The organism is Gilvimarinus polysaccharolyticus (assembly GCF_001187555.1).
GTDB lineage: Bacteria > Pseudomonadota > Gammaproteobacteria > Pseudomonadales > Cellvibrionaceae > Gilvimarinus > Gilvimarinus polysaccharolyticus.
In genome coordinates this window covers 728605-786275 of the sequence record NZ_LFIJ01000002.1, presented here as the reverse complement: position 1 = coordinate 786275, position 57671 = coordinate 728605, and the positions used below count along the sequence as shown (strand labels likewise).

Sequence of the window (57671 nt, the reverse complement as noted above, 5' to 3'; positions counted from 1 at the left end):
TTAGCCTTAGCCGTCATCGACGAACAGCACCGATTTGGCGTACATCAAAGACTAGCCTTAAGCGAGAAGGGGGCTCGTGGCCAATTTACCCCACACCAGCTGATTATGACCGCCACCCCTATTCCTCGCACCTTGGCCATGAGCGCCTACGCCGATTTAGATTGTTCGGTCATTGATGAATTACCACCGGGGCGCACCCCTGTCACCACTGCCGTAATCTCAGACCAACGTCGCGAGCAGATTATTGAGCGTGTGCGCGCCGCTTGTGCTGCAGGCAGGCAGGCTTACTGGGTCTGCACACTGATCGAAGAATCTGAATCACTTGAGGCTCAAGCGGCCGAGGCAACGGCCGATAGCCTGAGAGAGCAACTGCCCGATTTACGTATTGGTTTGGTGCACGGGCGGTTAAAAGCGGCGGAAAAAGAAGCGGTGATGCGCTCGTTTAAATCCGCCGAGCTGGATTTACTGGTTGCCACCACGGTGATTGAGGTGGGCGTCGATGTGCCCAATGCCAGCTTAATGATTATTGAAAACCCCGAGCGCTTGGGGCTGTCTCAGCTGCACCAATTACGCGGCCGAGTAGGGCGAGGTACCGAGGCGAGCCACTGTGTACTGTTGTACGGCACCCCGTTATCACGCAACAGCAAAGCGCGCCTTAAAGTCATGCGTGAAAGCAACGATGGTTTTTACATCGCCGAGCAAGATTTAGAGCTGCGCGGCCCAGGCGAAGTACTGGGCACTCGCCAAACCGGTCAGATGGAGTTTAAAGTGGCCGATTTGCAACGCGATGGCCACTTATTGGATGCTGTGCGACAAGCTGGGGTGTCAATCATTAAGCATGATCCGGCACGCGCCGGCGCCATTGTCGAGCGTTGGCTCGGCGGACGTGAACGCTATCTGGGCGCTTAGGCTGACGTAAAAACGCAAAGTGCCAGCACCAAAAAGTGTTAACTGCATCACAGGTTAAACGTAACCATAGCCGCTAGCTCAAATAGGCTTTATATTGTTAATTAAGGAAGCCATTCCATTTTACGCGCGCGCCTAAATGAGTATCGCGCCAGGAGATATTTCAGTGTCAGTACCCACGAGTGTCGAAACATTGCTCAGTAGTCAGAACATCATTTACGACCTTGCCTCTGCCACGCCCGGAGGCGAGGACCCACTTATCTGGCATCAGCAACATCTTCGCCAACAAGGCGCCGCACGGTCGATTTTATTGCAAGACGATATCGGCCGGGTTCAAGTCGTGCTAGGGGCCGACCGCCTACTTGACTTGACCCTTGTTAACCGCCATTTAAATCGCGAACTACACGCCGCCGAGCCCGATGCCCTTAAGCAGTTTTGCGAGGCCAATCAATTTCAATCGCTGCCCGCACTACCGCAGGTCGCAGGTTTATTAACACTGGTCGATGAGCAACTACTACAGCGCGACAGCCTGCTATTAGATTCGGGCGATGACACTCAGTTAATTCGCGTACAAAGCAATGAGTTTCAACAAATACTAAAAGATGCGGTGGTCTGTGAGTTATCCGTGGCGCTCTCGCCACTAGAGGCCGAAGATAGCGGCGCCGATGATCTAGCTCAAATTGAGGGCGCTATAAGCAGCTTTACTCAACTGCGTATTCGCCAGCGCCTAGAGGAAACCCTTGAACTGCCGCCCCTGTCCGATACTGCACAACGCATCATCAAGCTGCGGGTCGACCCTAATGCCGACATTTCAGATTTAGCACAAATTGTTGAAACCGATCCTAGCTTAGCCGCACAAGTCGTCAGCTGGGCGGCATCGCCTTACTATTCCGCGCCGGGAAAAATTAAATCCATCCACGACGCTATTGTGCGTGTGCTGGGTTTTGATATGGTGCTCAACTTGGCTCTTGGCTTGGCACTGGGTAAAACCTTGCACCTCCCTAAAGATGGCCCAAATGGTGAGCTGCCCTATTGGCAACAATCGGTTTATATGGCCGCCACTATCGAGGGCTTAGTCACTGCCATCCCGCGCGAATCTCGCCCCAGCTTTGGTATGGCCTACCTTACCGGGCTCTTGCATAATTTTGGCGCCTTAATAATGGCTGAGGTGTTTCCACCGTATTACTCGCAGTTTTGTCGCTTAAGTGAGGCCAATCCGCATGTAACCCCACAAACTATCGAACGCCATTTGCTCAATGTCAGCCGCGATCAAATAGCCAGTAAGTTAATGGAATTGTGGTCAATGCCAGAGGAGGTTATTGCCGGGCTACGACACCAGAGCAATCCCAATTATCAGGGTGAATTCGCGGTTTACGCCAAACTGGTTTATCTCGCACGCATGCTGTTGCGTCAACACAACATAGGGACTGGTCCATGCGTGAGGATACCCGACTCGCTATTTGATGAACTGCAACTCACCCGAGCCAAGGCCGAAGCTACCGTAACCAACGTAATGGAGTCGGCTGACGATCTAGAACATATCGCCAGCGCCCTTAATCACAGCTAGGCAACTTTTACCTTACGTGGCTCGGCTGCGGTAGCAGTCTTCGTCCAGCAACTGCTCGCTCTTGGCCACTACGGTGGTCACGGCGGCGTCGCCGGTGATATTCACCGCCGTACGAACCATATCCAGCAGGCGATCAACGCCAATAATCAGAGCAATTCCCTCCTCCACCGGTAAGCCCGCCTGCTGCAATACCATCGCCAAGGTCACCATCCCAACGCCGGGCACGCCCGCAGTGCCAATAGAAGCCAACGTCGCGGTTAATACCACCATTAAGTAACCCATAAGGCCCACATCAATACCGTAAGCCTGAGCAATAAACACGGTGGCCACACCCTGCATAATTGAGGTGCCATCCATATTAATAGTCGCCCCCAAAGGTAGGGTGAAAGAGGCAACCTTGTTGTCGACCCCCAGCTTGCCCTCGACGGTACTTAAAGTAACTGGCAGAGTCGCGTTGCTCGAGGCGGTAGAAAAACCAAAAGCCATCACCGGATACATTTTACATAAAAATATCAAGGGGTTCAGGCCCGAGAGCAATTTGATCAAGGCCGGATACACCAGCAAACACTGCAGCACCAACACCCCAGCAACGGTAAAAAAGTAAAACAATAAATCTTGAAATACCCCAAAGCCCATAGAGGCAAACAACTTAGCCAGCAAGCAAAACACGCCGTACGGCGCCAGCTGTACCAGCATCATAATCATGCGCAACACCACATGGTTAAGATTCTCAAAAAAGCTCGCCACCGGTTCGCCTTGCTTGCCCGTCTTAGCGATTGCCACCCCCAACAGCACCGAGAACACAATGACCTGCAACATATTGCCTTGAGCCATAGCCGCCACTGGATTACTGGGAAAGATATTAAGAATGGTCTGCTTTAACGACAGATCGGTATCCATGCTTAACGTGCCTGTGGCCTCTAGGTTTAAGCCTAAACCCGGCCCCAACAAACTCGCCACCGTAATCGCCAAAGTAATAGCGATAGCTGTCGTTAATAGGTATAACCCAATGGTCTTAATTGCCAATCCACCCATACGCGCCTGATTGCCCAGTTTGGCGGTTCCGCACACCAAAGAGACAAACACCAAAGGCACAACCAGTAATTTGAGTGATGCAACAAAGATCTGACCGACGGTATCAAACAGCCCATCCACTAAGTAAATCTGTACCCAATTATCCGCCTCACGGCCGCTAAACAGGTTCAGCAACAACCCAATAGAGATCCCTAGCAGCATGGCTGTTAATATTTTTTTTGTTAGGCTCATATACAATCTCGTATTATTTCAGCGATGTACGCATGGCGGCCTTAAGACAGCCTTAGCTTGCGAGGTTACCCCAGCGAAGCGCAATTGTCCTGTGCTGTTGCCAGCGACAGCTGCTAAAATGTTACGTTTACCAGCTACCCGAGGTACCGTTTGATTCAATTGCGCGCGCCACAACCACGGCCAGCCGTATCGCTTGGCGTACCCGGGCGGTTTGCTCGGTGCGGACAGGGGCTTTGGCAGCCAGCTGCCCATAGCTTTGGCGTACCGCACACTCTGCACAGTTGGCTATTCGATGACGGCTCGCTTACCGCAAAATTGCGCAAACGCAGTGCCGGCCAATTACAGGTGCAAGTCCTGCGACAATACTGGGGACGGCCGACTTTATCAGAGCGCCGCACGCTACTAAGCTCGGGCGCAGCGTTAATTCGCGAAGTCCTGTTATTAGGCCCCGATAACGTGCCTTGGGTGTACGCTCGCAGCGTGTTTCCCGCCGCCAGCCTTACCGGCAAATTGCGCCATTTACGCAAGCTGGCCAACCGTCCTCTCGGGGGCTTTTTGTTTAGTCATCGCCAGCTAGGACGCTCAGCCATGCAAATTGCCCAGCTGCCGCCCCACGAGCACCTGGTTCCCCCCGAAGTGCAGGGAAATGATATGCTTTGGGGTCGCCGCTCCAAGTTTTTTCTGTTCGGTAAAACCCTGCTGGTTAGCGAGGTGTTTTTACCAGCATTGATCGACTCTCGGACCCTAAGCAATGATTAGCAGCCTTCTAAACCGCCTTAAATTGTACGCTCAGCTCACCCGCCTAAACCGCCCAATTGGTTGGCTGCTAGTGCTGTGGCCCACCCTGTGGGGATTATGGTTAGCCACTGACGGTAAACCACCAATACACCTCGTTATTATTTACACATTGGGTGCCATCGCCATGCGCTCGGCCGGTTGCGTGATTAACGATTACGCCGATCGCAATTTTGACAGCCATGTCGAGCGCACCAAAGATCGCGTACTAGCCACCGGCAAAGTCACCGTCAAAGAGGCTTGGGCCGTGTTTGCCGTGTTAGTACTGCTGGCTTTTGCTCTGGTGCTGCTTACCAACACATTAACGTTGTATTTAGCCGTTGGCGGGCTGGTCTTGGCCTGTAGCTACCCTTTTATGAAGCGCTACACCCACCTGCCACAAGTCGTGCTGGGTGCCGCTTTTGCTTGGGGTATTCCGATGGCGTTTGCCAGCGCCCAAAACCATGTGCCACAACAGGCTTGGTTGATCTACTTTACCGTAGTGCTCTGGACAGTCGTTTACGACACCTTTTACGCCATGGTCGATCGCGACGACGACCTGCGTATCGGCATAAAATCTACCGCGGTGCTGTTTGGCGACCAAGATCGCGTTATTACCGCAAGTTTGCAGGTATTAGTCATTATTGGTTTACTGCTAATGGGATCGCGCTTTGAGTTAAACAACTTTTACTATCTGGGCGTCGCGGCGGCCGCAGGCTTATTTATCTACCAACAACGGCTCATTCGCTACCGCCAACGCGGCCCCTGCTTTAACGCATTTCTTAATAATAATTGGGTGGGTGTGGTGATTTTTATCGCCATTATTGCCGGCCAATTTAACAGCTAGTCACGCTACCCGGTTGCGGGCGGCCCATAAATAACACCTTTAAACAACTGAAACCTAGCTCTTGACGCATAAAAACAGCGTAAACTGGGGCAACCTCGCCCCTCAGCGGATACCTATAAACCGTATGAAAATATTGGCTTTAATAACCACCCTCTTGCTCATTTGTGGCGCTAACGCGGCTGATACTCAGCCCGCCAAAACCTTTACCGTGAAAGGTCGCCAGCTATTTGATGCTTGTGGTGAACACTTTGTACCCATGGGCCCTAATCGCATGGTGTTCTGGCTCGATCGTAGCGGTTTATCAAGCTTTAGCGAGATTGCCAAAACCGGCGCCAATAGCGTGCGCATCGTCTGGACCACAGAAGGCAAACCCGCCGAACTCGATGCAGTACTAAAAAATGCGTTCAAACAGCAATTATTTCCTATTATTGAACTGCACGATGCCACCGGCGACTGGTCTAAGCTGGACCTACTTATTAACTATTGGACCCGACCCGAAATCGCCGCCACTATCGCCAAGCATCAGCGCTACACCATTGTTAATATCGGCAACGAAGTTGGCGACAAAATCGCCTTAGAGCAATACACCAAAGGCTACAGCCGCGCCATTACTCGACTGCGTGAAGCGGGTTATCGCGTACCACTGATGATCGACGCGCCCGGCTGGGGCAAAGACATCGACACGCTACAAGCGGCGGGACCAGCGCTGATAAAAGCCGATCCGCAAAAAAACATTCTGCTCTCAGTACACATGTGGTGGCCCAAAATGTGGGGCTATGACGCGGCGCGCGTACGCGCCGAAATGCAAGAATCAGCCGATGCCAATTTACCTTTAATAATTGGCGAGTTTGGCGATCGCTGGGACGGCAGTGAAGGCGGCGCGATTCCCTATCAAACCATTATAAAAACAGCATTAGAGTTAGAAATCGGATTTTTACCTTGGTCGTGGGGGCCCGGCAACAAACCTCAAAAACATTTAGACATGAGCCGTGACGGTACTTTTGAGGGTTTAACCGGCTGGGGCCGCGAAGTTATGCTCGATGCAGACTACGCGATTGCCCGCAACGCCAAACGTACTCACTTACAAAAAAACGGCGAGTGTTTGTAACAAACACTTACGGCGTTAATCGGAGCGACTATGAGCTTACCGGAAGATCAGTTGCGTGAGACTAGCCGCGGTAATTTACTGCGCCGTAACTACGAAAAAGTTAAACGTAAATACGCCGGCAAGATCCGTCACAAAGCGATCGAGCGAGCGCGCACGCGTATTTATTTGCACGGTCGCAAGCCAGAAGATTACGAGCCCGAGGTGCTAGAGATTATCGTCAAAGAGGAAGAAGATAAAATCATCAGCGAATATAAATCCCGCGGCATTGTGGCACTTATTGCCGCGCTGGGTTTAAGCTTGTTTCCATAGTGCAGAAGGTAACACGCCGATATGTTTAGGTTTCTCGCTAAATCGGCCTTGGCCACCGTTGTTTGGAAGCGCTACCGACGCCCCATTGGCTCGACCCTGGCGCTGTTTATCAGTTACTTTTTTATTGCCATGGTACACAGCGATTATGTTGCTTGGGCCACCACCACAGCCGAACACGGACACCTGTGGGCATCGTTTGTCGTTAAATGGCTAGCGTTAATTGGCGTTTCAATACTCTATTACTGGTTTAATACCCGTCCTTTGGCGCAAACCAATAACACAACCGAAAGCGCCGCGAAAAAATCAAAATCGCGTCGCAAACCGGCCTCCGCTAATCCAGACATTCCCCCAGGCCCCGATCCCTTTGCGACGATTCGTACCAAAGACAAGCTGCGCAGTCGCGCCGATGTTGCGATGGATCAAAACAAACAGAACCCTCTATAAGGATATACATGAGCTTATTTAAACGCGCGGTTATTGGCGCAGTACTGCTTGCGGTTAGCCAACTTGCCATTAGTCAATCTGCCAACCTTGAAACAGAAGACACAAAAGCCCAAGCGCTGTTCGAACAATTTTTTGAAGAGCAAGTGTCCCTCAGCCCCATGTATCAAACTCATTTGGGACGCAAAACCCATTATGGTGAGTGGGATGATATCAGTCCCGCACAAAGTGCCCTGTACCTGCGCCTAAGCCAAGATCAATTGTTACGTTTAAAGCGCCTCGACGTGTCTAAGCTCAATGCCGATAACCAGCTTAGTGTTGAGTTAATGCGCTTTGAGCTCGAGCAAAATATTAACGGCTATCAGTGGCGCGACCACAACTACCCCGTTAACCAAATGTTTGGGCTACACGCCACCGTCGCCTCGTTTTTAATCAACTCGCATCAAATCAATAATATAAACGAGGCAAATGCTTACATCTCACGACTGCAAGGCGTTAACGCATTGCTCACACAGCTTAGCAGCAACCTTAAACGTCGTGCGCAACAAGGTATTTTGGCGCCGGCTTTTGTTTACCCGCAGGTGCGTAGCGATATCGTTAATATCACCACTGGAAAACCGTTTGACAGTAACAGTGATAAACCAAGTCCTCTGCAGGCCGACTTCATACGCAAGGTGAATGCCTTAGATTTAAAGCCCGAACTTCGTCAGCAATTATTAGCCGCTGCCGATCTTGCGCTACTCGGTAGCGTTAAACTCGGATACCAGCAGTTATTAGCAACGTGGGACGAACTGGCAAAAAAAGCCGACAATCGTGACGGTGCGTGGAAATTCCCTCGCGGTGACGCCTATTACAATTACGCGCTGGAAAAAATCACCACGACCAATATGAGCGCTAACGAGATTCACCAACTGGGACTTACCGAAGTTGAGCGGTTACACGCTGAAATGGACATTATTAAACAAGCGGTAGGCTTTAGCGGCAGCTTGCCAGAGTTTTATAAAAAATTGCAGGACGATCCAGCACTTTACTACCGTGATAACGATGCTGGTCGAGCACAATATCTTGCAGATACCCAAGCGCTAATCGACGCTATGCACACGCGACTACCAGAGTTATTTGGTCATTTACCGAAGGCCGAGCTTAACGTTAAAGCCGTCGAGCCGTTTCGCGAAAAATCAGCCGGTAAAGCCTTTTACCAGTCGCCTGCGGTGGATGGTTCGCGCCCCGGTATTTATTACGTCAACTTGCACGACTTAAGTGCCATGCCTCGTTATCAAATGGAGGCGCTCGCCTATCACGAGGCCTTGCCCGGCCACCACATGCAAATTGCCATCGCCCAAGAACTTGCCGACTTACCCGCATTTAGACGCCATGGCGGTTATACCGCGTACACCGAAGGCTGGGGGCTGTATGCCGAACAAGTACCCAAAGAGATCGGCCTGTACACCGACCCTTACTCTGACTTTGGTCGCTTGAGCTTCGAGCTATGGCGCGCTGTGCGTTTAGTGGTTGATACTGGCATCCATCACCTAAAATGGAGTCGTGAACAAGCGATTGATTACTTTGTCGAAAATACCCCCATGATTCGCGACGACGCACGCCGCGAGGTAGAGCGCTATATTGTGATGCCCGGCCAAGCCACCAGTTACAAAATCGGCATGAACGCCATACTCGCGCTACGCGCCGAGGCAAAGAAGGAACTAGGCCCACGCTTTTCCCTGAAAGCTTTTCACGATCAAGTGTTGGGGGCCGGCGCGTTGCCGTTAACCATTTTAGAGCGACGCATTCGGCACTGGATAGCAACCGGCACTCACGAGCCACAATGAGGGTGATACAATTGCGCCCTCGGCAAACCAATATCTATTATCTCAAGAGGCTTTATGCACACACTTATTCGCACCGCGCTAGCGCTATTACTTACGACCGCCGCATTTAATGCGCATGCCGATTTAAAACAATTGGGGTTTGATTTTCGTACCATGATGGCAAATTACACGATCATCAATACGATGCAAAACCATTGCCCCGAGCTAACACCGCCCGAGATCATTGCGCGCTCAGCGCTCGAAAAACAAATGCAAAATAAACTTGGCCTTCAAAATCACATTCAACTCATGATGAAGATCAATAAGTCCGATGACAAAAAAAATGCTCGCGCCACGGCTGACAAATTATGGGAGATGCTCGATGGTTGCGACGACCCGGAGCTTAATGCCGCTATGGGTCGGATAAAAACAGCCCACGACAATGCCTACCAACGTTTTGAAAGCGAGCCTGGGCTAGTCAAACCAAAAGATGTACCCGTACCCATGCGCCGTCAATAACCAGTCTAAACTCTACTTCATTAACATCCGCGCTCCATTAGACGCGTATCACTTGCTGCGTTACGGGTCTAATGGTATCTAAACTCTCTCGAGTAAAACATCACTGGCGCAGCGCGCGTAAAATTCCCGCCCAGAAACTGGCAGCAAGCCGGCAATAGATCTATAGTTTACAGCAGTGCCCGCAGCACCCCTGACACAGGGCATCTCTAACCTCGAGGTATGTTATGCAACTGCTCCCCCACATTCGCCTTAGCTTACTGCTTGTATTATCTTTTTTGTACACCGTAAGCCAAGCTACAGAAGTTGAAGGACGCTGGATCACTATTGATGATCGCGACGGCAGCCGTAAAAGTATTGTGACCTTAAATATCAATGAGACGGGGGAGCTAAGCGGCACGATTACCGAACTACTGCGTGAGGCAGCCAAAGGCTCGCTGTGTGACAAATGTCCCGATGACTTTAAAAATAAGCCACTAGAGGGCTTAACGTTTATGTGGGGACTCACCCGTGAAGCCACCGGTGAATGGACAGGCGGCCATATTCTTGATCCCAAAAGCGGTAAGATCTACAAAGCCAAGCTCGAGCTTAATGAAAGCGGTAACAGCCTAAGTGTGCGCGGTTTTATTGGATTTTCGCTGTTTGGTCGCAGCCAAGAGTGGCAACGTTACACACCTTAAATTCAAATAGCGCAACGCTTAGGACTCCTAAGCGTTGCGCCTTACAATCACATACACCCGCTATGGCGTGGCAGGCTCATTGGGCACACAACCTTGATCACCAGCGACCATAGAACCAAGACTAATCTCAGCGATATGCAGCTCTAAGGCACCACTACTGCCCACACTAAAAGGTGAGGTCACTTTGCTCAAATCAACCCCGTTTGCAGCAAAGCAATCCAGCGCCAACGGCAACGCCATCCACTGACCGCGCGGCATCTCCCTAAGGTTGTCAGCCACGTCTACTTCCGCCTCACAGCCCTCGCCACACATCATTTTAACCTTAACAGAGTGAGGTACACGGCTCTCGACTTTAATGGCTACCATCAATTCGGCTGCGTGTTCAAATTTTGACAAATCGACAGTACGCCCACTAATAGCCGCAGCGCCCCAATTATCACGGCGATCCCACTTCAGCTTGATCGCGCCGGGAAACTGCTCGGTGGCCGCACTCGACATGGTGACTTTGCCGCCACTGCTTTTACCTTCGTTAGCGTCGATCGGTTGCCACCAGTTGCCCGGGTCGGATAACACCCAGTGCCAAGCATCCGGCGTCTGACCATTGGAAAAATAGATAAAATTGGGGTTTAACGGCGGCTGTTCGGCCGCTAACGTTATGGCGCTTAGCAGCAAGGTCAGGGTTGTAGTCAGACTCATCAAAAATGTACGAACCATGGTGTCACCTCAGCATTATTATTAATTTTATGGTCACTAATAATAATGATGATTTCACGGCTTCGTCAATACAACGGCGACACCAAGTGAGAGCCGCACTCTTAAAAAATGACCCAGCTAATAGCAAAACCACCCATTACATTATGCTCAGTCTCAACCAGCGGACTATCAACAAAATCTGTGCCTTGCAAATTAGAGTAGCGCAAATAAAATGCAAACCAATAATCACTAAAGCGTCGGCTGAGTGCCATTTGGGCATTGAAGCCGTTGTAACCGCTACCGGCCTCATAGCTCGGCCGGTCGGGTAGGGCATATTGTGGCTTAACCGTATAGTAATAATCGTGGTATTTACCCGAAGCAAACACTGGGCCGGTACGTGTTGTCCACTTCCAGCCGCCTAGGATAGAGCGCTTATAGACCAGCGACGGCGCACTCACAACACCGATATATTCGGGTGATCCATCACCTAAGGCCATAACGGCCCGTACCGGTATATTGAGTGAAAAACCCTGGGAAAAATCGACCCCCGTTAGATTAATTTTAGCCGCCGGCCCAAACTCGAGTGTCGAGCCAAGCTCCTGCATCCCGGTGCGCAATAGGTTCTTATCGCTATCAGGGGTCACGGACACCGCCATACTGGCGGTCAGCTCAAATACGTCGGTACGTAACACGTCACCCCGTAAACCATCACCATCGGTACGGAAGACCGGCCCTCGGTACACCACATAGGGGATAGGGGCTATGTAATCACGATAGGATTTAGAGCCGCGATAGTCTGGGCCATATAGCCCCCCCACACCAACTCCAACCTCCCAGCGTTTCTCTGAGGCTTCTTTGGTCAGTGTCAAATCTATGGGCGATGATTTTTTGCTGATCGGTTCCGGCGGCGGTTTTTGCTCCGTCACTTGGGTTTGCGCCTGACTCAACCCGACCGAGCAACACCCAATGGCAATGAGACAACCTTTCAGTAACGATTTCAATGCAGCGTCCCCGGGCCAAATAAAGCGCGAATATCCGCCGCTTTATAGCGATAAAACTGATTGCAAAATTGACAATCGATTTCGATTTCCCCTTTCTCGATTAACAATTGCTCAACGTCATCTTGTCCTAGCGATTTTAATGCCTCGGCACTGCGCTCGCGTGAGCAACTACAGGCAAACCGCACTTCACTGGGGCTAAACAAGCGCAATGGTTGTTCGTTAAACAAACGATACAACAACTGGTTATGATCAATCCGCAGCAGCTCTTCGCCCGACACAGTGTCGGCCAATGCCACTGTCGTACGCCACTGCTCGGCATTCGCCTCAGTGCTGGCCGAAAGCTGTTGTGGTAATGCTTGCAACAATAATCCCGAGGCGGTACTGTCATCGGCAGCCAACCAAAAACGTGTTTTTAATTGCTCGCTCTGACGAAAGTAATGCTCTAAACAGCCGGCTACATTATCGGCATCCAGCGGCACCACACCTTGATAGCGCTCACCTTGAGCTGGGTCTAAGGTAATGGTCAGTACACCTTCACCGAGTAAGTCAGACAGGGTAGCTGCATCGGCGTCTATCTCGCCGTTGGCCGCCGGACGCACAATCGCGCGAACCTCATTGTGATGACTACACTCTGCCATCACCAGCGATAGAGCACCTGCGCCACGCGCCTGCAATGTCACCACGCCATCAAACTTAAGGGTGCTCGACAACAGCGCAACAGCGGCAACAAATTCGCCCAACAGCGCTTGGACAACTTTGGGGTAATCATTGTGGCTCAGGATCTCTTGGTAACTGCTACCAAGCGTCACCACCTCACCGCGAATATCACAATCGTCAAATATAAAGCGGTGTAGTAAATCGTTGCTGATCATAACGGGTTCCAAAACTGGCAATAAATAATGTGTTAGCGTGCAAGCTCATCAATAATCTAGAGTGCAACTGTCGGTTAATTTGGTTCATCCATAATGCGTTTAAATCGATGGATCTGGCGGCGCTCTTTTTTATTAGGTCGGTGCTCACTAATAATAAAACTGCCTAGCCCCGCCTTGCGCTCGATCGCCCGCTGCTCGCGCAAGGCAATACTGGCTTCGGTTTCTTGATACAGTAACTGCGCTTCGGGGGCACCTCGGCGCTGGCCGGACAACGCCAATACTTGAACTGTTTTTTCATCCCAGCCCTGACGAATCGTTAACAGCATACCAATTTCTAGCTCACGACTGGGCTTCAGTCGTTGGCCATCGGTATTAACTTTACCCGCTTCGATTGCGGCTTTGGCGAGGCTACGAGTTTTAAAAAAGCGCGCCGCCCACAACCATTTATCCACTCGAACTTTACTATTAGCGGATTCACCCACGAAACACCTCCGGCATAATTTCACTAAAATGTTCAATTGCAGGGTAGCCTTCAACACGACGCACCATTTGACTGTCAGGCTGGTGAATCGCCAGTAAATGGGCAATACCAAAATCCCGCGCCGAATCTAATACACGCAAAGTATCGTCGACAAAGAGGGTACGCGCCGGATTGAACGGCTGGTGCGCGGCCAACGAGTGCCAAAACTCTTGCGCCTCTTTAGCGTGTGAGAACTCATGGGAGGAGACAATCAAATCAAAGTGTTTGTCAATTTGGGTGGTTTCAAACTTTAACGACATGCTTTGCGGATGAGCATTGGTAACGAGCATCACGTGTTTGCCGGCCGCGCGTAAGCGCGCGAGAAACTCTTCGGTGTGTGGACGCACCTGAATTTTGTGTTTTATCTCTGCTTTTAATGCTCTTATGTCCAGCTCTAGTGCATTAGACCAAAACTCCAAGCAATACCACTGCAAGCTGCCCACGTGCTCATCAATACGCGCGGCAAGCTTAGCGCGGGCAACTTCAAAATCCACCCCATGGATCTCACTGTAACGCGCGGGCAAATGATGCAGCCAAAAGTAGTTATCAAAATGCAGATCGAGCAAGGTACCGTCCATATCTAACATAACGGTATCAATAGCTTGCCAATCGATCATTGTGCACCTCTAGAGTCTGGGGCTGGGCAGTGATTGCACCCATCGTTTAACGCCCAGAATCCCCCCAGACGCTACTGTTGCTTGATTTTATCACTTTCCGACAAGCCTGATACAACCTCAATATTAATACCGTCCGACAAACCTACTTCAATCTCACGGCGCTCAAATTGCTGAGGTGCGGTTTGCACCTCGACAAAATACTGATCCTCTTCGATTAATAGGTTACTTTCGTTGATCACCAGCACATCTTCGCGCTTATCGAGCACAATATCGGCATTAGCGCTGTAGTTGGCCCGAAGGAATAATTTGTCGGACAAGGTTACCGCCGCGCGAATTTCAAATTTAATCGTACCTTGATCATCCTGCCCTTGAGGTGAGATGTATTCCAAAACGGCCGCAAACGGTTCGCCCTCTAACGCTCCAACATCAAGCAATAGCTCCATACCTTCACTAATTTTTCCAACTTCGGCTTCATCTACCAAGCCCTCAAAAACCATATCGGTCATATCGGCTAAAGTGGCCACTGTCGTGCCAGCGCCAAATGTACTCGACTCAACGATAAAAGCCCCTTCTTTATTGGCAACATCTAAAATCATGCCATCGGCCGTCGCCCGAATCATATTAGAGACTAAGTCCGACTGGCGCGTTGCACCTTCGCGAATCAGCAGTAAATTATTCTCTGCCGACTGCATTGACTCTTGCGCTAATTCATAATTCAAACGAAATTTATTATAAGCAGATACTGACACCAATTTCTGCTGTAAAAGATTTTTTTGTCGATCCAGCTCTTCTTTAGCATTATTAAAACTAATACGCGCACTCTCAAGCTGCGACTCGGCGTGGTTCAAGGTCACCATATTAGGAGCCAATGATATCTTCGCCACTAAATCACCTTTCTTAACGGTATCACCCGCCGTAACGTACAGCTCATCCACCACGCCAGATACTTGCGAGGTTACATTGACCTGTTTGCGCGGAATCACTTTACCCGTGGCCACCGTCTTTTTCACAACAGTCGATGTGAACGGCGAGCTCACCTCATACACTACCGGCTGCTCTTGTGATTTTTTATACAAAAATATCGCCGTACCGACAAACAATACCGCGATTAACAATAATAAGAACATCCATAGAAATTTTTTCATGATAATTAACTCAATAAAAAGTGAATTCCGTTCGTTATAATTTATTCGTCTTGCAAAGCAATAATAGGGTTGACGCCTGCCGCTTTTGCCGCTGGCAACAAAGAGGCCAAAACACCCGAGACGATCAACACTAAAACAGCAATCAACGCCGTGCTAAAATCAACCGAAGGCCGAGCAAACATATCCGCGCCTCCCGTCATCTCCAACACACTGGACACACCTGCCAACAACAAAACGCCAACCACCAAGCCAAAATATCCAGCCACCGCCGTAATCAATACCGACTCTTGCACGATCATCGACACAATCGACGCCGGGGTAGCCCCTAGCGCTTTTCTTACACCGATTTCACGAGTACGCTCTTTCACTACAATTAGCATAATATTGCCAACACCGATGGCCCCAGCAGTAATTGTACCTATCGCCACCAACCAACTAAAAAAATTAATACCTGTAAATAATCCTTGAATTTTGTCGTACTCTACCTGCAAATTAAAACTACCTAACACACCAACATCATTGGGATGAATATCTTTGCGTTGCGACAAATACTTTTTAACTTCTTGTTCGACTATGCTTGCATGAATACCGGACTTGGGCTGAATCACAAAACTACCGATCCAACCCGACTGATTAAACGCGTGACGTAAAGTATCGTTAGGAATATGTATTTTTTCTTCGTCTTGCGAGTTATTGCCGCGCTGCTGCGAGTCAAACGTACCCACCACCTGAAAATTAATACCCGCCACTCGAATATTAGCGCCAATCACCTCGTCGCCCGCGTCAAACAATTGCTCTTTAACCCGTGCGCCAATCACCGCCACCTTACGCTTATCGCGATCATCAATCTCATTTAAGTAACGGCCCTCTGTCACCGTTACCGAGTTGATGGGTGCCATTCCGGCGTGTGAACCCTGCACAAAAAATGTTCCACTGTTATTTTTATGCACGGTATAAGGCGGTGTGCCCGACCAGACTCCGATACTATTTTGACCGTAGACCTCCTGCACACTGGGCACATCTCGCTTGATTGCCGCCACATCCTCTGGTTTAAGAGTTACACGACGACCAACAGGCAAGCCTTTATAAGGTAACTGTGTGGTACTGCCGCTCCAAATAAAAATATTGTTGGGCGATTTTGGAAATCCATCCATTACGCCATTGCGTAACCCAGTGCCGGCGCCAAGTAAAACGGTCAGCATAAAAATCCCCCAAAACACCCCAAATGCCGTCAGTGCAGTGCGCAATTTATGTTGCGCCAATGAGGTGAATATCTCTCGCCACTTATCAAAATCAATCACGCTTAAGCCCTTGATTTATCATATTGGTTATTCCGCCTTCATGGCTTCAACGGGCATAATTCGTGCCGCTCGCATAGCCGGAATTAAACCTGCCAATGCACCCACCACAATTAATAACAACACCGCCGTGACCGCTGCTTGAAAATTCACCTCGGGGCGACGAAAGAACTCCAACTCCGCGCCCGAAACCTTTAAACCGTAAGCCATTAGCTCGACCAGTCCCACCCCCAAGACTAAACCGCAATAGCCGGCAATACTGGTTACTAATACCGACTCCATTAACAACGTACTGACGATACTAAAAGGCGTAGCGCCAAGGGCTTTACGAATACCAATCTCGCGGGTGCGTTCTTTAACGGTAATAATCATGATATTGCTGATACCAACGATACCGGCGGTGAGCGTGCCGAGCCCTACAAACCAAATAAAACCATTAATGGCAACGAACAACCCCTTAATCATTTTCGCCGGCTCGGCAAAATTAAACGATTGAATCGCACGACGGTCATCCGGCGAAACACCGTGACGCTGCTTAAGCAACTTGATTATTTTCTCTTGCACCACAAAACCATCAGCGTCCGCATCGGGGCGGGCCCAAATGGTATGCACTTGATTGCCGCGCCCAAACGTTTTTGCAAAGGTGCTGTAAGGTACATACACACGCTCCGAGTCACGCCCGTTGTTGCCGCGATCTTGAAACACCCCAACCACTTTTAAATGTATATTATTAACTTTAATCCATGCCCCCACAGGATCGCTATTGGGACTAAATAAACGGTCGCGCACACTGGTACCAATTACGACAATTTTACGGGTATTGCGCTCATCCAGAGCATTGATGGTGCGGCCTGCCCGAAAGGGAACTTTGTCTCGAATTTTAAAAAAACGATCATCAATACCGTAAGTTTCAAACATGCCCTGTTTATTGTTGTACACCACCGAGCCCTGTCCCATAGAGTTAGCGCCGGTAATGTAACGCAGGCCGTCGACTTGGTTACGTACCGCATCGATATCCTCATTGGTGTACATAATTTTTCGGCCCAATCCCCGGCCCTGATACGCCACCGAGGTTGTTCCAGTCCAAATTACTATCGAATCGAGCGACTCATCGCCGAAGGTATTCATCACTCCGTTTTGCATACCACGGCCAGCACCGAGCAATAAAATCAACATGAAAATACCCCAAAAAACTCCAAACGCTGTCAGGGCAGTACGCAATTTATTTTGCCGTAAGGTAAAAAGAATTTCTTGCAAGCTATCCCACATAATCAGGCCTCCATGGGCACTGATTGCGACGTTATAGGATCGCCGTCGGCATTCACCACCAAACCGTCACGCAAAATAATTTGTCGCTGGGTCTGATTGGCAATGTCCTGCTCGTGGGTAACGATCACGATGGTGTTTCCCATCTGATGCACTTGGTGCATCACCGCCATCACTTCATCGGTCGTTTTACTGTCCAGTGCGCCGGTAGGCTCATCGGCGAGAATCACTTTAGGCTGGGTCACCAGCGCACGGGCCATGGCCACCCGCTGCTTTTGTCCGCCCGATAACTGATAGGGCATATGCTCGGCACGATCAGCCAAGCCCACCATATCTAAATACTCCAGCGCCCGAGCATTGCGCACTTTGCGATTAACTTTTTGGTAATACAAAGGCAATGCAACATTCTCTAGGGTATTTTTAAAAGGCAGTAAGTTAAACGACTGAAATACAAAACCGATAAAACGGTTGCGTAACTCGGCGGCTTGACGCTCTTTAATATGATTGATCGGGTGCCCAGCCAAGGTGTATTCGCCACTGTCGTAGTGGTCTAACACACCCAATATATTAAGCAGGGTTGATTTTCCCGAGCCGGACGAACCCATAATAGAGACCAACTCACCCTCGGCAATGGTCAAATCAATGCCCTTAAGAACATGTAGAGACTGTTCGCCGGCACGGTAGTATTTATGAATATTATTTAATCTAATCATGCGCTCTTCCCGTTGATATTCATGCGCGTCCAGCCGCGCCAGCTATTGATAGACGCACACGCAAGCGTTTTAGTTGCACTGGCCGGTTTCAGGTAAGGTAGACTCTCGTACATTAAAAATACTGGCCTATCGCTGAGCTACGCAGCTAATCATACTTAAGTGAGCCACCCGCTGATGACTTACGCCGAATTTATAGTCGTGTTTGTAGCGCGGTTGTTGTTACTATTGCTATGCCATTAATCAAACTAGTTGCTGGCTTCAGCGCGTTAGTGTAACCCATTTATACGGCGTGCACCGCTCAGCCAACACCAACTGACGGACATATATATGCCCGAAACACCCAGAATCTTACAGCGCCAAACCGTTGCCCAAAGCCGGCTGTTTCGAGTCGAGCAACTGGACTTACGCTTTAGCAATGGCGTCGAACGCAGCTATGAAAAGCTCTGCAGTGGCGGCTTAGGAGCCGTACTGATGGTGCCGATGCTCGACCCTAACACTGTGCTTATGGTGCGTGAATACGCCGGGGGGCTCGAGAATTACCATTTGTCACTGCCCAAGGGCGCAATGGACAAAGGCGAAACTCCCGAACAGTCAGCCAATCGCGAGCTGAAAGAAGAGGTCGGCTACGGTGCCGATACACTTGATTACTTAAAATGTTTACATTTATCACCGGCGTATATGGAGCACAAAATTCACGTACTGCTAGCGCGCAACTTATACCCCGAACGCCTAACCGGCGATGAACCCGAACCATTAGAAGTGGTGCCCTGTAATATTAATGACTTATTAGAGCTGTCGATGCGCGAGGATGTGATCGAAGGTCGTACCATCGCCGCCCTATTTATGGCACGTGCTTGGCTTGAGCGTCACGGCTAATGTACCGCGCTGACGCCCCAGAAAGCCCTTCGCCTACACGCGGCACTGCTCGAAACTCTTAGCGAACCAAGATGTCAGTGCGGCTGGCACATATAAAGCCAATAGATACTTCAATCGGCGGCTTTTAGTAGTTGGGCAACCCAGTTTTAGGGCTACTAATTAGGTAAAGATCTAACTACACCACTTTTGTCACAGGCCAATCAGCTCGGTGCGTGCTAAGCTCTAACGAGCAAAAACAATACAACAAACCATGATCGGCAAACTCATACCGGCCGGTTTTACGCGACAACGGAGATCTCCATGTCATCTCGCCGATCACATAAACAACCAAGCAGCGGCTTTGGGATGTCTATCAACATCAATCATACGGGGGCATTGCGGCGCCAATTGATCTCTGAGATTACCGGCCTAGAGCGCCAAGTGCGGGTACTTAAGGTCGGTGGTCGTGCCGTCGATTTATCGTTAATGGCCTCTTACGCCGAGCTAATTAGCAGCCGCCGAGCTTACCTTAAACAACTGCCTCGCACCTGGTGCTGGTAGCTGACTAAGACCATAAGCCAGCCCTACACTCTATATATTGTCATCGCTAGGGTTGTCGTGTGATTTAAAAAACTCTGGCGGCGGCGGCCGCTGATCGTATTTTTTACGACCGGAAACCATCGCAAACACCCCCCATATTGTTAGTGCCAGCACAGATATCGCTACACCTAATGGTGCTAACACATTAAAAACCGCATGCTCGGAACGCACATCGGTAAATAGCCAACACAGCACCAACATAACGACAATAACAATCAGGGATCTCATGAGTACCTCCACACTTTCAAATCAATCGCGAGCTTAGCTGCGATTAGCTTATACCGATAACCCGCAACTTTGGCAGGACTTTTTCCACAAACCCATAGAATGAAGCTAGAAAATCGCCAAGTTGTTGGCATAATAGACATCGATGCCGGCATCATGGCCACCTCAAGGAGATCTGTATGATACGCAAAGCTACCATCACTGTTTTTATCGCACTATTAACCACCTGGGCCTTACCGGCGTTCGCCGCTGCCCCTAAAGTCGCCGTTATGGACTTTGAAAATCAAAGCCAACATGGCGGCTGGCGTATCGGACAAGGTGCCGCCGACATTCTAACCACCGCACTGGTCAAACAAACCAATTACGATATCTTTGAGCGCGGCCGCTTAAATAGTCTTATTGAAGAGCAAAACCTAGGCAGCTCTGGGCGCGTCGATCCGGCTACAGCCGCCAAAATCGGTAAAATTATTGGCGTGCAATACATTATCACTGGGGCCGTGACCGAATACGGCGAAAGTAATGCCGGCGGTGGTGGCGGTGGTGTACATGTAGGTAAAAAAGGCTATGCCGCAACTGTTGATGTACGCATTGTCGACGTTAACACCTCTCGCATACTGTTTGCCGACACCGGTACCGGCAATAAATCCTCAATGAATGTACGTGTATTTGGCTTTGGCGGTGGCGAAAGCTGGAACGAGAAGCACGCTACCGAAGCTTTGCGCGATGCCATTGACCAAGTCACTAAAAGCTTGGTCAATTCAGACTTTTCAAGTGCAACGGCGGCGCCAACTGCGACAGCCTCAAGCTCAACACCACTGTTGCTTGCCGACATTGATGGCAAACAAGTTATTCTTAACGCTGGCAGTAATGCAGGACTAAAAACCGGGCAAACCTTAACCGTTAAACGTAAAGGCCGTGAAATCAAAGACCCATCCACAGGTGCCGTACTTAAAGTTAACTACGACACTTTAGGTGAAATTAAAATCACCAATGTCGAAAGCGCTTACGCCGAAGCTGAAATCACAGAAGGCTCAGGCTTTAAAGTGGGCGATTCCGCACACCGCTAACGCTCGCAGGAAGGCGACAACTCTAGGTTGTGCGCCTTCCTCAGCACCGCACATTGATAACTTCTCCCCCCGCCGAGACTTCCAGCTATGCTCCAAGGCGTTATTTTTGATCACGACGGCACTCTGGTTGACTCCGAGCGCAAACACTACCAACTATGGGTTACATTGCTGGCCGAGTATGGCGTCGAGTTCCCCGAAGCCGATTACAAAGCGCACTTAGCGGGGGTTCCGACCCATTTTAATGCTGAATATTTAACCACTCACTACCCTTTGCCAATATCTGCTGCCACACTATTGAGCAAACGCGAAGCGCTCACTCAGGACGCCTTTGGAAAAAAACCTTGCCCTCTTATATCTGGCGCATCGGAGCTAGTAGAGTGGGTTGCGAATAAATCGTTAAAAATGGCCATCGCCACGGGTGCCACAGCATATGAAGTGCAACCAACATTAGATCATTACGCTTTTGGCCGGCATTTTTCTATCGTTGCCGCCCGCGATGATGTCGCCAATGCAAAACCCGCCCCCGACGTTTATCTGCTCGCGCTTAAACGCATGGGCATCAGTGCCAATACCTGTATTGCACTGGAGGATAGCCCCACCGGTTTACACTCGGCATTAGCCGCTGGGCTCGATTGTATCGTCGTGCAAAACGATTATTCACGCGGCTTAGACTTTAGTGGCGCTACGGTAATACTCGACTCGATGCAAGAAGCGCAAGCTTGGCTCGCCCAGCACTATAACTTGTAAAAAATTCAAACCTGATCTTAATAACCTTCAGCGTGAATTAAATTTCCAAATACAGTCGAATCGCCTCTAGTCCACACCACACAAGAGCTATAAACCTTTTAGCTGCAATAAAATCAGCTTGGATCACTTTTTGCTTTACCCTATAGGTAGAAATACGATTTAAGCAGCATGGCTCTAAATCATATGATTTTTGCCAAAGATTTAAGCATCCGCTCGAGCCTAAGCAAACAGCCTATTCGGTCAATCTGCACCAAGGTCACGAGCACTTTTAATTTTCAAAAATATTAAAAAGGAGTCACTTATGGATATCGTTCGTCTAATACTGTCTATTTTACTGCCACCGGTCGGTGTATTTTTACAGGTAGGATTAGGTTTGCATTTTTGGCTGAATATTCTATTAACGCTATGCGGGTATTTACCCGGTATTATTCATGCGGTTTGGATTATTGCTCGGCGTTAAGACGGCGGTATTACTATACCAATACAGTCTCGGCCAGCTTTATACCCGCACTAAAATCCTAAAGCAGGTTAGCTGCACGGCTAACCTGCTTTATTTAAGGATATTATTCTGCCGCTGTATTAGTCTCGGCCTCTAACGCCTTTTGAGCCTGCTCTAACGTTTCTTGTAGCTCGGCTTGATGCTCTTGGGCGATCTTCATGCCAATTTGGCTTCCCTCTTGAAACAATTGCGGCATCACATTAATCGCTTTTTCTCCTACCGGTGTTTTATAAAACTCAATCAATTTTTTGATCTCATCATCGGTAAAATATTTACGATAGATGCCTGCCATATCTTCTTTCATTGCCTCCCAAGTAAAATACTTATTGGTCCAGGCGGAAATTTTATCTTGATGTGGCATCAGTGCGGGGTTAGCCGAGGTGATCATAGTAACCATCTGATCTGACATCTGCTCCATTTGATCCTTGCTGCCCACCAAGTCCATTAGCTCATACACGGGCTCAGCCGCTTGAGTGGACAGACAAAGAGTCATCAATGACACGGCGAGTAATTTTTTCATTGTTTTTTATCCCTAATATTTAGGCTCTCAATCGGTTAACAACGCTAAAAACTGCGCTGAGACATCATTTAGAGCCTTTTATGAGTATAAATTGCCACCAATGTGGCGGTAAAAAAATGCCGCGTATTTATAGCATACTTTTAAAACAGTTACGTAATAGCGCAACACAATCTCAACTCAACGCTGACAAACGGTACAGTAAACGGTTGTACGCTGACCTAAACGAGTTTCTTTTAACGGTTTCTGGCACTGAACACAAGGCTCTCCGCCACGACCATAAGCAAGTAACTGTTGCTTAAAATAACCAGGCTTGCCGTCGCCCCCGACAAAATCCCGCAGCGTCGTGCCGCCCTGCTCAATAGCATGTACCAGCACTCTTTTTACCTGCGCAACTAATTCACTGCTTTCTTTTCGACTGAGTGTGCCGGCCTTACGAATAGGCTTAATAGCGGCCAAATACAGCGCCTCGTTAGCGTAAATATTACCGACCCCGACCACGACTTTACTGTCCATTAGAAACTGTTTTATATTTTGAGTACGCTTACGGCAGCGCGTAAATAAATATTCACCATCAAATACATCACTTAATGGTTCGGGGCCAAGGTGAGCTAATAGTGCGTGTTGCTGCGCATCGCCCTCTTGCCACAAAATAGAGCCAAAACGACGCGGATCATGATAGCGCAACACCTGTGTTCCAAATATAATATCGACATGATCGTGTAATGCTGCCGGCGTACCCACGGGGACAATCCGCAAATTACCGGACATCCCCAAATGTATTAATAGAGTTCCTTGTGCAAACGTAAGTAACAAGTACTTACCACGTCGCGTAGCACCCAACAAAGTTTGCCCTAATAGCAACTCATTAAGCTCGACCGGCACCGGCCAGCGCAAGCGCGGCTGACGCACGATAACGCCAGCAACTGTGCGCCCAATAATATGTGGCGCCACTCCGCGCAGAGTGGTTTCGACTTCGGGCAACTCGGGCATAGTAATAGCACTATTGGTTAATGGGCCGTTTAGGCCAAATGATTATGTATTGATACAGAAAAACAAATCAGATTTTAATGTTTAACTCTGCTTTTTGCCTAGTACTTGCTCCAACCACAAAAAAGTAACCCTAAACACTTCAGCTCGTACAGCAGCAGAAGACAGGGCCAAATCATGCATAGCGCCGTCGATACAGGCCAGCTCGACCTGCTCGCCCAACCCTGGTCCAAAACGGCGCATATCATCAACATTTAATACCGAATCAGCGTGCAACAACTCATCACTCCACTGCCATACGCGAACTGACTTCGCCGAATGCATCACTAACACTGGGCAGCGAATATCTAAGCCTTTTTGTAACCGTCTCTGCGCGATATAAATGGCCCGCGCCCAACCCGCAGTAATAGCAAACCCATTGCTCGGCTTTAGTTTTTTGTTATAGCTCCACTCACCATAAAAATCGCGATGGATACTTTTAGCGTACAACGAAGGCATGGCATTATTATATTTGATATAAGGGAACCAGCGGCCCAGCGCGACAATCACGCGCAGCAATAATGGCTGCCAGCCACGCAGTGGGAATTCAAAAAATGGACTGTTTAAATACAAGGCATTTATCGTGTCACGATAACGCCCCTCGTGAGCGTACATAGCTGCAATTAAGCTGCCTGTCGAGTGTGTATTAATCACTAACTGCTCGACACCTGTGCTTTTTATGTGCTCAATTGCGGCATCTATTTCAGGGTAATACTCGGCAATATTTTCACAGTAGTTAGGCCGCTCGTCCGCTCGCAGCGAGCGTCCATAACCGTGTAAATCTAACGCGTAAAAAGCGTAGCCTTGGGCGCGATAGGCATCGGCCATGTGCACCTGAAAAAAATAATCCGTCAAACCATGAATATACAATACCGCGCGCTTGGCCGTTTTGGGGTTACCTGTCGCCCTCACTAAGGTGGCCTGTAAGGTGCGTCGTTTATAGCTCACCGGTAACCGAGTTTGCTCAAAATTTTTGAGCTCGGTATCGACTTGCCATTGATCGCCGGATGGTCCGTTCACTACGACTCCTTTTAATAACATCTCATCACTTGAAGGTAAACTATACCGTAACGTACTATAAAAGGTATTAGTACGAGGACAAAGCAAACTAAAATGCAATTTGGCATACTAAACCATGCCCTTATGTAACGAGGTTAAACCGTGACCGATCACCCCGCTCGCTCGAACACACCCGCTGCCATTATATTAGGTATTTGCCTATTGGCCGGAACCGGTTTATTAAGCTACCAGCTAAACAAAACGGCTATTGCGGTAAAAGATTACGAACGAACCGTCACCGTAAAGGGCTTGGCCGAACGTGAGCTGCCCGCCAATATCATTATTTGGCCTATCAGCTATGCCTTGGCGAGCAACGATTTAGCCGCTCTGTATCGCGACATTGACGACAACAGTAACACCATTACACAGTTTTTACTGGCACACGATATTGCCGCGGACGACATCAGCCTCAACACCCCCTCTGTCACCGACAAAACCGCCCAATCTTACGGTGGCCCAGCCCCTACGTTTCGTTATTCGGCGACGCAAACAGTGACTGTTTACAGTACCGCCATCGATACAGTGCGCAACACCATGAGTAACGTCGGCGAGCTAGGCAAGCAAGGTATCGTGCTTACCGCCGGTAATTACGACAATCAAACGCAGTATTTATTTACTGGGCTGAATGATATTAAGCCCAGCATGATTGAGCAGGCCACTAAAAACGCCCGCGAAGTGGCAGGCAAATTCGCCGCCGACTCCGACAGCCGTCTCGGAAAAATTAAGCGCGCCTCACAGGGGCAGTTTTCTATCAATGCACGCGACGCCAATAACCCGCATATCAAAAAAATACGGGTGGTTTCTACCGTGGAATATTATCTGGCCGATTAAGTCAGCCTCCCACACTAAGACACACTATGACTTTTGATTTAAGCCTACAGGAAATTATCGAGCATTTATTGCGTCTTGGTATCGCACTGATACTGGCACTGCCCATGGCGTTTAACCGCGAACAAAGTGCACGTGGCGCCGGACTGCGCACCTTTCCGCTAGTGGCATTAGCCGCCTGTGCCTATATGCTGGTGGGCATTCAAGTGTATTCGGGCTCCGATGCCGAAGCGCGAGTGATGTACGGTATTATTACCGGTATCGGTTTTATTGGCGGCGGCGCTATTTTAAAAAATGACGACCACACCGTAGGCACGGCGACAGCCGCGAGTATCTGGAACACCGGCGCTATTGGCGTATCGGTAGCTTATAACCGTTACGAGATCGCATTGGTACTATCGCTGACTAACTTTATTATTTTGCAATTTGCCAGTCCGTTTAAAAAACAACAACCCCGCGATTAAGGCTCTTGGGCTAAACGACTTTTCACCTCAATCCAACGCGACATAAACTCAGTACTGCGCTGTCCATGGTAGTTAAACAGGGCGCCTAAAATATTGTCGCGGCGCGAAGTTGTTAGGTTTTGATAGCGCGCGTGCAGGGCGGCCAAAAACGCCGGCCCAAGGCTGGCACGGTGATAGTTTTTAACCAACAGTGGGCCACAGGCATCGGCCGCTTGCTGCCAATAAGATTGATCTTGATACAGCCGCACGGCCTCGGCGGCAATGGCGGCAGAGCTGTCGACAATGGCTCCAGGCCAATCGCACTCGCCCTGCATACTCTCAGCACCGATACTGGTGGTTACATTGGGCGTACCGGTTAGCATTGCATCCAACAATTTACCTTTTATTCCGGCACCCACCCGTAGCGGTGCCAGCAGCACCTTGTGCTGGGCCACTGTCGTCAGAGCGTCATCGGCCCAGCCCTTCACTAAAAAACCTTGCTGCTTATTGTGCAGCGCGGTTGCTTTAGGCGGCGGATAAGCGCCGTAAATGTGCAGCTCGGCACGCGGCAGCTGCCGGCGAATAGCGGGCCAAACATGTTGCTTTAGCCATAATACCGCATCCCAATTGGGGCGATGACGAAAGTTACCAATGCTGACAAAATGTTCGCGCTGAGCAAAATCTGGCCGCTCGCCGTTGTTGGGCTGATCTACGGTAAAAGGCAAGTGATACAACAACGAAGCGGGCACCTGGCAAAAGCGCTGTAGCAACTCGATTTCAAAAGTTGAGATCATTAACGTTAAATCACAGCGAAAAATCGCCGCCAACTCACGCAGCAACATGTCGTCTTCACGCATCAAGCCATACAGCTCGACGGCAGTGGCCGTTATCGCTCCGACATCGGCACCCGGCTGAGCACCAAGCGCGCGCTTTAAGGCTAACTCGCGGGCCGCGCGCAAGCTGTGTAAGTCTTCGGTGTCTAACACCCGCAATGCTTTAGGCGCAGCAGTGGCAACCCGCCAACCAAATTGCTCCTCGGTCACGAACCGATCAAACACCACCACCTCAGGGGCCAATGCGGCCACCCAACGATCAAAGCTGGCGCAATTTAAAGCTATAGTATGAGTGGTGACATTAAGAGCGGCTAAATCACACTGATGCTCAGTGGGAGAGGCGGCTGAGGCAAAGTGCACAGCAATACCGCCGGCCTGTAACGCGTCAATTAAATCTAAAATTCGTCGCCCGGCGGCTGACGAGTTAGGCTCGGGCCACACATAGCCAACAAAGAGCGCCGTTTGCATTTACAGTTTCCAGGCAAAGCTAAGTGTGCCAAAACTGTCGCGAGATGAATCGTGAATATCCAGTTTAGTACCCGACTTGTAGCCAAACGTCACACTAAAAGCATCCCAAGCGTAGCTCATGCCAGCGGTAAAACTGAGTTGATTATGACGCAAATCGGAGGAGGGGCTATCGCGGTAAGTATTGCCGTTAACAAAGATGTTATTAAATACATAATCGGCTTCAAAACCGCCGTATAGATACCAGCCATCTTCGACAGCGGTGGGTGTGCTGGTACGTCCTTGTTGCAACAAGGTAGTCGCAAAGCTGCGCTGCAAGCCGCGCCCAAAACGCACCAAAGCACCAGCGCCAACGGCCGACTCTAGATTGCCTGCGCGGCCCTGCGCCAACAGTACCGTGTCGATCATCGGACTTAACTCATAACGCCATACGCGCGCGCGACGCACGGCGATGACTGGCTCGTTTTCCAGCTGGTAGTCCCAGCCTTTAGGCTCGGTAGAGCCCACAACTTTATGAATAAACTTTTGTGACTGTTCGGCCATCGATGCCGGACCAATAACACCTACAGTAGTACGTACCATATCGGCAATATTGTCATTTACCAGCACGCGACTGGCGCGATAGGTTAACAAACCCGCGTAGGGCACCTCGTGAGGGGCTGGAGTCGACTTGCTAATATCCGCCGGCGTTATCATGACTTGGCCGACCGAGTGCTCGTTAAACGCCAAATCATAGCCATCGTTTAACAACCAACTAAGCGGCTTGATAAGCGTGGGCTCGACAAGCGGTTCAGCTTCGGCCTCGGCCACTTGATACAAAGAAATAAACAAACCGTTGGTATAGCCACCACCATCACGACCACTAAACAAATCATTTTGCCATACCAACGATATCCAATCCGTTGTCTGCGCTTGGCTCGTTTGTGCTAATCCGGCAGCGAACAGCGCAAACGCCAAATGACAGGGGCAAAGCCTCGCCACAAAATTGGATTTTTTCAAGAGTCTATTGCCTGATCGTCGGTCGAGTCATCGTTCTCGGTACGGGTGTAAACTTTAAAGTTCTCACGGTAATCTTCTAAATTATCGCTCAGTTGGTCGCGGTATTGGTTAGTCAAATAACGTAAAGAGGCCTCTAGCTCTTCGGTATACTCTTTGCGGTCGACCGATGAGCTGGCAACAATAAAAGCATTAAACCGCGAGGCCGCCTGTAATATCGCCGCACTCACCATACTCGGATCGGTATTGTCACAGTGCTCATTGGCACGCGAGATAAAATCGTCTACCAGATCCCAGTACTGGCGCTCGTCATCGACTTGTGGCATATATGTTCTCTTAGGGCTGTGTGGTTAGTTCATAAAGGTCATACGGCGAATTAAACCGTTTTGGAACTGATAAATTTTAATAATCTTGGCTGTTTGGCGCACCCCTGCAACATTAAAGCTTATCTGCTCTAAGGTAACGACCTTATCTTTTAAGACCATAGTCGTTTCGACCACCGTCTGTGGTTTGCGCTCTTTAAAGGTTTTAAGCGTGGTCTCGATTAACGCCCCACGGCTGGCGGTAATCGGATGATCGGGGTAATTATAAACTTCGACATCAGGATGAAAATATTCTGCATAAGTGTCGATATCGTGCTGATTGTAAGCGTTTGTCTGATTGATGATTAAAGATTCTAACGGTGCCGCCGTCGCCACAGCACTTAGCCACAACAACAGAATAGCCACCCCAAAACGGCTATAAATATTCATAGTTGCTCTCATATAAAAAGCCCTGCTAGCCAAATGGACGATTCGGTTTATTAAGCAACACTAAAATTAAGGTGGCAATGGGCCCAAGCAATAAAGATAACAAAAACCAACCTAAACCACTGCGGTTTTTACCCTGCGCAAGACCGGCATTAATTAACGCCAATGTGCCCCAACCAACCGCATAACCACCACTTACCACAATTGCATCATTCATCGATCACCTCTAAGGTTTTATTCACCAGGCGTTCAGAGCGCCATTATGGCGCCCAGCAGTGACTGTTGGGTCTATTGTAATGCTAAAGCGGATCGCGATAAACGCCAGAGCAATCTGATCCAAATCGGCGCCGTTACCACACCGCTCCAGCTTATAGCCCGCACACCAATGCTCGAGCACCCTTCCTACTCATTTACGGCAATTTTTTACGATAAGCGAGCTGGCTTTCTAGCCCTCCGGCGAGTCCTGACTCAGTATATAAGCCTCCTTCACATCCGCTACCTTGGCCAATCCGTGCACATCAAAAGACAAAAAGCACAAACCAAATCGCAATTCAAGACTGTTATCATGCGGAGTTTTACGCATAATGCTGAAAACGCCGCATACGTGGCTTCCATCAGACCCATTGAATTAAGCAGGCAAGGCCCATGAGCAGTATTTTTCAACGTATCGCCGACGAGCTAAATGTACGCGAGCAACAGGTGGATGCCGCAGTGGCGCTGCTGGACGAAGGGGCCACTGTGCCGTTTATCTCCCGCTACCGTAAGGAAGTTACCGGCGGGCTGGATGATACCCAGATGCGTAACCTAGAAGAGCGATTGCGTTATTTGCGCGAACTAGAAGACCGCCGCGCAGCGATTTTAAAAAGTATTACTGAACAAGAAAAGCTAACCCCCGCGCTCGAAAGCGAGATACTCAGCGCCGACACCAAAACCCGATTAGAAGATTTATACCTGCCCTACAAACCCAAGCGCCGCACCAAAGGCCAAATCGCCATCGAAGCCGGCCTTGAACCCTTGGCCGAAGGACTGCTAGCCGACCCGACCCTAGACCCGGAAACAGAAGCCACTAAGTTCCTCAACCCTGAATTCAAAATTGAGGACACTAAGGCAGCCCTAGATGGCGCCAAGTTTATCTTGATGGAAAAGTTCAGCGAAGATGCCAACTTGCTAGCTAAATTACGTGATTTTCTGCAAAAAGAGGCCAACATCAGCGCTCGCGTTGCCAGCGGCAAAGACACTAACACCTCACAAGAAGTGCAGAAATTCCGCGACTACTTTGAGCATGATGAACCTCTTAGGTCCACTCCGTCGCACCGTGCACTGGCCATGTTCCGCGGCCGCAACGAAGGCGTACTGACCATTGCCATAGTCGTGGGCGATCCGTCTGAACCCACCAGCTCACACCCTTGCGAAGCAATGGTAGCCGATCACTGGCGCATTCGCGACAACGATCGCGCCGCCGATAAATGGCTGTCTGAGGTGGTGCGCTGGGCTTGGCGCGTCAAACTATTAACCCACTTAGAGACCGACTTGCTAGGAGAGCTACGCGAACGCGCCGAAGAGGGCGCCATTAAGGTGTTTGCCTCTAACCTTAACGATTTACTGCTGGCTGCACCGGCGGGCCAAAAGGCCACTATAGGACTCGATCCAGGTTTGCGCACAGGCGTTAAAGTCGCTGTGGTAGACGCCACCGGCAAGGTGCTCGATCACTGCGCTATCTTCCCCACCATGCCACAAATGCGTACCGCCGAATCCGAAAAAGTCCTCTCGGCACTGTGCCAAAAGTATAATGTCGGCTTAATCGCCATTGGCAACGGCACCGCCAGCCGCGAAACCGAAAAGTTTGTTAAAGACATGCTCGGCAAATACCCCGAGCTTAGCGCCAAACCGGTAATGGTCAATGAGGCCGGCGCCTCGGTGTACTCGGCATCTGAATTTGCCGCAAAAGAGTTTCCCGACCTAGACGTAACCATTCGCGGAGCGATCTCCATTGCCCGTCGCCTGCAAGACCCACTGGCCGAGCTGGTGAAAATTGATCCTAAATCTATTGGTGTAGGCCAATACCAACACGATGTATCGCAAACCCAGCTGGCGCGATCACTGGATGCGGTCGTGGAAGACTGCGTAAACGCCGTGGGGGTTGAAGTAAACACCGCATCGGCGGCACTTTTAGCGCGTGTTTCTGGGCTTAACGCAACACTTGCCAACAATATCGTAGATTTTCGTAATACAAACGGAGCCTTTAGCTCACGCGAGCAACTTAAAAAGGTCACTCGCTTTGGCGCTAAAACCTTTGAGCAAGCCGCTGGCTTTTTACGTGTAGCTGGGGGCGACAACCCACTGGACGCCTCGGCGGTACACCCCGAGTCTTACGCGGTAGTTGAAGCTATCGCCACTAAAAACGAGCGCCGCATTGCCGGCCTTATTGGTGATTCAGCCTTTTTAGGCAGCCTCAAAGCGGCCGATTACACCAGCGAACAATTCGGCTTACCGACCGTTACCGACATTTTAAAAGAGCTGGATAAACCCGGCCGCGATCCACGCCCCGAGTTTCGTACCGCCAAGTTCCAAGATGGCGTCGAAACCCTTAAAGACCTTGAGCCCGGTATGATTTTAGAGGGCACCGTCACTAACGTTACTAACTTTGGGGCGTTTGTGGATATCGGCGTGCATCAAGATGGCCTAGTACACATATCGGCACTGTCTAACACTTTTGTTAAAGATCCCCGCGAAGTGGTAAAAGCCGGCGATATTGCTAAAGTTAAAGTGATGGAGGTTGACGTCGATCGCAAGCGTATTGGTTTATCAATGCGCCTAGACGACACTCCAGGCGAGAAAACCACTGGCGCAGACACGCCGCGCCGCGCCCGAAACAATAAGAGCGATAACCCCCGCACCGGCGGCAACGCACGCGGACGGAACGCGCCAAACGGAGACAATAAAGCCTCGCTAGGCAGCATGGGAGCGTTACTACAGCAAGCTATGAAGAAGAAATAACCCGCACAAGGGCAGTATAAACGGCGGCACTAGAGATTAGACTCAAGTTTTTGCTGCCGCCGCCGCCAACCTTAATACCGGGGAGCTTTGTGTTTCTTGCCCGTATTGTACGGCACGAAGGGACCCGGAATTCTATCGCTCGATACATCCTGCACAAACATATAACGATAATAACCAAAAGGTACAACAGTGAGAAAACGACTAACATTACTGTTAGCGCTATGCCTGTCGCTACCGGCATTCGCCCAAGTGAATATTAACCTTGTGTCACGCGATGACAGTAACGCGAAACACGCAATTGCAGCCCTTGAGCTAGCTCTCGGCAAAGCCGGCTTAGATTATCAGCTAAACATCTCACCCGGCACACTAACCGCGGCGCGCCAATTTCAAGATGCGCTCGACGGCACAATCGATATCATCTGGACCGCCGCTACCAAGCGGACCGAACAACACCTAATCCCTATTCGTGTGCCTTTATATAAAGGCTTGTTAGGCTATCGCGTATTTATTATTCATAAAGATAATCGCGACCTATTTGCCGATGTTAATGATTATTCGCAGTTAAAAAACTATGTATTTGGTCAAGGGCGCGGCTGGCCCGACACTGACATCATGCGTCACAACGGCCTGACAGTCGAAACCGGCACCTACGAAGGCCTATTTTTAATGGCCGACGGCAAACGCTTTGATGCTTTTCCTCGCGGCATTCACGAACCTTGGAGTGAGGTTGAAACTCGCCCCGAGCTCGAGCTTACGGTCGACAATAATCTGATGTTTGTTTATCGCATGCCGTTTTATTTATTTGTCAGCCCGCATCACCCCGAACTGGCCGAAGCTCTTAAAGAAGGCTTTAATCTAGCGCTAAAAGACGGCAGTTTTGATGCATTAGTAATGAGCGACCCGACCGTACAGACCGTCGTCAAATACGGCAATATTGCCAATCGTCGAGCCTTCGAATTAAAAAACCCCAACTTACCCGAAGCCACACCCCTCGATGACCCGACCCTGTGGTTTGATCCGGCAACGCTAACCGAGCTCGACTCAACCACAACAAGCTTGCCACCTCAGTCAAAGGACGACTCAACAACCGCCAATAATGCGCCTTAATTAGAGTAAAGCGTTATGATAAAAAGAACCCTAACCATAAAATTAATGTTTGCCCTTACTGTTATTCTGCTGTTAGTCGCGGCCGTTATTGTTAGCGTTAGCTATCAGTTGCAAAGTAAACGACAACAAGCAGACTTTGAAGCCAGTGTCGCTGGTCAAGTTCAACTCGCCGAATCGGCATTGCGCGAGCCAATATTCTCTTACGATTTAGCACAAATCGAGGCCATCGCCCAATCGTTGGTCAATACACCACTGATTGCATCGTTTTCTGTGTACGATCATCGCGGCAAACTACTGGCCAATAGTCAAGACGACACTCAACCGGCCGCCAACGTAATTACCCAAATCCCACGCCACGAGATTTTTCGCAAAGATAAGCTGGTTGGTTACTTCAATGCCGACTTTTCTCAAGCACAAATGTTAGCGGTACTAGGCAGCCAAAACCAAAGCACCATTATTACCGTTATAGCCCTGCTATTAGCCGGACTAATAACCGTAGCTCTGTTAATGCAACGGATGGTCTCCCATCGGGTGCTGGAAGTCAGTGCATCACTAAAAGAAATCGCCGATGGCGGTGGCGACTTAACACGTCGGCTGCCCACCAATAGCAAAGACGAAATTGCCGAGCTGTGTGTAAACTTTAACCGAGTCATGGAGCAAATCGCCTCTATTATTCAGCGCATTAACCAATCCAGTACCAGCGTCACCAAACAGACCGAAAAAATGACCGGCGCCGCTGCGGGTACTGCAGATTCGATTCGACAGCAGATTCGCGAAATCGAACAAGTCGCGGCCGCACTACAAGAAATGTCTTACTCGGCCGATGACGTTGCAGACCGCGCACGCAAAACCGCTAACGACACACAAGACACACTAGATTTAGCCGACGCCGGCTCAGTCATTGTTAAGGGGGCGATTACCACCATTAACCACCTAACCACGCAAATTCAAACTACCGCCGATAAAATTATGGGGCTGCGCGAGCGCAGCGGTTCGATTGGTTCCGTGATGGAAGTGATTCGCTCCATTGCCGAACAAACTAACCTGCTTGCTCTTAACGCTGCCATCGAAGCTGCCCGTGCTGGTGACCAAGGACGCGGCTTTGCAGTGGTAGCCGATGAAGTGCGCTCGCTGGCACAAAAAACCCGACAGTCGACCGAAGAAATAGAAGCTATTATCGTCGAGTTGCAACAATCGGCCGACGACACGCACAACTCTATGGAACACAGCGTTAAAGCCGTGCAAGAAACTATCGAGGCCTCAAGCCAAGTAGATGGTGCGCTAGAAAAGATTCGCTCTAATATCGAATCGATTAACGCCATGAACCATCATATTGCCTCAGCAGCCGGTGAACAAAGCTCTGTGGCCGGCGAGGTTAGCCAAAATATAACAGCCATTCATGATTTAACCGAACACGTCTCACGCGACGCCGACGTAGTGCGTGAGGCGAGCGCCGTGCTAGATGAAGAGAGCCATAATTTGCGTGATGAAATGTCGCAGTTTAAAACTTAAAGCTCAGGTGCCGACGGGGAAGGGGGCATGAGTCTCTTAACCTGACTCTGCTCTGCAGCCGTTAACTCACCATACCAACGGGGGTAAGGCCAACCATACCCCCAGCGATAATCCGTCATAAATATCGGGCTTCCGCCGACTCGCACGCCTGCCAACATCAACAGCCCCACCTCTGGCTCACCGGCCTGCGCGACACAGGCCTCAAGGGCTTCATCGGCCTGTAGGCGCTGCTGGTACGTGCCGCCTTGCCAATAGGCTAAATCGTGAGCTTCACAACAAGCAAGCCAGAGCCGCTCTTGAGTAAATGTGCCATCGGGAAAGGCGCTACAACCATCGCTCGTAAAAGGGGTAAGATCTTGGGCATTTACACTTGCAGCGTAAATGCACACAAGTAACGGCCACATAGTTGCCGCCAAGCTATTGCGTAAAAATTTAGTCATATTGATTCATAAAACATCTTATTAACCAAACAACCATTAACCCACGCTTAACTGCCAAGACACGCCAAAGCGGTCGCTTACCCAAGCAAATAATTCACTGTGCCCATAATTATCGGCAGGCATAAGCACTTTGCCGCCATCGGACAGCTGAGCGAGAGCATCTTGAAAGTGCTCGGTGCTGGCGCATTCAACAAATAACGAGATGGCTGGGGTAAAACTAAAATCATGTTCAATCGGGCTGTCTATTGCCAACAAGTGTTGTCCTGCCACCACAAATGATGCCTTTTTTAGCGAGCCTTCGGCGCCTTGCTCATCAGGGCCGTAATACTCCATAGACAGCACCCCAGAGTTCTCAAACAACGAAACGTACAGGCTAATTGCTTCATCCGCATTTGCCGCAAACATTAGCATTGGAACCATATTACTTGCCATAAAGGTCGTCCTTATCGCTTAAAGTTAAGCCTAAAAGTATAAACTAAATCAATTACAGATCATCGACAAACGGATTGCGCATAGCAAAGTGCCTTGCTGCAAACCGAGCAAAGAAATCAATAATAGTCGGGAAGTTACGCTTTTATGATAGGCAACACAACAACTTGAGGCAGCCTAAAATATCGGCCACCTAAAGTTGCGATGCTTTTTAGCAGTCTAACTGTCTTACAGCGGGCGTACTTTGTTAGCACACGGACCTTTTTGGCCCTGCCCAACTTCAAACTCAACCTCTTGGCCGTCGTTTAAAGTAGCGTATCCGCCACCAGCCTGAATTTCAGAATGATGAACAAATAAGTCTTTGCTGCCGTCTTCTGGGGTAATAAAACCAAAGCCTTTATCTGCACTAAACCACTTAACGATACCTTTACTCATGCTACGCTCGTCTCAATTAGGTGAACATAAAAGACTAGGGTCGCTATCACCATTACGACCATAGTTTTGCATAGGCCGCCTTAGGCACTACCGCTTCGTAATACATCCACCTTTAGCCGCTTTCTCGCCAGTGACTTCACCTCAAGTATGCTTACCTAAACCGTGCACCTAAAGCGGGCCAGCCAAGTCATTGATAACACAGAGGCTTTGGCTAAAATCATTAAAAATTGCCAAAGGGTTTATAGAGTGTACCTTATTTTGAGCAGCCTGCCGGATATACTGGAAGTTAAGTCGCGTGATAACAGATTTTGCGGCCCAGATCCCAAACGTAGCGCTTTAACCGTGAGTCAAAAGCTCGTCTATAGCCGCCAGCATTAAATGGGGAAAGTAGGATAAACACTAGATCAATTTATTAATCGAGAGCACGATAAAGCATACAAGTTAGCCTTACTAACACCTAGTGTTGCTAGTAAGGCTCGTTAACCGTACAGACCAAACTAAAAACTTCTTACTCTTCGGTTTTATCGGTTACAGACAAAATATAGGCCGCTATTTTAGCTCGTGTTTGGGCATCCAAAAAATCGTGCGCAGGCATAACGTGCTCACCCCATTTACCACTACTGCCCTCGGCAATAGTATTTACGATATAAGCTTTAGGGTCTTCGAGTTCACTATACTTTTGTTTGATTTGCCAAAAACTCGGGCCTACCGAAGCGGCGTTTTCTTTATGGCATGCAATACAGCTGGTGTTTTGCGCCAGCTCTTTGCCCTGGGCAACCTCTACTTGTGCTGCATGTCCCAAACCACCTGCAGCGAGCTTACTGGCATCGTCCTCGACAGCCAACTCGGCTAACACCATATCGGGATCGTAATCGATATAGCTCAACTTAGGCTCACTACCGCCGGTCCACCACTGAGTACCGTACTCTAGCACCCATAAACGGCCGTCTTTGGTTATTTTCATATCCAGCGGACCAGCAAATTTAACAGTTGGGGCAAAGTTATCAATTTTTACCACGTTATCGTAGGCATCCAAGGTCACCACTTTTATCCAGCTACGCATAAAGTCGCCGATAAATAATTTATTTTGGTAGTACGCCGGATAAGCCAAATCATCAGTGGTTTTTTCTGGATAAATTCCCGCTACCAGAGCATTACGGCTACCCTGACCCAATTCAGGAAAACGCTCTGAACGCGCATAGGGATACCAAATAAGTGCTGGCTGTGCCGGCGGCAAAACCTTTAAACCGGTGTTACGTGGCGAAAAATTATTAGCCGCTAACGGATCAAACAACTTACCGCTACTAGCGGCTTGATAGTCGTACATCCGATACGGTTTATTATTCGCTACCATCGTCGGCCAACCAAAATAGCCTGCTTGGGTAACCTTGTTGATCTCATCATAGCCACGCGGGCCAAACTCTTCGCTATCCGCTTTGGCATCGGGGCCAATATCACCGTAATACAAATCACCGGTACTATCGTCTATCGCAATCGTATAAGGGTTGCGAGTGCCCATAACATAGATTTCTGGCCGGCCTTGGTCGGGCGCGGCAAACAAGTTGCCTTTAGGTATAGCGTAACCGCCCTTTTTATCGGGAGTTATACGTAAAATTTTACCGCGTAAATCTTGCGTATTGCTCGAGCTTCTTAAAGCATCGTGATAGGTGCCGTCAGGCTTGTTATTCATCGGGCCAGAATCGTTTGATTCAAACGGATTAGAGTTATCACCTAGAGCGACAAACAAATTACCAGCACGATCAAACTCTAAATTTCCACCGGTGTGACAACAAGTATTGTCATTAGGAATATCCAGCAAGACTTGCTCAGACGCCATATCAACTGTCTTATTGGTCAGCGTGAATTGCGCCACACGTTGCAACAGCTCATGCTTGCCGCTCTTGTCGGCCAAATTGTACATAACATAAATAAGCTGATTGGTCGTAAAGTCCGGATCAAATGCGACGGCAATTAAGCCAAACTCAATTCTTTTAGCGGGCGCAAATACATCAAACTCAGCCATGCTATGTACTTTTTTGCTGGCAACATCTAGCCACAGCAATTTTCCTTCGCGCTCTGCAATCATGGCCGCCGAATAATCTTTTGTCACGTCAAAACTAACCGGTTCGTTTAAGCCCTCTACCAGTGTGTTTCTAGAGAAACGACGCGAGTCAGGCCGAGCGTGGGCGTAATCTAAGGCGTTACGCTCAGCCAGCGCATAATCAAGACCGCCGGATAAGTGTGCGACAAACCATTCTTTTTGAAATAACTGCTTGGTGTGCCCCAAGCCGGTATAAAACGCTCGACCTCCGTCAAATTCGTGATACCAAGCTATGGGATGATAAGCACCATGCAAACCACCTTGGTAGCTGCGCTCATCCACAACCAACAGATCATTGCGGCTATCAGAGAGCGAATCAAAGTCGTACCACTCATCCGTCACATAAAATTCTTTGGGTAAGTTTTGTGTTGCCGCATGGCTACCATCGACCACTTTGACTTTAGCCCGCTGAACGTTTGATGGATCATTGGGGTGCGACTTAAATGCAGCCCCCACCAAGCGTCGATACCAGTACCAATCACCTTCACGCTCGGTATCTGTCGCCGCGTGAATACCAACAAACCCACCGCCTGCTTGAATGTAGCGCTCCATGGCCAATTGCTGCTGGTTATTAAGAACATCACCCGTGGTACTTACAAACACAATGGCCGCCATATTACGCAGCTGCTCATCGGTAAAAATACTCGCATCCTCGGTCGCCACAGGCGTTAAGCCTTTTTGCTCGACTAACGCCGTAACCGCCGCAACCCCTTCGGGAATAGAATCGTGCACCCAACCCGTAGTCTTAGAGAAAATCAGCACCGATTTAAGCTGATCTGAGGCCCCCTCTGAGACAGGAGAATCGGTTAATACGGCATTTGACTCAGAACAAGATGCTATAAAAACAGCCGATATTGCTAACAGTAAAACCGCCAAGATGCGATGAATATTCATAATTATGGACACACTAGATTAAGTGAAAGGGCTATTATTTTTCTTACCAACCAGCGCTCACCCTATACAAGATGGAAATCGCCTAAAAATCAATCTAGTCTAACCCAGCACACCTCAACCGTCATTGACCTTATCAATTATTAGGACTCCTTAATACTCTTCTTAACAAAGCCCCCATTATACTACCGGCCCCGTGGCCTAATCACGCAGGACAAGCATCAGACAAACCCACAGCGGCTTAGCGTTTGCGCCACCAAGCCCTCAAAAAGCATCAAGTAGGCCAATCTAAGCTAAGGGACAAGCGGAGCTATTAGTGCTATAACCGAACATCGCCGCAAACGCGCTAAATCAAAAGCGCCACTCAGAACAATGTTTAATTGGCGAAATCATTTTTTAAACCGATCGATCCACCTGCCATTATGATCTCTACCGCAACCTTCTTCCGTATCGTACAAAATATGGGCAATGCCTATATCGATACCAATGTCAGCAAGACCTCCTCGAATATCACCATCAAGTTTATTACGGCCACCGCTTGTGACAAAGTTATCAAGATTAAAGTCCGTGTCAAAAACACAAACAACCTTTAAGCTTTTAGGAAAAACAGAGTAATCGACCAAATGTGTCAACCACTGGAATCCAAAATAATCATTTAATGCCGTTTCACATGCAGCGTTTAAAATCTTTCTTATCTGATTATCTATTTTTTTATCGGTTTTACGCATATTCGTTTCTGCTAAAATAAGCTAACAATCTAAGAAAATCATTGCCTATCATAAAATTCAACATCACTTTAATTTTGTAAAATAATAATGGACATCCATGCTTATTTTCTAGCGATAATAGATTGCCATTCATCACTATCAGCACCGATAACACATTCATCATTGACTCTCATAGATAATCGCTTCAAGCATCGCTTCGTAACATCTGAAAAATTCTTTTCAGGCAACATCTTTATAGACTCAACCAGATATTTCCAATGAGGTAACTTATGTTCATTTAAAGTGTAATAAACCCACTTCCCCTGTTTTTTAGGGGTCAATAATCCGGATTTATATAACATTTTTAAATTTCGAGAAACGTTGTATTGTGTATCGCCGATAACATCCATTGCTTCTGCCACACTAATTCGCTTGTCGATATGAACCAAGAGCCAAAACAATCGCAACCGATTAGGCTCTGACAATGCTTTTAGTGCATCAATATATTTTTCATCCATTTTTTACCTTTAGCTCTAAGATCTTGTTGATCAATGATACTACATTATAAACAACGCATGAAATCAACCTATTTTATATCGACATTTCTTAGCCGCCACTCAATAAAGTGGCGGCTTCTACTTACACCACAAACTGGAAGATTAACCCTCCAATAATAGCCGTTGTTAAAACAATAAAAACAAATGCAAAAACCGCTTTTTTCTTAAGCACAGCAGAGACTAACGCTATCTCCGGCAAGCTAGCACCCGTACCGCCAATAATTAATGCCATTGCGGGGCCTAACCCCATTCCTTTTAAAATTAAAACCTTTAACAATGGAATGGCCATCTCAATACGCAGATACAACGGCACACCAATGATCGCCGCAATTACTATAGATAGTATATTGTCACCTCCGACGTACTTCTCCACTAATTCGGGTGATAGGTAAGCGGCCGATACACCACTAATTAATGAGCCCAACAACACGTATGGAATTATTCTTTTGAATAGTGCCCAAGCGAATCTTAATGCACGCTGTAGTTTTGATGGTTGGGCCTCTCCTGCCTGAGCCACTGAATCACAACTATTACTTAACGCCTCACACGCTCCTTTAGCAGGAGCAGAGGAACTACAGCTAACAACTGTTTTTGTCTCGAGACCACAGGCATCTATAGATGAAGAAACCTTGCCTTCTTTACATACCGAACCAGATTTTACCCCCTCTAATTCATCACCACGCTTAATCTCATCTTTCCATGGAGATTTAGATATCAACCAACCACCTATAACCGCCGCACTAAAGGTAATAAGTAAATAGATCGCCGTTACCTTTATACCAAAAGCGGCATAAATCATTGCTAAAACAATAAAATTACAAAGCGGAGCAGAAATTAGGAAACTCATCACGGTCCCCAAAGACGCACCCATCGTTGCCATCCCCATCGTTACAGGCACAACAGATGCGCTACAAAATGGCGTTAACATACCCAAGCTGGCGCCCAAGAATGATCCCCATCTTTCATGCTTTGTAAGTTTTTTTTGCAATTTATCTTGCGGAATATACTCTCGCATTAGCCCAGTAAGAATTGAGACCGCAGCAATAATTAAAACTAACGCGCCACCAACGTGAATAAATTCATTAAATGCAATTATTAATTTTTCTGTATTCAAAATATCACCCTAAATGAGTACTTAAACATTCGCGAATTGTATTCACATATGCGCATACGTGCAAGTATGTGGTGAGATTATTGATGGCAACACACTGAGAGTGGGGGGGGGCAGTACTTTAAAGGGAGTTGCTAATATTAACGATGGCGCCGAGCTTAACCACCTCTAAACAGAGTTGTTTGCGGCATACTTAGGGCTTTTTGCGAACCATCTCGAGTATCTCCGCAGTGGTATCCCCAACCATAAGTGTGCCTACTGGCTTTGAACATCACAGAAACATAACGCTGTTTTTAGCCACAGTTTATGTACAGGAGCTTTTCGATCAAACTGAATGACAACAAAACCGCAAACTAAAGTTGCGGCAAAAAGCTCAAAGTATAGTCTCGTGTTGTAACTACAACATCTGTTCGCGGCGCAAAGCTGATCAATTTAATTCGCGCCAATACTTTTGACTCCAACGCCGCATCACGCAAATCCGAGCTAACAATGCTCACTGATGCCAATGAGCCATCGGGGTTAATCACAAGTTTCAGTACTACTTTACCCTGCAGCGCCGGGTTATCACGTAGAGCGCGACGGTAATAGCGATCGAGTGCACTGGCATGCTGACTCATGACACTGCGGATTTCTTCATCGCTGCGCTCGCCGGCTTTACGTGTGCTTTGCGCGGTACTGGCGGTAGCGTCGGCGCCGCCCAATGCGCTTTCCACTTGGGTCGTCTCGCGGCTTGATAACGCCACACCGCCGGTATCTTTTGACAGGCTTGAGGTGTTAATACCGCCACTGTCCGATTCGGCGCCACTGGTAATTAAATTGCGTTCGGTGCGCGCGGCCTCGGCTTGGCCGCGAGTAATTTCGTCGCTAGCAACCGCTTCAACATCAATCGCCTCACGCATATCGGCAAGCGTATCTTTAAATTGCAGCACACCACTAATGTTAGCTTTTTCTCGCGCTTGATCGACTTGTGTTACCGGCTCCGGCTCAACTTCAGGCTCTGGTTCAATTTCAGGTTCAGGTTCAACGTCGGGCGCTTTTACAGGCTCAGGTTCGGGTTCTTTTTCCGGCTCTGGCGTGGGTTCGGGTTCAGGTTGTTTGATCTCTTCTTTTTCAAGTAAGACACGCGCAAGTTGCGGCGGTATTTTAGCTTTTTCTTCACGCTTTATTTCGGACAGGTTAATTAACGGGACGACCATACCAATAAGTGCAAAGACTAACAGCCCGGCAGCCACCCATTTTATAAACCGTTTATCATCGGTTTGGCCTTGGCCAAACAGTTGGTAACTATTGGCGTTATTGTGAGAGCTGTTGCTGGCGTTAGGCAGAGCCATATTATTGATTGGTTCCTGTGGTGGCTTCATCGGGCTCGTCATCTGAGCTGGCGGTTTTATGTACCGCCAATGAGATGTCGCGATAACCCGCTTGGGCACAGGTATTCATAATGCGCTTTAATAAAGTGTAGGGGATCGCTTTATCGCCCATAATGGTGATGGATCGACCGGTTTTTATTTGCTCCTCGGTCAAGGGACGGGCGCGTGCGGCCAAGTATTCCAGCTCTGTTGCCAGCGCGGCGATGATATTTTTATTCTCATCATCGGCGGCAGACGTATTTTTTCCAATATCGCTAACAATAACGCGACCACCCACCAAGATTTGTGTGTTGTTTACTTTTACCACCACAGTGGTATCGGGTACGGTATCGGCGACCGAGGCGGGCAGTTCGATGGCCTTGTCGTTGGTGAGCACCTCAACATCGGAGGAGTTAACCAGCAAGAAGAATACGAGGATGGTGAAAATATCCATCAGTGAGACAAGGTTTAACTTAGGCGCGCTCTTGTTACGGCGATGGTGTTTTGCCATACGTTTGGCGCGCAGTGATTGCTTCATGTTTCACCCCCAACACCCGCTAGGCAAGAAATATTTTCTTTATCAATCAGCGGATCGTTAACCGGTGCATCACCCAGTGATACCTCCGGAAACAGCACCGCATTGACCAGCTCTGCGGCCACCACAGCCTTATATGAGCGTACGGTGTCCATAGTGCTAACGATGGTTTGGTAGTCGGTATCGGGTTGCGCAAGAATCACGATGTCATCTTTTTCTATTTGGTAACTATCTTCTAAACGAATTTTAATTTGCTGTAAGGTTTCTGATAGCAGCTCAAAATCGTAACTGCCATCGTCTTTGGTGCACACGCTAGCGGCGCGGTTTCCCGCAGGATGATTGACACCTAGGTAATCGGGGTAAATCACCACCTCAAGAAAATCGAGCTTTTCTTGATCGTCGTCGGACGCGCTGGATTTTTCTGAATCCGGCAGATTCAACTCCAGCACTGTAATGCGCGAGAACACCATGCTAAGCAACAGTACCGGCACCAATACAATCATTAGATTCATAAAGGAGGTAATGTTGAGCTCGGCATCCTCGTTATGGCGTCGCCTTCTGAAGCGCATGGTCTTCCCTTATGCGTTTGGGTTGGCTTTAGGCGCCGCAGGGCGAGTGGTATTGGTTAGCAAGTTTAAGCAACGTACACCGGTCATCTCTAATGAGTCGACCAGCTCTGTGGTTTTGGTTTGCAGCATGGCGTGAAACAGTAACAACGGGATGGCAGAGATCAAACCAAAAGCGGTGGTGTTCATGGCCACCGAGATACTGTTAGACAAAAGCGTGGCTTTCTCGGCCGGGTCTGCCTCGGCCACAGCGGTAAAGGCGGCGATAAGACCGATAATAGTACCCAACAAGCCCAGCAAGGTGGCGATATTGGCCAGCGTTGCCAAGTAAGGCGTGCGCTTTTCTAGTCGTGGCATGGCCTCTAGCACCCCCTCTTCCATTGCCAGCTCGATCTCGTCGCGGCCACCGGTGCCGCCTATACGCGATACGCCGGCGGCCACAATACGAGCAATGGGAGCGTCATCGGCGCGACCCATATTAACCACAGCTTGATAGTCGCGTTTTTTTAACAGCGGCATGACTCGGCCAAAGGCTTTTTGGTTGGCGCGCTTAGCTTGGCTTAGAACCACAAAGCGCTCAACCGCGATGACCAAGCCAATCACCAACACAATAGCGATGGGGTACATAAATGCCCCGCCGTTTTGAAAAAAGCGCACTATTGTCGAGAAAAAATCCATAGTTATCTACCTTACAAATGCCGCTGGTTGTTTATGAGTAAAACGCTAAGTGTACTCTGAGCGCTATTGTGACGCTACGCGAGTAACCAGGCGCCAAGTATTATGCCTGATTTTTACGGTGCCGATTGTGACGCTTGTTGTGTCGTTTGCGCCTGTGCTGCTGATTGTTGCGCGGGCGCGGCTGAACTTGGCTCGCTCACCTCAGCCGAGCTTTGCGCCGTCAACGGGGGTAAATATTTTAGCTCGCGCAACAACTCCGAACGCTCTAAATGCTCAAACACCGCAACCGATTGATTGTTGATCACATCGTACTTAAGCGTGGGACTGGCAGGTGTTTGCCAAGGCACCAAATACAAAACTTGGGGCTGCTCTTGGTTGCCGGTAATAATACTTTCTAAACGCACATTGTCTTGCGCCTGAGCACCAGCTGCAAAGGCTAAAAAACCGCTAACAGCGCCGCTTAATATCAGCTTCATTTGTTTGCCTCACGTGCGGCGATACGCCGCTCAAGGTCAATGACCCAACCGTTAACAGTATTATCAACGGCGCCAGTTTGTTGCTCGCGTAAATAACGGCAGGCTTGGTAGTGGGCTAAGGCATCTGGCCAACGACCCATATACAGATCGTACAGAATACCTCGATTACAGTGGGTATCAGCCGAGTGCGGCCACACACTAAGCGCGTCAGCATAAAGAGCATCGGCTTTGGCAAAATCGCCGGCGCGGCGCTCTAGCGCGGCCAGTTGATTGTAGGCATCCACGTTAAGCGCGTTGGCCGCCAGAGCTCGCTCAAACGCGGCGCGCGCTTGGCCCGGCGCCTCGAGGTGCAGCCAAACGATACCAAGGTTTAGCCAAGGGCCCGATAAGTTGGGCGATTGAGCCACCAACGTCTGTAATGTGTGACGGGCCTCGCCCCATTGCTGCTGATCCATTTGTTTGCGCGCGCGCTTAAACTGAGTTTGCGTTTGCGCGCTAATGGCGGGCGCCGGAGCAGTAAGGTAAGGGTTTTGGGTAATAGACCCTGACGGCAACAGCGCCGGTACTGGAGCCGGCTCTGCAACTTGTCCGGCAACAATCTCGGCGTCGTCTGGGTGAGTGGGGGGCGCCGATGGCTGACTGGCGCAACCGATCAAGCCTATCGCCATAATAACCCACAGCAACCACTGCACGGCTGCAGCTTTAACGAATCTCATCGGCGGCCTCTATAGTGAATTCATTTTTGTTGTAGCGCGCCGACAAGATACCCGCTAACGATTTTAAACTGGCTTTTACCCAATCGTCGTACAGCCCGCCCCAGGCGCGCTGGGCATTGGCCTCGTGCAATTCGATGGCTTTTTCTTCAAACGGGTATGCCTGCTCTTCGAGCAAAATATCGTACTGCTCAAGCTCTAACATATTGAGATTATCGGGCCGCTCAGAGTCCATTAAATCTTGTGCCAGTTGCAGGTAAATCTCGCCAATATAAAAGTTGGCGCGGGTGGTAAAGTCGGCCACTTTAAAATCCAACACTCGCTGTTGCGCCTTAAGTGCTTTATCTAAGGCGTCACGTTTTTTTGCCAAACTGTTTTTGATCGGCAGGGTTAGGCGCAACTGACTAAAGCGTTGATACGGCGCCTCGGCCAAAGTAGTGGCGGCGCTGGCCGCCAAGTAGTGACTGCGATCGCTAGGGGCTTTGCGGGCGCTGTTAATGACCCGTGCCAACCAAAAATTACGGCTGTTAATATCGCCTTTCTCGCTATACAGCTCGACTAAACGCTGCTCGACCTCAAGTAGCTCGGCCACAGGCAAAGGGTAGCTGTGAGCATATTGGCGGTAATGGTCACGCGCCGCCTCCCAGTTGTCCGCTTTAACGTAGTACTCGGCGGCGGTAATAAGCGATTGCCTCGCCTGCTCGGGGTCTTGACTGCTATTGGCCTGCGCACTTAATAGATCAGCGGCCGCGCCCCAATTACCCATAGCCTCGTAAATGACTATCAGTTTGGCCGGTAAGCGAGCGTTTAACTCGTGGCTAGGGTAATTGACCGCAAACTCGTTAAGTAGGCTTTCGGCGCGGCCCCAATCGGCGGCCATTTGTGCCGCGTGGCCGGCATCAAACAGTGCTTGGCTGGCGATGTTACTGCCCGGCAGCTCGGTATAAATGCGCAGCAATAAATCAATTGCCGCGTTGCTATTGCCGGCTATCAGCTGGGTCTGGGCCTGCTGATACAAGCTGGCAGCAATACGCTCGCGCAATTCGCGGGCACTGGGCGAGCCGGGTTGTTGACCATATTGCGGATGCAAATCTAGCGCGCGCCAATAAGCAGTTTCGGCCTCTAGATAAAGCTCTTGCTCAAACTGGGCGTGGCCCAAAGTCAGCCAGGCGGTGTAGAGCAGATCACCCGAGGCGGTAGGCTGCCAAACAATAACTTGCTGAGCAATCTCGGCGGCACGCACTAAATCGCCCTGATACAACAACTCGGGCGCCGTTTGGGTGAGTACGGTAATAGCGCGTGGGTCGGCGGGATAAAGTTCAGCAAACTTAATGGATGTATCAATTTTGCGCCATTGCCACTGCCACACACTGCTTTGCACGGCTTGAGTTGCCAGTGCGCTGGGCTCGAGCAGCTCGCCCGACTCGGAGCGCTGCACCAGCTCACTAGCCAGTAATACCGCACTGTAACCGGCCTCGGCACCGTACTTGGCATCCTGTTTGGCAAAGGCGACATTCTCGTAGGCGGCCAACGCATCAATAGTGCGCTGCCCCTCATTAAGGGCCTCGGCCATTAAAAAGGTCATCTCGGCTACGGCGTTATCGGCCGGAAAGGTAAGTACTAACTCCAAGTACAGGTCAGCCGCTTCGCTAAAGCTGCGGTTAATATCGGCGCGACTGGGTGCAGTTGCCCCCCCCTCGGCCAATAGCCCCTCTAAGCGTTGCGCCTCGCTATGGTGGTGACGGGCCAACTGCTCTAGATACAAACGCAGCTTATCGAGTGCATTGGCGCTCATATTGCGCGGCTTTTGGGTGCGTACTACTTGCTTAGCCTGCATGGCCGTGGGCGGCGTATTAAGATCCGCGCGGGCCTGCCAGTAGTGGCTGTAAATACCATAGCGCGTAGCGTAAGCGCGTTTGGCAGGCAGCACCAGTGACGGAAACCCACCAGCTTGATACACCTCGATCTCACGGATAGAGAAATCGGGTGCCATATCGGAGTCGGGGTTGTGGTTTACAAAACGGGCAAAGGTGTCGGCGCTGTCAAGGTAGCGTTGCTGTGTTAAGTACAGCTCACCCAACTGTTGATAGAGCAAAAACTGATAGGGCCGGGTGCCAATACTGGCCTGCTGCTCGGCAATGGTTTGAGGGCCGTCGAGATTGGCGTAGGTAAAGCTCAGTACTCGCAACGTGTCTTGTATCAGGTTACGATCGGCCGCCCCCATCTGCTCGATGACACCGGCCACCTCACCGGATAAACGCGCCTGCGCCAGTTTCTTATCAAGCAACTCGGTAAAGCGCACCACCGCCACATCGTACTGACTTTGTTTATAGGCAGACCAACCCTCCATATACAACGAGTTGTCGGCAAACGCCGACGTCTCACTAACGGCCACTTGATGGTAGAGCTGCTCGGCGTGTAAGTAGTTGCCGGCGGCAAAGGCGCGCTCGGCACGACGAAACTGTGTCTCGTGGATATAAGGCGACTCGGGAAACCGCTGCGCCAGCTCATCTAGAGTAGCGGCCGCCTCGGCGTCGCGGCCATCCAAGGCATACGCTTTAGACAGTTTGTAGTAAAGCGCATCTGGCTGGCTGGCGACCGATGCCGCCGGATTGGCGCGGTAGGCGTCGACTAAGGCGCGATAGTCGGCGATAGGCTCGGAGAAAAACGCGGTTAACGTGCGCGCTTGTTGCTGGGCCGCCTCGGAGCGGGCCATTTCTAAGTCAGCCAAGCGCACCTGAATATGATGGCGCATTTCGGGGTTGGTCGCCATTTGCAATGCAGCGCGGTAGTTGGCCTCGATTTGCGCTAAATCTTGCGGCTCTATGATCTGCTCGCCAACTGGGATCGTGGGCTCGGGCAAATCGGCCAAGGTGCTCAGCCCGTCTAGCGGATTATGGCTACAACCCGCTAATGCCGATGCCATAGCTAAAGCCAACGGCAATAAGTGCCAGCGGTTCACTCTTGCACCTCCGGCAATTTAGGCGCGTCTATATCCGCGTTATCGGCCGCGCGGTAAGCAACATCAAACAAGCGGGCGGTGCTTAAGTGCACTTGTGCCAAGTAATCTTGCAGCCGGTTGCGGTGACTAACCAGCCCTTGGCGAATCGCATTAAGTAGGGTATCGGTGGCGCTAGCTACGGCTTGATTCAGTTCCGTTAATTGCGCGTCGTTGCGTAATTGCAGCGCCGTTAGACGCGCCACTTGTGCGTCCAAATCCGGATCGGTGGTCAGTATTTTAGCCACTTGAGCACTGCGAGTGCGGCTTTCATCTAAGGCGCTATCCAGTTGTGCCAGGGTTTTATTGGCACGCCACTGCTGATCGGCAAAATCTTGCGCCGCGCGCCAGGCGATCAAGCCTTGGTAAAAGTCTAAACGCTCGGTGGCGTTGGCGGGCACTTTGGCGTTACCGGCAAGGGCTGCAACATGAGTGCGGGCACGATGAATGCGGCGGGCTTGAGCGCGAATGCCGGGGTCAGCTAATGCCAGTGTGTCTTGCTCGCGGGCGATACGGGTTAACTCGCCGGCCAACTGCTCGCGTTGCTCGCGCAGCGCCTGGTGCTGACGCAGTAAATCGGTTTGTTCAATTTGGTCTGCGCGCGCGCCACGTAACTGGCGTTTATCGGCTATTAGTTGCCGATAAATATCGAGCTTAACTTGCCAGTGATTAAGTTTGTCCTGCAGCAGCAGTAAATCGCGCAGCTGCTGCGCGCTGTCTTGCAGTGCATCGCGCTTCAACAACTCTTGTAAATAACGTGAGTCACTGGCCAACACATTCACTTGATCAAGGGTGAGCCAACTTTGTAGCGCACGACCATCGCCTTGCGTAAGCAGCGCACCTTGCAGGTCATTGCGGCGCAAGCTGGCCAACAACAACTCGCGATCTAGGCTCTCAAGAGTGTGTTTAATGCGGGTGAACTCATCGGTAAGTAATTGCTCGGATTCACGGTAGGCTATCAGGGCCGAGCGCGGTGCCTTTAATTGCTCGTAAGCCCAAGGCACCGCCAACAGAGTTTCTTGCACTGCGGGCTCTAGCAGCGAGCGGTTGCGCAGCGCTTGCCAAGGCTTAAGTGCTAAAACGTAATCGTGATAACTGGCGGCGGCCCAACCGTAACCAAGCAAGGCGCTGTTGGCGAGGTTGCTATCGAGCCGTACATCGCGAAACGCAGCCTTGGCCGAGGCGTAATCCCCCAGCTGCAAAAAACTGTAACCAAGCGCAGTGAGGGTTTTATCACGCACCGCCAAGGCCTCATCTAGGCCACTGGCGCTATCGGGCAAATCGGTAGCCAAGCCTGCCTGGTAATAATGTTGTGCACGGATGGGATCGCCTGCGCGCGCGGCGGCATTGCCCAAGTTCAGCAGTGCCAAAGCGCGGTTTTGTTGTAGCGGGCTAAGAGTGGTTTGTGCCTCCTGCAAGCTAGGCACTGGACCGGCTTTAATTAAAAGGTGCGCGTTAAGCAGCGCGAGATTATCACCTAAAGAATCGCTTAAGGTGTCGCCAATGATAACGGCCGAAGCGGCCGCTTCGGCGTAATCTCCAGCGCGGTAGTCGAGCTGGGCCAAATAATAGTGGGCCGTGTCGCGTACTTTTTGCGGCACGTTTTGATTCGGATGATCTTGGCCGGACGTATGGTGACCCAGGTGGGCCGCAAACTCGGCGCGGGCTCGATCGTCCATACCGTACGCCAAATACATACCGGCACGCATTAATTGCGGATAGTGCTGGTGTTTGGTAATGCCACCGTCGTGTTCGGCACGCAGCAAAACGCTTAACGCCTGTGGCAAGTCGCCGGTATAGTAATGATACAAGCTCTCGCCATAACGCAGATCTTGCGCCGCGCGATGGGGCTCGGGCGCAGCCGCGAGCGTCGCGCTAGCCGCGGCCAGTAGGGCGCAGAGCCCAGTGGTGGTTATAACTCCCATTGCTTAATATCAAACACCGGCTGTAGCTTGCTGGTGGAGTCGACAATACGCAATTCCAACACTAAAGGCGCGGTGGTTTTATCTACCGTCACCGATGCGGCGCGCTTGTAAGGTTGCCCTTGAGGGCCTAGGCCGGTAAAAAAAGCGCTAATTTCATGCTGCCCACTTTTAACATTACCCAAATACAGCTTTTGGATACCGCCGCGTAGCAGGGCATCCACTTGCTTTGGGGTATAAAGCTCACTGGCGACAAAGTTATCATCGATTTTGACTTTAACCGCATCGAGGGCAAAGTACTCACCGACATCCAGCGATAAATACACCGCGATTTGGCTATTGGCGGGGTACAAAAGCTCTTCCTCTAAAATAAGCAAATCGCGATTCAGCTCTAAGACTTGCTGCTTAAGCGCCTCGGTGTCGTCAGTCGCGGTTGGCTGCGCTTGGCTAACAGCGGCGAGGGCTAAAAGGCACACTAACAGCCCTCGTAAAAGCATCTGGGGGTAACGCTGTATCATTGGGGCGTCCTGTTTTGTACTTACGGCCTATTTGTTATACAAGAAGTTTAATCAATTGACCGTAAAAGTGCAGTTATTGTAAGGCTTTATACTGCCCGTGGCTGTGATTGCGGTATCACTCGGGGGCTGTTAACCCGTTGCTGTAACGGACTTTACCCGCTCGGGTAATCAATATCGCATCAAAAGCGGGCAGCTGATTAATAAGCGCCAAGCCTTTATCGGCACCCAGTACAAACACACTGGTCGAGAGCGCATCGGTATCAAAGCCGTCTGGGCCAATAATAGATACGCTGGCCAACTCGCCACTACTTTTGCCTGTGCGTGGGTTAATAATATGGTGTATCCACTCGCCCTCGGCACCAATAAAGTAGCGCTCGTAATCGCCGGAGGTCGAGATAGCGCTATCGGTTAACGGCACTGTAATCGCCACCCCTTCAGCGCCGCGAGGCTGCTTAATGCCCACCATCCAAGGGCGACCGCGACGATCTCCCAGCACTCGACTGTCGCCCCCAGCACTCACACTGGCGTGCTGTACACCGGCGCTGCGCAATAGCTCTATCGCGCGATCAACGGCGTAGCCTTTGGCAATACCTCCTAAATCTACATACACCTGTGGTTGACTGTAGTACACGGTGTGAGCGACGTTATCGAGCTTAACGTGGTGGTAATCAATGGCGGGCAGTAGTTGCTCCCGCTGCGCATCGCTGGGCTGTTTGCCGGCACGATAATCGTAGTAGCGCGCCAGTGAGGCATAAGTGATATCAAAAGCACCATCGGTGAGTCGGCCGTAGTACAGCGATTTATCCAGCAGCCGGCTCATTTCTGGGCTGATCGGTAACGGATCAGCCGCATGCCGCTTGGCGGCGGCGCGGTTCATCTGCGATAAATCAGACGAGTCTTGGTAAGGGCTGTAAGTGGCATCAATGCGCCGCATCTCGGTCATAACTTGTGCACTAAGCTGGCGCGCGCGCGCGGCATCTTTATACCACAAGGTGACATTCACCCGCGTACCCATAATGGCCTGCTCATCACTGACCCACTCCGCGTGAGTACGGCTTACGGTGCATACAAGCAAAAATGCTAAGAGCGGCGCCGCCCATAGAGCACCTAGGCGGATGCTCGCTCGAGCAGACCAACAAATGCGATTTAATAGATAAGACACAGCGCGTTAACCTAGCAGCCTACGGGGCGTTCATACTAAACATTGAGGCGCTCAAGGTCACCCCTACGGCGATTTATTGCTACTGCTAATCGGGCGGTTGTTGGACCAGCGTAAGAGGGTCCGGCGTAGCTAACAACAGGCTAAAGCGACAGGGTTTATGCACCCCAAAGCCTTGTACAAAATCGACCCCCATCTCAGTCAGAAGCTCTAAGATAGCTCGGTTTTCAACAAACTCGGCGATGGTTTTTTTATTCAGTGTCTGGCCGATCTCATTGATGGCACGCACCATCGCTAAATCAGTTGCATCGCGGTCAATATCGCGTACGAACACACCGTCGATTTTTAAATCATCAATAGGTAAGCGACGCAGATAACTAAACGACGACAAGCCCGTACCAAAATCATCTAAACCAAAATGACAGCCTTTTTGACCCAACTTCTCCATCAGTTTAATCGCTTCAGCAAGGTTGTTAACCGCTGCCGTTTCGGTGACTTCAAAACAGATTTTTTGGGCCGGAATTGCGTACTGCTCGAGCATGCCGACAATAAACTGGTACAAATCGGGCTGATCGAGCGATACCCCGGAGAGGTTAATATGACACGATTCTAACTGTGCCAAGTGCTTGGGATGCGCTGCCAGTTGACTAAATGTATGCTCAATGACCCAGCGATCAATCGGGTAGGCCGCACCAAAACGCTCGGCCGCGGGGAGAAAAACACCGGGCGGGACTATCTCGCCTTGCTCACCCTTAAGCCTTATTAACACTTCATAGCGCAAACCACCGCAGCCTGGGCGAGTAGGAACTATTAATTGTGCATCCAGAAACAAACGGTTCTCGTCGATGGCCGCGCGGATACGGTTAAGCCATTCCATTTCACCCTGACGCTCCAATTGCTGCTGATCGTCCACCTCCGAAATATAGACCCGGTTACGGCCTTGCTCTTTCGCCAAATAACAGGCGATATCCGCAGTGCGCAAGACATGCCCAGCATCGGGAGTGGCTGCGGTTATTGAAACAATGCCTATACTGCAGGTGATATTGTAGCTGCGCTCATTCCACACAAACGTCATGCTGCGTAACTCATCGCGCAGTTTTTCGGCGATTTGACCGGCGGTAGCCAGCGAGCAGTTTTCTAATATCACACCAAATTCATCGCCCCCCAAACGCGCCAGCATATCGCGCTCTCGCAAGGTACGGCGCAACACGTCCACCACCTGCTGCAACAAACGATCGCCGGCATGGTGGCCCGAGGTATCATTTATGATTTTGAATTGATCAAGATCGATAAAAAACAATGCGTGTTGCAAGCCTTCGGCACGCGCTTCGGCCAACACCATCGAAAGACGTCGCTCGAATGCTCGACGATTGTAAATCCCAGTGAGGGCATCGTGGGTCGCCTGAAAACTCAACTCGACGGATAAGCGTCGCGATTCCGAGACATCTTCAATAAGCGCAATAAAGCTCAGGCCTTGCGCGCCACTCGGGTCACGAGTCCCGGCGATACGAGAGAACGTTAAGCGCGCCCAAATTGTACCGCCACTGCCTTTCGTCAAACGTTGTTCTAGGGTGTAACTATCGATATGTCCTGCACGCATTTGCTCGCGCCGTTCAAAGCCTAGCTCCCAGTCCTCTGGATGCACCAATTCGGTGCGCGACATTTTTTCGAGTTGCTCACGAGGGTAATTAAGCATTTTACAAATAGCGGGGTTAACCGTCATGATTTTACTTTGCTCATCGAGCTGAATCATGCCGATTTCGGCCTGTTCAAATATGGCCCTAAAGCTTTCTTGTGAGCCCTGCAGCGTGCGCATTAAAAGCCAACACAACCACCAAGCCAATAATGCCATCAGTAATAAAAAGCACAAACTCGCAAGCGAAAGAGCGTAGGCCATCCAACGCGCCGCGTCACTCATAGCAGAGCGGAAGTGTTCGGTAAGTTGATCAAGCTGAAGGTTTAATACACTAAGTTGTTGTCGCAGCGAAATGACAGCTTGTTGATCTGGGCTGCCTGATCGCCACAGTTCCTCTAGGCGATCGGCAATACGTTCTACGCTGGCAATTTTTGCATCGGATTCGTGCCACACGTTTACAGCATGCTGTAAATGGCCCAATTCGCTGCAACAGCGAAATAGCCAGATCATTGCGGGGATATCTTCGGGGTGATTGTTACCGGCAATAAAGGCTTGGGTTACCAGCGCTTGGTCTAACTTCGCGGCCTCAAGCCCTTCACGTGCGCGTTGGTCGGCCTGCACAATGGCAAGCCATTGACGAGCGCGGGTTAATTGTTCTGATTTTCCTTCACGGGAGTAGCGTTCTAACTCATAAATACTGCCTAGCTGCGCCCGCGACCAAGTACTTTGACCGGCCAGATAGGCGGTGGCTGCCGATTGGATTTGCACCACCATCAAGCTAAAGCACACCACCAGAATCAATAGACCTGCCAGCGCCGCAACCAAGCCCGCGACTTTTAAACGTGTGCCATTAGCCCAAAACTTCATGAAGTGCATAGGGCCTCCTGCGCCTATTATTGACGTCAAAACTCAGTCGCTTATTTTCAGTTAAGCATTAAATACCGTTCGCTTGCATAGTTCTGGGTTCTTTATAATCAGCCCAAACATATGCCATTAAGAAAAACGCATCGGCATTACCTTCATAACGCGCACGCAGTACCAACATAACACAACATTAAGCCACAGGTTGAACACTTACGACGCCTATTCTTTGTCGAACCGACCAATGCATTGGCTGCTGGCAAACATAAAACCACCCTTAACTTTTAAATGAATAACCAAGCTCTGCTTTATAACTGCATCTGAATCTGTTGCCGGCCATTATCTAGCGGTGTTGCTATCATGGGTAACCATTGATTAGCTTGCACATCGGTACTGAATGAATCGCTCAAGGTAAAATCAACGTCTATTATTACCCCCCCCGCAAGTGGCATAGTCACGTTACCTTTTAAGTCGATTGGGCCTTCAAGAGAGAAGACCTCGGCAAGAATGGCGCCACTATCGGTGGCCGATAACTCGGCTGCAAAGGCACCCAAATTAAGCCAGCGTTGACCGTTGTTAAGCCTTGCAGCGCTCCAACTGATGTTGCCTGCTAACGCCAACAGCGTTTGTTGTTTTAACTCTAGACTTTTAATGTGTGCCGATACTTGACCGGCAATCTCTATGTTGTCAGGCAAGCCTTGTACCAATGAGGCGGGCACACTGATATCAGCATTGCTTAGTGTCAGCTTATTATTCAGGCCTGCACAAGCGGTGCCCGATACTTGCTGCCGCTCGAGGTTCGTGCTGATATCCGCGCAAGGGCTAAGCTTAAGCAAACTCATTGGGTGCAAGTTCCAGCTCAACTCGCCCAGCGAATAATCCCGACCATCAATACTAATCGATGCCATACTCGCGCGGCCGTGCCACACGGTGCCAGAGATTCCGGTCAGCGCTAACGCACCATTGCGGGTCATCATATAACCGCCCCAGCTGGCAGGAATCTGTACGATCACAAACACCAACCAACAAATAACCGCCAGTAAAATCCAATAAATCTTCGACATGATTGCTGTCACTTATACGCTAATAAAAATCGCTGGGTAAACGCTTTTGGCACAATACTTATTGACCGCCACTTAAGCGAACATTGGCGGTTACTTTGCCAGGCTTACTGCTGGCCGCCATCGATAAATCCAAAATGCTAATACTGTGCTGGTACTCTATATCGTACAACCACTGCATAAATGCACTGTAGTTGACATCATCTAAGCGCACTCGAACTTCACCGCGAGTACCTGGCTGAAAGCCACTCATGCGCAAACCGTTAGCCTGCAAAGTGGTGTCGATAAGCTGGCTAATATTGCCTGTATTGTTGTTGCTTTGCGCGGTACTATCACGCTTGCCTTGCTGAACTTTTCCCGCCAACACTTTAACCCGTGCCAACGAGGCACTGGTGGAGGCATTAGTCATAATTTGTTGTTCGCGCTTGGCCTGCAGTGGTGATAATACGGCCATCCATAAAACGTATAACACGATGGCAAGCGCGCCAACCAATAAGATGGTTTGCTCGCGACGGTTGTAACGCGCTAACGCTTCAAAAAGTTTATTCATAGCTGATTCCGCTTCACTTTCAATCGCGCCGAATGATTATCGCCTTGCGCATTAGCCGACAGTAACTCAGCACTCAAGCCACCGCCTTCAAGTGCACCGCGCAATGACTCAATCGCATTAAAGGTGCTCGCCTGTACATTAAGTGATAAATCACCAGCCTCTGCGGTAAAATAAACACCTTTTAAAGTAATGTCATCGCGACTATCCAGCTCTGGTAAAACAGCAGCGAGCAGCGCTACCGTTTGTCCACTTTGACTTTTAGGCGTCAAATCACTGGCCATAATACGCAAACGCCGCTCCGGATCGTTAGCCGGACCATTAGCCACCACAGTCCGAAACACTTGCTCTATCTCACGCCGCACTTCTAGGTTTTCAGTTTTTAATTGGCTTAACGATAACAACAACACCGCCACATAAACCACCAATGCCGCGGCGGCGGCATAGCTTACTAGCTGCCAGCTGCGCCACCAGCGTTCGATCGGTAAGCGTTGAGAAAACTCACCCTGACATAAGTCAACACAGTCACTATCGGGCTCGTGATCCCAAATGCCAGCAATATGGGACTCATTTTTGGCGCCTTCCAGCGCAGAGGGTAGTGCGGCCTCTAATTGCGCTAATTGATTTTCATCGGGCGCACTTAAATTCAATTGAGGTAATTTATCGATGCGATTTTCGGCGTTAAGCAACATCGTTAATGCCGCACTCAAGCTTGCACTACTGACGGTAAAACCGGTACCTGCGCCATAACGCACGCTAACTAAATTGTCTTGCCAGTGCAGCGCCCACACATCTTGCTCGACCGTAACATCGGCTAATGCTTCGGAGGCCAGAAGGCGCGGCGCGAGCTTAGGTAATAAGGCCGCTGGCAGACATTGATTAACCTCAATTCCCATCTCAGCTAATTGCGTAAAAATATCCAACAGGCGCGCTTTTTCGGTGTAAGCCAAGCTCACCTCGCCATCTGTGGCTGCGCCTAATGCAAAGTGAAATTGGCTGATATCGCCAATCACTTCTTCTTCTAGCTGAAAGGGCATTAATCGACGCAAGTGGCGCTTTTCGGCCTCAAGGTAACTCAGGCGGCGCACCACAACTTGCGGGCCGCC

Annotated in this window: 60 protein-coding genes (2 of these 60 only partly in view); 20 read left to right on the top strand and 40 right to left on the bottom strand. The window is 49.9% G+C overall.

Features of this window, described 5'->3' with window-relative positions:
- A protein-coding gene (gene recG, locus GILYN3_RS12035) for an ATP-dependent DNA helicase RecG (protein ID WP_049723212.1) crosses the window boundary here: on the top strand, positions 1–909 show its final stretch. 1182 nt of this gene lie to the left of the window's left edge; the window shows 909 of its 2091 coding nt (coding positions 1183–2091); its start codon lies off the left edge, out of view; it ends in the stop codon at positions 907–909.
- Positions 910–1072: 163 nt separating this feature from the next.
- Entirely contained in the window at positions 1073–2473 is a 1401-nt protein-coding gene (locus GILYN3_RS12030) for an aminoacyl-tRNA deacylase and HDOD domain-containing protein (protein ID WP_049723211.1), read from the top strand.
- A gap of 12 nt (positions 2474–2485) precedes the next feature.
- Here the strand turns inward: GILYN3_RS12030 and GILYN3_RS12025 are convergent, their stop codons facing one another.
- On the bottom strand, positions 2486–3739 hold the full coding sequence (locus GILYN3_RS12025; RefSeq protein WP_049723210.1) for a dicarboxylate/amino acid:cation symporter: 1254 nt from the start codon (positions 3737–3739) through the stop codon (positions 2486–2488).
- Between the two features lie 150 nt (positions 3740–3889).
- On the opposite strand from GILYN3_RS12025, the gene GILYN3_RS12020 reads away from it, so the two are divergent.
- From GILYN3_RS12020 to GILYN3_RS11985, 8 genes are all read left to right on the top strand, one after another.
- Positions 3890–4498 (top strand): chorismate--pyruvate lyase family protein, encoded by a 609-nt coding sequence (locus tag GILYN3_RS12020; RefSeq protein WP_049723209.1) that lies wholly within the window; start codon positions 3890–3892, stop codon positions 4496–4498.
- Positions 4491–5360 carry a 4-hydroxybenzoate octaprenyltransferase gene (gene ubiA / locus GILYN3_RS12015; RefSeq protein ID WP_049723208.1) on the top strand — a complete coding sequence of 290 codons (870 nt, stop codon included), beginning with the start codon at positions 4491–4493 and terminating at the stop codon, positions 5358–5360. Before GILYN3_RS12020 ends, ubiA begins: the two co-directional genes overlap by 8 nt.
- Before the next feature lie 124 nt (positions 5361–5484).
- Complete coding sequence (locus GILYN3_RS12010; RefSeq protein WP_049723207.1) at positions 5485–6468, top strand: cellulase family glycosylhydrolase; 984 nt, start codon at positions 5485–5487, stop codon at positions 6466–6468.
- 30 nt (positions 6469–6498) lie between these two features.
- Positions 6499–6777 carry a hypothetical protein gene (locus GILYN3_RS12005; RefSeq protein ID WP_049723206.1) on the top strand — a complete coding sequence of 93 codons (279 nt, stop codon included), beginning with the start codon at positions 6499–6501 and terminating at the stop codon, positions 6775–6777.
- Positions 6778–6798: 21 nt separating this feature from the next.
- Entirely contained in the window at positions 6799–7221 is a 423-nt protein-coding gene (locus tag GILYN3_RS12000) for a hypothetical protein (protein ID WP_049723205.1), read from the top strand.
- An 8-nt stretch (positions 7222–7229) separates the two neighbouring features.
- Positions 7230–9047, top strand: coding sequence for a DUF885 domain-containing protein (locus GILYN3_RS11995; protein ID WP_049723204.1), 1818 nt, complete (start codon positions 7230–7232; stop codon positions 9045–9047).
- Positions 9048–9101: 54 nt separating this feature from the next.
- Positions 9102–9545, top strand: coding sequence for a hypothetical protein (locus tag GILYN3_RS11990; protein ID WP_049723203.1), 444 nt, complete (start codon positions 9102–9104; stop codon positions 9543–9545).
- Between the two features lie 224 nt (positions 9546–9769).
- Positions 9770–10222: a DUF2147 domain-containing protein gene (locus tag GILYN3_RS11985; RefSeq protein WP_049723202.1), complete on the top strand. Its 453-nt coding sequence runs from the start codon at positions 9770–9772 to the stop codon at positions 10220–10222.
- A gap of 60 nt (positions 10223–10282) precedes the next feature.
- On the opposite strand, the gene GILYN3_RS11980 is transcribed toward GILYN3_RS11985, so the two are convergent.
- From GILYN3_RS11980 to GILYN3_RS11940, 9 genes are all read right to left on the bottom strand, one after another.
- Entirely contained in the window at positions 10283–10936 is a 654-nt protein-coding gene (locus GILYN3_RS11980; protein WP_049723201.1) for a putative glycoside hydrolase, read from the bottom strand.
- A 101-nt stretch (positions 10937–11037) separates the two neighbouring features.
- The gene (locus tag GILYN3_RS11975) at positions 11038–11916 is read right to left on the bottom strand and encodes a MipA/OmpV family protein (RefSeq protein ID WP_232305585.1); all 879 of its coding nucleotides are present in this window, start codon (positions 11914–11916) and stop codon (positions 11038–11040) included.
- Positions 11913–12788: an Hsp33 family molecular chaperone HslO gene (gene hslO / locus GILYN3_RS11970; protein ID WP_049723200.1), complete on the bottom strand. Its 876-nt coding sequence runs from the start codon at positions 12786–12788 to the stop codon at positions 11913–11915. The genes GILYN3_RS11975 and hslO overlap by 4 nt, the downstream gene beginning before the upstream one ends.
- 74 nt (positions 12789–12862) lie before the next feature.
- Positions 12863–13270 carry an RNA-binding S4 domain-containing protein gene (locus GILYN3_RS11965; RefSeq protein WP_049723199.1) on the bottom strand — a complete coding sequence of 136 codons (408 nt, stop codon included), beginning with the start codon at positions 13268–13270 and terminating at the stop codon, positions 12863–12865.
- Positions 13263–13925, bottom strand: a complete 663-nt coding sequence (gene yrfG, locus GILYN3_RS11960; RefSeq protein ID WP_049723198.1) for a GMP/IMP nucleotidase — start codon at positions 13923–13925, stop codon at positions 13263–13265. The genes GILYN3_RS11965 and yrfG overlap by 8 nt, the downstream gene beginning before the upstream one ends.
- Positions 13926–13996: 71 nt before the next feature.
- Entirely contained in the window at positions 13997–15070 is a 1074-nt protein-coding gene (locus GILYN3_RS11955; RefSeq protein WP_049723197.1) for an efflux RND transporter periplasmic adaptor subunit, read from the bottom strand.
- A gap of 41 nt (positions 15071–15111) precedes the next feature.
- Complete coding sequence (locus tag GILYN3_RS11950) at positions 15112–16371, bottom strand: ABC transporter permease (RefSeq protein WP_049723196.1); 1260 nt, start codon at positions 16369–16371, stop codon at positions 15112–15114.
- Between the two features lie 27 nt (positions 16372–16398).
- Positions 16399–17637, bottom strand: a complete 1239-nt coding sequence (locus GILYN3_RS11945) for an ABC transporter permease (RefSeq protein WP_049723195.1) — start codon at positions 17635–17637, stop codon at positions 16399–16401.
- Between the two features lie 2 nt (positions 17638–17639).
- A complete protein-coding gene (locus tag GILYN3_RS11940) occupies positions 17640–18347 on the bottom strand; it encodes an ABC transporter ATP-binding protein (RefSeq protein ID WP_049723194.1) in 708 nt (235 codons plus the stop codon).
- Between the two features lie 327 nt (positions 18348–18674).
- Between GILYN3_RS11940 and nudE the strand changes: the two genes are divergently transcribed.
- Positions 18675–19223: an ADP compounds hydrolase NudE gene (nudE, locus tag GILYN3_RS11935; protein WP_049723193.1), complete on the top strand. Its 549-nt coding sequence runs from the start codon at positions 18675–18677 to the stop codon at positions 19221–19223.
- Positions 19224–19523: 300 nt separating this feature from the next.
- Positions 19524–19763, top strand: coding sequence for a hypothetical protein (locus GILYN3_RS11930; protein ID WP_049723192.1), 240 nt, complete (start codon positions 19524–19526; stop codon positions 19761–19763).
- A 30-nt stretch (positions 19764–19793) separates the two neighbouring features.
- Here GILYN3_RS11930 and GILYN3_RS11925 read toward each other — a convergent pair whose 3' ends face one another.
- Positions 19794–20030 carry a hypothetical protein gene (locus GILYN3_RS11925; RefSeq protein ID WP_049723191.1) on the bottom strand — a complete coding sequence of 79 codons (237 nt, stop codon included), beginning with the start codon at positions 20028–20030 and terminating at the stop codon, positions 19794–19796.
- 176 nt (positions 20031–20206) lie between these two features.
- On the opposite strand from GILYN3_RS11925, the gene GILYN3_RS11920 reads away from it, so the two are divergent.
- The 3 genes from GILYN3_RS11920 to GILYN3_RS16530 all read left to right on the top strand — a co-directional run bounded on the left by GILYN3_RS11920 (position 20207) and on the right by GILYN3_RS16530 (position 22301).
- Positions 20207–21094: a CsgG/HfaB family protein gene (locus GILYN3_RS11920; protein ID WP_049723190.1), complete on the top strand. Its 888-nt coding sequence runs from the start codon at positions 20207–20209 to the stop codon at positions 21092–21094.
- 87 nt (positions 21095–21181) lie between these two features.
- Positions 21182–21841 carry an HAD family hydrolase gene (locus GILYN3_RS11915; RefSeq protein ID WP_049723189.1) on the top strand — a complete coding sequence of 220 codons (660 nt, stop codon included), beginning with the start codon at positions 21182–21184 and terminating at the stop codon, positions 21839–21841.
- A 301-nt stretch (positions 21842–22142) separates the two neighbouring features.
- Positions 22143–22301 (top strand): YqaE/Pmp3 family membrane protein, encoded by a 159-nt coding sequence (locus tag GILYN3_RS16530; protein ID WP_084005407.1) that lies wholly within the window; start codon positions 22143–22145, stop codon positions 22299–22301.
- A 103-nt stretch (positions 22302–22404) separates the two neighbouring features.
- Here GILYN3_RS16530 and GILYN3_RS11910 read toward each other — a convergent pair whose 3' ends face one another.
- From GILYN3_RS11910 to GILYN3_RS11900, 3 genes are all read right to left on the bottom strand, one after another.
- Entirely contained in the window at positions 22405–22860 is a 456-nt protein-coding gene (locus GILYN3_RS11910; RefSeq protein WP_049723188.1) for a DUF2059 domain-containing protein, read from the bottom strand.
- A 177-nt stretch (positions 22861–23037) separates the two neighbouring features.
- Positions 23038–23850: a bifunctional DNA-formamidopyrimidine glycosylase/DNA-(apurinic or apyrimidinic site) lyase gene (gene mutM / locus GILYN3_RS11905; RefSeq protein WP_049723187.1), complete on the bottom strand. Its 813-nt coding sequence runs from the start codon at positions 23848–23850 to the stop codon at positions 23038–23040.
- Between the two features lie 81 nt (positions 23851–23931).
- Positions 23932–24906 (bottom strand): alpha/beta hydrolase, encoded by a 975-nt coding sequence (locus tag GILYN3_RS11900; protein WP_049723186.1) that lies wholly within the window; start codon positions 24904–24906, stop codon positions 23932–23934.
- A 141-nt stretch (positions 24907–25047) separates the two neighbouring features.
- Here GILYN3_RS11900 and GILYN3_RS11895 point away from each other — a divergent pair, with 141 nt between their 5' ends.
- Positions 25048–25776: an SIMPL domain-containing protein gene (locus GILYN3_RS11895; protein ID WP_049723185.1), complete on the top strand. Its 729-nt coding sequence runs from the start codon at positions 25048–25050 to the stop codon at positions 25774–25776.
- Between the two features lie 26 nt (positions 25777–25802).
- On the top strand, positions 25803–26237 hold the full coding sequence (locus tag GILYN3_RS11890) for an MgtC/SapB family protein (RefSeq protein WP_049723184.1): 435 nt from the start codon (positions 25803–25805) through the stop codon (positions 26235–26237).
- Here GILYN3_RS11890 and GILYN3_RS11885 read toward each other — a convergent pair.
- Genes GILYN3_RS11885 through GILYN3_RS11865 form a run of 5 tightly spaced genes read right to left on the bottom strand, consistent with a single transcriptional unit; the run spans position 26234 to position 29476 of the window.
- Positions 26234–27517 carry a glycosyltransferase gene (locus GILYN3_RS11885; protein WP_049723183.1) on the bottom strand — a complete coding sequence of 428 codons (1284 nt, stop codon included), beginning with the start codon at positions 27515–27517 and terminating at the stop codon, positions 26234–26236. The two genes, GILYN3_RS11890 and GILYN3_RS11885, sit on opposite strands and share 4 nt — an antisense overlap.
- Positions 27518–28513, bottom strand: a complete 996-nt coding sequence (locus tag GILYN3_RS11880; RefSeq protein WP_084005403.1) for a lipid A deacylase LpxR family protein — start codon at positions 28511–28513, stop codon at positions 27518–27520. It lies immediately after the preceding gene.
- On the bottom strand, positions 28510–28836 hold the full coding sequence (locus GILYN3_RS11875) for a DUF3144 domain-containing protein (protein ID WP_049723181.1): 327 nt from the start codon (positions 28834–28836) through the stop codon (positions 28510–28512). The genes GILYN3_RS11880 and GILYN3_RS11875 overlap by 4 nt, the downstream gene beginning before the upstream one ends.
- Before the next feature lie 24 nt (positions 28837–28860).
- Positions 28861–29262 carry a nuclear transport factor 2 family protein gene (locus tag GILYN3_RS11870; RefSeq protein ID WP_049723180.1) on the bottom strand — a complete coding sequence of 134 codons (402 nt, stop codon included), beginning with the start codon at positions 29260–29262 and terminating at the stop codon, positions 28861–28863.
- 25 nt (positions 29263–29287) lie between these two features.
- Positions 29288–29476, bottom strand: a complete 189-nt coding sequence (locus GILYN3_RS11865; RefSeq protein ID WP_049723179.1) for a hypothetical protein — start codon at positions 29474–29476, stop codon at positions 29288–29290.
- A 428-nt stretch (positions 29477–29904) separates the two neighbouring features.
- Here GILYN3_RS11865 and GILYN3_RS11855 point away from each other — a divergent pair, with 428 nt between their 5' ends.
- The 3 genes from GILYN3_RS11855 (at position 29905) to GILYN3_RS11845 (ending at position 34875) form a co-directional block, all read left to right on the top strand.
- Positions 29905–32256 (top strand): Tex family protein, encoded by a 2352-nt coding sequence (locus GILYN3_RS11855; RefSeq protein ID WP_049723177.1) that lies wholly within the window; start codon positions 29905–29907, stop codon positions 32254–32256.
- A gap of 189 nt (positions 32257–32445) precedes the next feature.
- Positions 32446–33363 carry a diguanylate cyclase gene (locus tag GILYN3_RS11850; protein WP_157484928.1) on the top strand — a complete coding sequence of 306 codons (918 nt, stop codon included), beginning with the start codon at positions 32446–32448 and terminating at the stop codon, positions 33361–33363.
- A 15-nt stretch (positions 33364–33378) separates the two neighbouring features.
- Positions 33379–34875: a methyl-accepting chemotaxis protein gene (locus GILYN3_RS11845; protein ID WP_049723175.1), complete on the top strand. Its 1497-nt coding sequence runs from the start codon at positions 33379–33381 to the stop codon at positions 34873–34875.
- Here GILYN3_RS11845 and GILYN3_RS11840 read toward each other — a convergent pair.
- The 21 genes from GILYN3_RS11840 to gspL all read right to left on the bottom strand — a co-directional run.
- Entirely contained in the window at positions 34872–35315 is a 444-nt protein-coding gene (locus GILYN3_RS11840; RefSeq protein ID WP_232305584.1) for an FAD-binding oxidoreductase, read from the bottom strand. The genes GILYN3_RS11845 and GILYN3_RS11840 overlap by 4 nt on opposite strands.
- 36 nt (positions 35316–35351) lie before the next feature.
- Positions 35352–35747, bottom strand: a complete 396-nt coding sequence (locus GILYN3_RS11835) for a VOC family protein (RefSeq protein ID WP_049723174.1) — start codon at positions 35745–35747, stop codon at positions 35352–35354.
- Between the two features lie 225 nt (positions 35748–35972).
- The gene (locus tag GILYN3_RS11830) at positions 35973–36179 is read right to left on the bottom strand and encodes a cold-shock protein (protein ID WP_049723173.1); all 207 of its coding nucleotides are present in this window, start codon (positions 36177–36179) and stop codon (positions 35973–35975) included.
- 508 nt (positions 36180–36687) lie between these two features.
- The gene (locus GILYN3_RS11825; protein ID WP_049723172.1) at positions 36688–39174 is read right to left on the bottom strand and encodes a ThuA domain-containing protein; all 2487 of its coding nucleotides are present in this window, start codon (positions 39172–39174) and stop codon (positions 36688–36690) included.
- Positions 39175–39560: 386 nt separating this feature from the next.
- Positions 39561–39899, bottom strand: a complete 339-nt coding sequence (locus GILYN3_RS11820) for a hypothetical protein (RefSeq protein WP_049723171.1) — start codon at positions 39897–39899, stop codon at positions 39561–39563.
- Between the two features lie 101 nt (positions 39900–40000).
- Positions 40001–40396 (bottom strand): ArsR/SmtB family transcription factor, encoded by a 396-nt coding sequence (locus GILYN3_RS11815; protein ID WP_049723170.1) that lies wholly within the window; start codon positions 40394–40396, stop codon positions 40001–40003.
- Positions 40397–40517: 121 nt separating this feature from the next.
- A complete protein-coding gene (locus tag GILYN3_RS11810; RefSeq protein ID WP_049723169.1) occupies positions 40518–41549 on the bottom strand; it encodes a permease in 1032 nt (343 codons plus the stop codon).
- 350 nt (positions 41550–41899) lie between these two features.
- Positions 41900–42907 (bottom strand): AgmX/PglI C-terminal domain-containing protein, encoded by a 1008-nt coding sequence (locus GILYN3_RS16670; RefSeq protein ID WP_232305583.1) that lies wholly within the window; start codon positions 42905–42907, stop codon positions 41900–41902.
- Positions 42879–43433: an ExbD/TolR family protein gene (locus tag GILYN3_RS11800; RefSeq protein ID WP_049723167.1), complete on the bottom strand. Its 555-nt coding sequence runs from the start codon at positions 43431–43433 to the stop codon at positions 42879–42881. Before GILYN3_RS11800 ends, GILYN3_RS16670 begins: the two co-directional genes overlap by 29 nt.
- Positions 43430–43999 (bottom strand): ExbD/TolR family protein, encoded by a 570-nt coding sequence (locus GILYN3_RS11795; protein WP_049723166.1) that lies wholly within the window; start codon positions 43997–43999, stop codon positions 43430–43432. The genes GILYN3_RS11800 and GILYN3_RS11795 overlap by 4 nt, the downstream gene beginning before the upstream one ends.
- A 9-nt stretch (positions 44000–44008) precedes the next feature.
- On the bottom strand, positions 44009–44674 hold the full coding sequence (locus tag GILYN3_RS11790) for a MotA/TolQ/ExbB proton channel family protein (protein WP_049723165.1): 666 nt from the start codon (positions 44672–44674) through the stop codon (positions 44009–44011).
- 113 nt (positions 44675–44787) lie between these two features.
- Positions 44788–45150 carry a hypothetical protein gene (locus GILYN3_RS11785; RefSeq protein WP_049723164.1) on the bottom strand — a complete coding sequence of 121 codons (363 nt, stop codon included), beginning with the start codon at positions 45148–45150 and terminating at the stop codon, positions 44788–44790.
- On the bottom strand, positions 45147–45866 hold the full coding sequence (locus GILYN3_RS11780) for a tetratricopeptide repeat protein (protein WP_049723163.1): 720 nt from the start codon (positions 45864–45866) through the stop codon (positions 45147–45149). The genes GILYN3_RS11785 and GILYN3_RS11780 overlap by 4 nt, the downstream gene beginning before the upstream one ends.
- On the bottom strand, positions 45853–48825 hold the full coding sequence (locus tag GILYN3_RS11775) for a tetratricopeptide repeat protein (protein ID WP_049723162.1): 2973 nt from the start codon (positions 48823–48825) through the stop codon (positions 45853–45855). Before GILYN3_RS11775 ends, GILYN3_RS11780 begins: the two co-directional genes overlap by 14 nt.
- Positions 48822–50786, bottom strand: a complete 1965-nt coding sequence (locus tag GILYN3_RS11770) for a hypothetical protein (RefSeq protein ID WP_049723161.1) — start codon at positions 50784–50786, stop codon at positions 48822–48824. The genes GILYN3_RS11775 and GILYN3_RS11770 overlap by 4 nt, the downstream gene beginning before the upstream one ends.
- A complete protein-coding gene (locus GILYN3_RS11765; protein ID WP_049723160.1) occupies positions 50774–51301 on the bottom strand; it encodes a hypothetical protein in 528 nt (175 codons plus the stop codon). Before GILYN3_RS11765 ends, GILYN3_RS11770 begins: the two co-directional genes overlap by 13 nt.
- Positions 51302–51416: 115 nt before the next feature.
- On the bottom strand, positions 51417–52316 hold the full coding sequence (locus tag GILYN3_RS11760) for an FAD:protein FMN transferase (RefSeq protein ID WP_084005541.1): 900 nt from the start codon (positions 52314–52316) through the stop codon (positions 51417–51419).
- A gap of 232 nt (positions 52317–52548) precedes the next feature.
- Positions 52549–54972 carry a putative bifunctional diguanylate cyclase/phosphodiesterase gene (locus GILYN3_RS11755; RefSeq protein ID WP_157484927.1) on the bottom strand — a complete coding sequence of 808 codons (2424 nt, stop codon included), beginning with the start codon at positions 54970–54972 and terminating at the stop codon, positions 52549–52551.
- A 293-nt stretch (positions 54973–55265) separates the two neighbouring features.
- On the bottom strand, positions 55266–56021 hold the full coding sequence (locus tag GILYN3_RS11750; RefSeq protein ID WP_049723157.1) for a type II secretion system protein N: 756 nt from the start codon (positions 56019–56021) through the stop codon (positions 55266–55268).
- A 58-nt stretch (positions 56022–56079) separates the two neighbouring features.
- Entirely contained in the window at positions 56080–56568 is a 489-nt protein-coding gene (gene gspM / locus GILYN3_RS11745) for a type II secretion system protein GspM (protein WP_049723156.1), read from the bottom strand.
- A protein-coding gene (gene gspL / locus GILYN3_RS11740; RefSeq protein WP_049723155.1) for a type II secretion system protein GspL crosses the window boundary here: on the bottom strand, positions 56565–57671 show its 3' portion. It continues 156 nt past the right edge of the window; only the last 1107 of its 1263 coding nucleotides appear in the window; its start codon lies beyond the right edge, outside the window; its stop codon occupies positions 56565–56567. The genes gspM and gspL overlap by 4 nt, the downstream gene beginning before the upstream one ends.

What these genes read in the sequence shown, in the direction of transcription:
- GILYN3_RS11835 (WP_049723174.1), bottom strand. Translation starts at nt 35,747, where the DNA reads ATGGCAAGTAATATGGTTCCAATGCTAATGTTTGCGGCAAATGCGGAT.
- GILYN3_RS11795 (WP_049723166.1), bottom strand. Translation starts at nt 43,999, where the DNA reads ATGCGCTTCAGAAGGCGACGCCATAACGAGGATGCCGAGCTCAACATT.
- GILYN3_RS11985 (WP_049723202.1), top strand. Translation starts at nt 9,770, where the DNA reads ATGCAACTGCTCCCCCACATTCGCCTTAGCTTACTGCTTGTATTATCT.
- GILYN3_RS11920 (WP_049723190.1), top strand. Translation starts at nt 20,207, where the DNA reads ATGATACGCAAAGCTACCATCACTGTTTTTATCGCACTATTAACCACC.
- nudE (WP_049723193.1), top strand. Translation starts at nt 18,675, where the DNA reads ATGCCCGAAACACCCAGAATCTTACAGCGCCAAACCGTTGCCCAAAGC.
- GILYN3_RS11945 (WP_049723195.1), bottom strand. Translation starts at nt 17,637, where the DNA reads ATGTGGGATAGCTTGCAAGAAATTCTTTTTACCTTACGGCAAAATAAA.
- GILYN3_RS16530 (WP_084005407.1), top strand. Translation starts at nt 22,143, where the DNA reads ATGGATATCGTTCGTCTAATACTGTCTATTTTACTGCCACCGGTCGGT.
- GILYN3_RS11755 (WP_157484927.1), bottom strand. Translation starts at nt 54,972, where the DNA reads ATGCACTTCATGAAGTTTTGGGCTAATGGCACACGTTTAAAAGTCGCG.
- GILYN3_RS12010 (WP_049723207.1), top strand. Translation starts at nt 5,485, where the DNA reads ATGAAAATATTGGCTTTAATAACCACCCTCTTGCTCATTTGTGGCGCT.
- GILYN3_RS11750 (WP_049723157.1), bottom strand. Translation starts at nt 56,021, where the DNA reads ATGTCGAAGATTTATTGGATTTTACTGGCGGTTATTTGTTGGTTGGTG.
- GILYN3_RS11865 (WP_049723179.1), bottom strand. Translation starts at nt 29,476, where the DNA reads ATGAATGATGCAATTGTGGTAAGTGGTGGTTATGCGGTTGGTTGGGGC.
- gspM (WP_049723156.1), bottom strand. Translation starts at nt 56,568, where the DNA reads ATGAATAAACTTTTTGAAGCGTTAGCGCGTTACAACCGTCGCGAGCAA.
- GILYN3_RS11830 (WP_049723173.1), bottom strand. Translation starts at nt 36,179, where the DNA reads ATGAGTAAAGGTATCGTTAAGTGGTTTAGTGCAGATAAAGGCTTTGGT.
- GILYN3_RS12005 (WP_049723206.1), top strand. Translation starts at nt 6,499, where the DNA reads ATGAGCTTACCGGAAGATCAGTTGCGTGAGACTAGCCGCGGTAATTTA.
- ubiA (WP_049723208.1), top strand. Translation starts at nt 4,491, where the DNA reads ATGATTAGCAGCCTTCTAAACCGCCTTAAATTGTACGCTCAGCTCACC.
- mutM (WP_049723187.1), bottom strand. Translation starts at nt 23,850, where the DNA reads ATGCCCGAGTTGCCCGAAGTCGAAACCACTCTGCGCGGAGTGGCGCCA.
- GILYN3_RS11765 (WP_049723160.1), bottom strand. Translation starts at nt 51,301, where the DNA reads ATGATACAGCGTTACCCCCAGATGCTTTTACGAGGGCTGTTAGTGTGC.
- GILYN3_RS11910 (WP_049723188.1), bottom strand. Translation starts at nt 22,860, where the DNA reads ATGAAAAAATTACTCGCCGTGTCATTGATGACTCTTTGTCTGTCCACT.
- GILYN3_RS11815 (WP_049723170.1), bottom strand. Translation starts at nt 40,396, where the DNA reads ATGGATGAAAAATATATTGATGCACTAAAAGCATTGTCAGAGCCTAAT.
- GILYN3_RS11940 (WP_049723194.1), bottom strand. Translation starts at nt 18,347, where the DNA reads ATGATTAGATTAAATAATATTCATAAATACTACCGTGCCGGCGAACAG.
- GILYN3_RS11955 (WP_049723197.1), bottom strand. Translation starts at nt 15,070, where the DNA reads ATGAAAAAATTTCTATGGATGTTCTTATTATTGTTAATCGCGGTATTG.
- GILYN3_RS11820 (WP_049723171.1), bottom strand. Translation starts at nt 39,899, where the DNA reads ATGCGTAAAACCGATAAAAAAATAGATAATCAGATAAGAAAGATTTTA.
- GILYN3_RS11770 (WP_049723161.1), bottom strand. Translation starts at nt 50,786, where the DNA reads ATGGGAGTTATAACCACCACTGGGCTCTGCGCCCTACTGGCCGCGGCT.
- GILYN3_RS11840 (WP_232305584.1), bottom strand. Translation starts at nt 35,315, where the DNA reads ATGACTAAATTTTTACGCAATAGCTTGGCGGCAACTATGTGGCCGTTA.
- GILYN3_RS12000 (WP_049723205.1), top strand. Translation starts at nt 6,799, where the DNA reads ATGTTTAGGTTTCTCGCTAAATCGGCCTTGGCCACCGTTGTTTGGAAG.
- GILYN3_RS11890 (WP_049723184.1), top strand. Translation starts at nt 25,803, where the DNA reads ATGACTTTTGATTTAAGCCTACAGGAAATTATCGAGCATTTATTGCGT.
- GILYN3_RS11780 (WP_049723163.1), bottom strand. Translation starts at nt 45,866, where the DNA reads ATGAGATTCGTTAAAGCTGCAGCCGTGCAGTGGTTGCTGTGGGTTATT.
- GILYN3_RS11760 (WP_084005541.1), bottom strand. Translation starts at nt 52,316, where the DNA reads ATGGGTACGCGGGTGAATGTCACCTTGTGGTATAAAGATGCCGCGCGC.
- GILYN3_RS11845 (WP_049723175.1), top strand. Translation starts at nt 33,379, where the DNA reads ATGATAAAAAGAACCCTAACCATAAAATTAATGTTTGCCCTTACTGTT.
- GILYN3_RS11995 (WP_049723204.1), top strand. Translation starts at nt 7,230, where the DNA reads ATGAGCTTATTTAAACGCGCGGTTATTGGCGCAGTACTGCTTGCGGTT.
- GILYN3_RS11790 (WP_049723165.1), bottom strand. Translation starts at nt 44,674, where the DNA reads ATGGATTTTTTCTCGACAATAGTGCGCTTTTTTCAAAACGGCGGGGCA.
- GILYN3_RS12025 (WP_049723210.1), bottom strand. Translation starts at nt 3,739, where the DNA reads ATGAGCCTAACAAAAAAAATATTAACAGCCATGCTGCTAGGGATCTCT.
- GILYN3_RS11915 (WP_049723189.1), top strand. Translation starts at nt 21,182, where the DNA reads ATGCTCCAAGGCGTTATTTTTGATCACGACGGCACTCTGGTTGACTCC.
- GILYN3_RS16670 (WP_232305583.1), bottom strand. Translation starts at nt 42,907, where the DNA reads ATGAAGCCACCACAGGAACCAATCAATAATATGGCTCTGCCTAACGCC.
- yrfG (WP_049723198.1), bottom strand. Translation starts at nt 13,925, where the DNA reads ATGATCGATTGGCAAGCTATTGATACCGTTATGTTAGATATGGACGGT.
- GILYN3_RS11885 (WP_049723183.1), bottom strand. Translation starts at nt 27,517, where the DNA reads ATGCAAACGGCGCTCTTTGTTGGCTATGTGTGGCCCGAGCCTAACTCG.
- hslO (WP_049723200.1), bottom strand. Translation starts at nt 12,788, where the DNA reads ATGATCAGCAACGATTTACTACACCGCTTTATATTTGACGATTGTGAT.
- GILYN3_RS11800 (WP_049723167.1), bottom strand. Translation starts at nt 43,433, where the DNA reads ATGAAGCAATCACTGCGCGCCAAACGTATGGCAAAACACCATCGCCGT.
- GILYN3_RS11875 (WP_049723181.1), bottom strand. Translation starts at nt 28,836, where the DNA reads ATGCCACAAGTCGATGACGAGCGCCAGTACTGGGATCTGGTAGACGAT.
- GILYN3_RS11785 (WP_049723164.1), bottom strand. Translation starts at nt 45,150, where the DNA reads ATGAAGCTGATATTAAGCGGCGCTGTTAGCGGTTTTTTAGCCTTTGCA.
- GILYN3_RS11925 (WP_049723191.1), bottom strand. Translation starts at nt 20,030, where the DNA reads ATGAGATCCCTGATTGTTATTGTCGTTATGTTGGTGCTGTGTTGGCTA.
- GILYN3_RS11825 (WP_049723172.1), bottom strand. Translation starts at nt 39,174, where the DNA reads ATGAATATTCATCGCATCTTGGCGGTTTTACTGTTAGCAATATCGGCT.
- GILYN3_RS11990 (WP_049723203.1), top strand. Translation starts at nt 9,102, where the DNA reads ATGCACACACTTATTCGCACCGCGCTAGCGCTATTACTTACGACCGCC.
- GILYN3_RS11870 (WP_049723180.1), bottom strand. Translation starts at nt 29,262, where the DNA reads ATGAATATTTATAGCCGTTTTGGGGTGGCTATTCTGTTGTTGTGGCTA.
- GILYN3_RS11980 (WP_049723201.1), bottom strand. Translation starts at nt 10,936, where the DNA reads ATGGTTCGTACATTTTTGATGAGTCTGACTACAACCCTGACCTTGCTG.
- GILYN3_RS11930 (WP_049723192.1), top strand. Translation starts at nt 19,524, where the DNA reads ATGTCATCTCGCCGATCACATAAACAACCAAGCAGCGGCTTTGGGATG.
- GILYN3_RS11855 (WP_049723177.1), top strand. Translation starts at nt 29,905, where the DNA reads ATGAGCAGTATTTTTCAACGTATCGCCGACGAGCTAAATGTACGCGAG.